This window comes from Corynebacterium sp. CCUG 65737 (assembly GCF_024454115.1).
GTDB classification, from domain to species: Bacteria; Actinomycetota; Actinomycetes; order Mycobacteriales; family Mycobacteriaceae; genus Corynebacterium; species Corynebacterium genitalium.
This window is the reverse complement of record NZ_JAGPZB010000007.1, coordinates 1-56,806: the sequence shown is the minus strand read 5'-3', so window position 1 is coordinate 56,806 and position 56,806 is coordinate 1. Positions and strand designations below refer to the sequence as shown.

Here is a 56,806-nt window from a genome sequence, read left to right as displayed (position 1 = left end):
GCCGACGCAGAGAGTCAAGGTGCAAGTCTCCGGCCACAACTGGTGGTACGACCCGTCGGCAGCTAACGACATGTGGGCGGTGCTCTCGCGCGTGCACAAGTAGGCGCGCGCTACAGTTGGGGGCATGACTGATGCCCCTGTGAGAGTTCGTTTTTGCCCGTCGCCGACCGGAACGCCCCACGTGGGAATGGTCCGGACGGCGCTTTTCAATTGGGCGCACGCCCGCCACACCGGCGGCAAGCTCGTTTTCCGCATCGAGGACACTGACGCAGCCCGTGACTCGGAGGAGTCCTACCAGGCCATCATCGATTCTCTGACCTGGCTGGGTTTGGATTGGGACGAAGGCGTGGTCACTGGTGGCCCGCACGAGCCGTACCGTCAGTCGCAGCGCATGGACATCTACAAAGAAGTTCTGGACAAGCTGATTGATGCCGGTGAAGTGTACCCGGCGTACTCCACAGCAGAGGAAGTCAAGGAGCGTCACATCGCGGCCGGCCGCGACCCGCAGTTGGGATACGACAACTTCGACCGCGAGCTCACCGAAGAGCAGGTCGCGGCCTACAAGGCAGAGGGACGCGAGCCGGTGTGGCGCCTGCGCATGCCGGAGAAGGACTGGGCGTGGAACGACCTCGTCCGCGGAGAGATGGAGTTCAAGGCCGCGACGCAGCCAGACTACGTTGTCGCCCGCTCTACCGGTGCGCCGCTGTACACCCTGGTCAACCCTGTCGATGACGCGCTCATGGGCATCACGCACGTGTTGCGCGGTGAGGACCTGCTCTCGTCGACCCCGCGCCAAATCGCTCTCTACGAGGCACTGCAGCGCATTGGTGTCGCTGAAATCACTCCGGAGTTCGGTCACCTGCCGTTCGTCATGGGGCAGGGCAACAAGAAGCTGTCCAAGCGCGACCCCGAGTCGAACCTGTTTAACCACCGCGACAACGGCATCATCCCCGAGGGAATGATCAACTACCTCGCGCTGCTGGGGTGGTCCTTGTCCGCAGACCAGGATGTGTTCTCCGTCGATGAGTTCATCAAAGCCTTCGATATCAATGACGTGCTATCAAACCCTGCGCGTTTTGACGAGAAGAAGCTCGAAGCCATCAACGCTGACCACATTCGCATGCTGGAGCCTGAGGATTTCAAGAACCGCCTGCGTGACTACCTCACCGAGTACACGGACTTCCCGGCCGACTACCCCGAAGATAAGTTCGCTATCGCTGCGGATCTTGTGCAGACGCGCATCAAGGTGCTTGGTGACGCATACGGTCTGCTCAAGTTCTTGGTCACACCGGATGGAGAATTGGAGCTCGACGAGAAAGCTGCGAAGAAGAACCTCAAGGAAGATGCCGCGGAGCCGCTCGACGCCGGCCTTGCGGCACTTGAAGCAGTTGGGGAGTGGACCACCGTGAACATTGAAGCGGCCTTGAGCAAGGCGCTTATCGACGATCTCGGCCTCAAACCCCGCAAAGCCTACGGGGCCTTGCGAGTGGGCATCTCGGGTGAAGCTATCTCCCCGCCGCTGTTTGAGTCTATGGAGCTCCTCGGACGTGAATCGACCATGGCGCGTTTGCGTGCAGCGCGCGAGCAGACCCCGTTTGCTGCCGGGCAATAGCAAATGACAGCGCCGTAATTTGCTGGCATCACCAGCGGATTTGGTGCTCATTGCGCACCGTGGTTATAGTTATCGACGTTGTTCAGTGCGGCTGACAAGCAGCCGCACAGTATGACGATGGCCTATGGTGTAATTGGCAACACTACGGTTTCTGGTACCGTCATTCTAGGTTCGAGTCCTGGTAGGCCAGCTGCAGTCCGCTTCAAGTAGTGAACTGCAGGACAGAAAAGTCCTAATGCCCCGTTCGTCTAGCGGCCTAGGACGTCGCCCTCTCACGGCGGTAACACGGGTTCAAATCCCGTACGGGGTACAGCGAGAAGACCCTTTCATTCCACAGTGGAGTGAAAGGGTTTTTCTATATGTCTGAATATCTTGGCATTGAGAACAACTTTGTGACTCTTATTGTCGCGGTTGCAATCGGGGCGGCGGTGTTCACGGCGGTCTACAACGTGGGTCGAAAGCCTAAGGGAGAAGTGGAGACCTAGGTTCGTGTAACGGAGGGGGTTTGCGGAGCAATTAACAAACGAAACCGATTACTCACATGGAGGGGAATTATGGGTAAGAGAATCGCCGGCTTTTCTGTCGCGGTCGTTATCGCTATGGCGTGGGCAATTGTCTCCGCGCAATACGGCATTGAAAACCAAATTGTTTCGGCCATTGTCACCGTTGCTATGGGACTGGTTGTTTTTCTGGCGATCTTTTCCGTGGGCACCAACGGAAAGCCCCTGTTCAAAGAAAGTTAGAAGCGAACGCTTAGCCGCTTGTTGACCTAGGGATTTGGCGTTCGGCGCCATCACCATTTAGAGTGAGCAAGTCGCAACAAGCGAGCGCGCCCCGTTCGTCTAGCGGCCTAGGACGTCGCCCTCTCACGGCGGTAACACGGGTTCAAATCCCGTACGGGGTACAAAGCTAAAACCCTTTCATTCCATACCGGAGTGGAAGGGTTTTTCTTTTGTTCAAGAAGCCCTGTGCACATTGGCGTAACGAATCCCGGTTGAATCCTGATTAGGTCAGTGAAACGAGATGCCAATGGAGGGGTTGTCATGGTTAGAAATATTGTTGGTCTGTTGCTCGCGCTGTTCGCCGCTACGGTTTGGACAGTTGTCGCCGTTCGGATCGGGGTGGAAGATTCTCTCATGCGGACCATGATTTCGTGTGCGCTAGCGGCGACCATATTCTGCGCATTCTTCTTTTCGGGCAACAAGCCCGATGAGCCAGAAGCTCCTGCGGCTACCTAACCGTGACCGATCCACGCCCCGGCGGTTCTTTGCAAACCGCCGGGGTTTTGTCGTGTTTCGCTGACGTAGCGTCCGCTCAGGAGTAGTGTTTGCTACACAAACATAAAGGAGCGTGGGCATGGGACACACCAAGAAACTCCGGTTTGCTGTTATCACCGGTGTGGGGCTGATCATTCTCGCCGGTGAAGGTGTGGCGATGGCGCAGAACGGGCTCACCGCTGGTCTCGCATTGTCGAATGTGATCTTCACCCAGCAGGTCGGCGGCATTGAGGCCGACAACTTCAGCCTCTTCGTCGACCGAGAGACCTTGAAGGACAGTGAAGTAGCCGTGTCTCGCCTCAAGCTGGAGGACGCGACGATCACCGACCTATGCATGTCCGCGCCGATTAAGCTCCCCGGTTTGGGGGATCGTCGCTTCCAAATGAAGGCCCCGGGGGCAAGCACGAAAGCTACCAACCTGGTCATCGGCGCCAAGGAACTCAACGGCACCATGACAATGACCAACCCGCAGATCGGTGTGGACGCCCAGCAGTTGTCCGATAAGGCTGAGCCGGGCTCCTTCGGTATTTCCATGACGCACCTGTCTGCAAAGAACCAGCTGATCTACGCCACGTCCCTGTCCGCTGACAAGCTCACAGCCGCCGGCGGGCAGATTAAGGTGGTGAAAGAGGGCGAAGGTGAGTGCTAATTCACGTGGGCCGGAGCACGGGGGCATCAACGAACTCTTCGACGGTCCCACCAACGTCCCCGGCACGGCGGAGGGTCCCGCCGACACAGATGACAACGTCGAGAAGATCAATCGCGGTTTCGCGGGATGGCGCGGCGGACGGCCGTTCGGCGCGGGGCTGTGCATGATCATCGCCGGTGTGATCATCCTCATGCCGGCCTACCTCTCCTTCGAGGTGTCTAACATCATGATCCAGATCAGCACGATCTCGGGCGTGTCCACCTTGCTCGTGGGTGTTCTGCTCATCGTTTGTGGCTTGATGACGTGGGGGCAGCCGCAGGCCCGCATTCTCACTGGGGTGACCGCCATGCTGCTCGGATTCATTGCTTTGCCCACGTCGAATTTCGGCGGTTTCATCATCGGCACCCTCTTCGCTCTCATCGGCGGGGCGTGGGCCTTGTCCTGGGCGCCAGGGGAGAAAACCGCATGAAAGTCAGGGGACAAGTAGCAGCTGCACTCACGGCCGCAACCATGGTCGTGGCCGCGCCGCAGGTCGCTGTCGCGCAGTTTCCTCCCGTGCCTCCGTTGCCTTCGTTGGAACTGCCACCGCCGCCGCCCCTTCCAGCACCGTCATCACTGCCCCCATTACCTCCACCGCCGCCGGTGCTTCCAACCCCCGAGCTTGAAGGCCTTGACCTTCCACCGCAGCTGTCGGGTCGCGGTGTAGTGCCCCGGCAGATCGGCGGTTTCGACTTCGACCCGCCGGCGCCGATCGAGAATATGATGACTCCCTCGGGGGAGACATACACGGTCCAATCGGACTCCACGAAGCTGCTGGGCGACGTCAAGATGTCCTACGTCCAGGTGAACACGATGCAGGGGTCCAAACCCGCGATCCGCATCGATTGCAACCGTGTGGAGTTGGACAACCTGCGTGTTCGGTTCCCCGGTGCTTCCGCCGGTGTGGAGGATATCTGGCAGCGGTCCGGCCCAGGGGTGATCACCACTCTCAACGGGAACTTTCACATCCTCGTGGCCAGGATGACCATCACGTCTCAGATCGCAGGCGTGACTCTTCCCATTCCCATCACGATTGACGCGTCGTGGGCACCGGAACAGATCCGTGCCGAGCTCAGCAAAGCCGGTGCAGGGCTGCCCGATGACATGTCCAACCTCATGGTCGTGGTCGACGGAACGATGGAAACGTACTACATCTCTGCAGATGACCTGCGTGCTGAGCAGGGATTGAGCATTAAGTCTTAGGCCTTCGGGCCGAGCTCGTTCTCGAGCACTTCTTGGGCCACCTTCATCGCAGAAAGCGCTGCGGGGGCGCCACAGTAACCGGAGGAGTGGATGATCGCCTCGGTGATCTCCTCGCGCGTGAGGCCGTTGACAAGTGCGCCGCGGACATGGCCACGCAGCTCCTCAGTGGCGCGCAGTGCGACCAGCATGCCGATGTTGAGCAAGCTGCGGTCGCGGCGGGAAAGTCCGTCGCGCGTCCATACCGAGCCCCACACGGTGGCTGTGACGTGGTTTTGCAGTTCTTCGCCGTCTTTGCCGGTGTTGCGCTCGAGCGCCGCGTCGACAAAGTCATCTCCCATGACGTCGCGGCGCACGGCCATGCCAGCGTCGTAACGGTTGTCCTGAGTAGTGTTGTCGCTCATGCGCCCAAGCCTAACCCCACCCGCTTCACATAAGCTGGCGGGCATGATTGAAAACCGTCGGTTGCTCGACACCATAGGTTCCACGCCCCTCATACGTCTCGACACCGGCGACGGGGCCTCCAGTGGCCGGCGGGTATGGGGAAAACTGGAATCGTTCAACCCTGGAGGCAGCGCGAAAGACCGTACAGCGCGGGCTCTAGTGAAAGCCGCAGAAGAACAGGGGCTCGTTGCTCCCGGTGTGACGGTGGTCGAGTCGAGTTCCGGCAATCTCGGTGTCGCTCTAGCGCGTGAGGCCGCCGTCGGCGGGTGGGATTTCCACTGCGTTGTGGACCAACGCACGAACTCGTCAACGGTGGCGCACATGGAGGCGCTCGGTGCGACGATCCATGCGGTCACGAAACCGGATCCACGCACGGGGGACTGGTTGGCGGCGCGGAGGATCAAGGTCGCGGAGCTCGTCGATAAGCTCGGTGCGGTCAACTTGGACCAGTACTCCAACCGCGCGGCGTTCACTGCGCACAGCGAGGGCACGATGCGCGAGATTGTGGACCAACTTGGGCACGCGCCGGACTACTTGGTCGTGGCAGTGAGCACGACGGGCACTGTCGGAGGATGTCTGCGCTACATCGAGGAGCACGGCATGGATACCACTGTGATTGCTGTCGACGCAGAAGGGTCGGTTCTTTTCGGCGGAGAACGCGGCGAGCGGCTGCTGCCTGGCTTTGGCGCTGGCGTGGTTCCGGATCTCGCCGGCGACGTCACACCGCACGAGGTCGTGAGGGTCAGCGCAGCTGATTGCGTGGCGGCCGGTCGCCGCTTGGCCGCCGCGACGGGATTCTTGCCGGGGGCGTCTGGGGGAGCGGTGGCTGCGTGCGTCGAAAAGCATGCGGAACTAGAAGGCGATGTCGTGGCGATCTTCCACGACTCTGGAGTCGCGTACCTAGACACGATGTACAACGACGAGTGGGTGGCAGAGAAGCTGGGAGTGGATTTCGATGGGTAGAACAGTTGCGATCATCGGTGCCGGACCGCGCGGACTGTGGGCTGCTGAAGAGCTCTTCGACTTCGCCCGCCAGCGCGGCGTGGCTATCGATCTCACGGTGTTCTCCTCCGGCACGGTGGGTGCGAGGAACGCGTACGAACTGGATCAGCCTGAGCAGTGGGTGCTCAACGTGCCGCACAGCGCGATCCGGTCGCACAGCTCCAGTTTCGAGAACTTCAGTCGTGAAGATGAACCGGCCTCGCGCAGCACCGCCGGTGACTTCCTCGGAAAAGCTTGGGGCGATCTGCAGACATTCGCGCCGCGTACGTGCACGATCGACTGGCGGCGCACGTGGGTCAAGGACATTCGTCCCCGCGGTGAGCAATGGGAGGTTGAGGGCACGCTTTTCGACGACGTCCTCATCACCACCGGCCACGCCGACGACTGGCCCGGATCGTTGGCCCACGCGGATCTGGGCCTGGGAGAGAACGTGCGGGTCATTGCGCCCGCCACCCCTCAGGCTCTCGCGACCGTGACTCCCGACGACGTGGTGGTCGTGCGCGGCGCCGCACTGACGTTCATCGACATCACCCGCGTCATCTCTGCGAAAGCGATCTACCCCGTGACGCGCTCGGGCAGGTTCATGGAGGCCAAGCATGAGCCCACGACGCTTATCGACGACCTCGTCGACCGCGCCCAGGACGCAATCCGTGCCGCAACAAACACGCAGGACATCGTGGACGCACTGGCCGAATGCGCGGCAGGGATTCTCGAGCGCGAGACCGGTGACGCAGACCGGAATGCCATCGAGCAGGTTCTCGCCGGGACCGACAAAGGCGATCCGGTGGAGGATTTTCGGCGTTCCGTCACCGAGCCGGTCACGCCCGCGCACGCGGTGGGCATCGCCTTCCGCAAGGCCTATCCGGCCGTGATTGAGCGTGCATCCTTCGGCGGGCGGGAGAGCCTCGACAGCTTTGGCGACCTCACCCGCCGCCTCGAGCGCGTCGCGTTCGGGCCGTTTGCCGGCCCTGCTGCTGACCTGCTGGATCTGATCGAAAAGGGTGTCGTGCGGACCGACATTCTCGACCGTGGGGGCGATAACGCTGATCTGGCAGCCGCCGCGCGTGAGGTCAAAGCGACAGTCGTGATCGACGGGGTCATCGCGCCGCCCGGAGTCGTTCCGGGCACTCTGGTGGCCGACCTGGTGGACCGCGGCATCGGCACAATCGACCCTGAAACGAATGGTCTGGTCATTGACCGAGACGCCACGATCACCGGTCAGCGCCACATTGCGGCGGCGGGACGGATGACTGAAGGGTGGGTTCTCGGCCTGGACACCCTGAACCGGACGCAACATGACGAGATCCCGCGGTGGGCACGCCGCGTTGTCACTGAGGCGATGGAGAATCCCGAGCGCGTGCACGGTGTCCCGCCGATGACGGCCCGGATCGAGCCCTGGGCTGAGGAACTCACAAGCAGCTACAACGACTGCCGGAACCTGCTCGAGGAATTCTCAAGCCCGGTCAATGTGCTCAATCCGGAACCGATGCTGGCGAACGTCGACGAGCTCGTCAGCGCGGGCGCCTCCACGGGAGTCGAGGTGAAGATCTTCTTCGCCCGCAAAGCCAACAAGGGACTCGTGTTTGTGGACACGATGCGCGACGCCGGGCATGGTGTTGATGTGGCCAGTGAGAACGAGCTGCGCCAAGTCCTGGATCGGGGCGTGCCGGGGGAGCGGATCATTCTCTCCGCGGCGATCAAGTCGGACGCGTTGCTCGAGCTCGCCATCGCTAACGGGGTGGTCATCTCCGCCGACAACGTGACCGAGTTGGAGCGCATCATCGCCATTGCCGGTGACCGCACCGCCTTGGTGGCTCCGCGTCTCGCGCCGGATCCGCAGACGATGCCGCCGACCCGCTTCGGCGAACGTTCTCAGGTCTGGGCGCAGCGGTTGAGCGAGCCAGTGGGCTCCGTGACGGTTGCAGGGGTGCACGTTCACCTCCACGGTTACGCTGCTGCGGACCGGTCGGCAGCACTGCGGGAGTGCGTCGGGCTCGTCGATAAGCTGCGGGCGAGCGGGCACGACCCGCAGTTCATTGATGTCGGTGGCGGTGTGCCCATGAGCTACCTCGATGATGAGGAGCAGTGGAATCACACCCAGGACTCGCTGCGCGCCATGCGGGAGGGCTACGCGGAGCCGTTCACGTGGAAGGGCGACCCGCTGCACAACACCTACCCTTACTGGCAGCGGCCCGTGCGCGGTGCATGGCTGCGCGACGTGCTCGCCGACGGTGTTGCGCAAGAGCTCACCTCACGCGGCTTACGGTTGCATTTGGAGCCAGGCCGCTCGCTTCTCGACGGCTGTGGCCTCATCCTCGCCACCGTCGAATTCACCAAGCACCGCAGCGATGGGCTGCCACTCGTCGGCCTGGCGATGAATCGGACGCAATGCCGGACCACATCGGATGACTACCTGGTCGATCCGGTTCTGGTGACGGACGCCCCCGGTTCCACCGACGAGGAGGTCGAGGCGTTCCTGGTGGGCGCCTACTGCATCGAAGACGAGGTGATCCTGCGGCGGCGGATCCGTTTCCCCCGTGGGGTACGGCCGGGCGATATCGTCGCGATCCCGAACTCTGCCGGCTACTTCATGCACATTCTGGAAAGCGCTTCCCACCAGATCCCGCTGGCGAAGAACGTGGTCTGGCCGGTCGGCGCGCTTGACTCTATCGACGCAGGTTAGATTGCGGCCATCAAGGCGTCGGCTGCGCTGAGCAGTTCGGCTCCCCACATCTGCGCAGGGGAGGGCTTGAGGCGTTCGACCGGGCCGGAGATGGACAGCACGGCAAGAAGCGCACCGTTGGCGCTGTGAATGGGAGTGGATACGCTGGCCAGCTCGACCTCACGCTCGCCGACGGATTCGGCCAGACGGGTGGTGAGGATCCGGCCGAGCTCCGCAGAGTTGAACGGGGTGTCGATGTGCTCATAGGCGGCAAACACCTTCGCAGCAGAGCCACGGTCGAGGGGCAGCTTCGAACCCACGGGAACAGTGTTGTTGAGACCGCTCGGCGGCTCGATCGCCGCCACACACGTGCGGGTTGCTCCAGTGAGCTCGTAGAGCTGGACGGACTCGTGCGTGGTGCGCACTAGCTCGCCCATGATGGGTTTAGCAGCGTCAATCACCTGTGACGGTCCAGCTGCGGCATAGCGTGCGAGCGCGGGGCCGATCGCCCATGCGCCGGCTTCCGTGCGGACGAGGATGTGGTGAATCTCCAACGCCGTGGCAAGGCGGTGGGTCGTCGCACGGGGGAGTTCCGTCGCGGCGCTCAGCTGGGCGAGGGTCTTCTCGCCGGCGGCGATGGCGTCGATGATGGCGATGGAACGGTCAAGGACCTTGATGCCGGAAAGTTCTGCAGTGTTTCCCACGGTGCGGATGATAGCAATCCACTATGTGGACAGTGGTATCGACCGTGGTAGGGGTGTGTTCGTTCAGGGCGCAGGGTGAACGAGGGTGGCAAAACGGTTTTGCCTAGGATTGCGTGAAACGGTCTGGCCTCCGCTAGACTGTCCCATTGAATGGACTCGATTGTCCCGCCTATTGGGAACATGCTTTAAGGAGAGTGTTTGAGGTGGCCGTTAATGCGGACAAGCCATTGACTTTGGCGGAAAAGGTTTGGCGCGATCACGTGATCACCAAAGGTGAGAACGGAGGCCCGGATCTGATTTACATCGACTTCCAACTTCTCCACGAGGTCACCTCACCGCAGGCGTTCGACGGCCTGCGCATGAACGGACGCACGATCCGCAACCCCCAGCAACACCTAGCTACTGAGGACCACAACGTGCCCACCGTGGGCATTAAGTCCGGCAATTTGCTGGAGATCGAGGAGCTGACCTCCCGCACCCAGGTGTCCACCCTGCGCAAGAACTGCGAAGAGTTCGGTGTCCGTCTGCACTCCATGGGCGACGTCAAGCAGGGCATTGTCCACACCGTTGGACCGCAGCTGGGCATCACTCAGCCGGGCATGACGATCGTGTGCGGCGACTCCCACACCTCGACCCACGGTGCGTTCGGATCGATCGGCATGGGCATTGGCACTTCCGAGGTTGAGCATGTCATGGCGACCCAGACGCTGCCGCTCAAGCCGTTCAAGACCATGGCTATCGAGGTCTCCGGGGAATTGCAGCCCGGAGTCACTGCTAAGGACTTGATTTTGGCGATCATCGCGAAGATCGGCACCAACGGCGGATCCGGCCACATCATTGAGTACCGCGGAGAGGCCATCGAGAAGCTGTCGATGGAAGCGCGCATGACCATCTGCAACATGTCCATCGAGGGCGGTGCCCGTGCCGGCATGGTGGCCCCTGACGAGAAGACCTTCGAGTACGTCAAAGGCCGCGAATACGCACCACAAGGCAAGGACTGGGACGACGCCGTCGCCTACTGGAAGACCTTGCCGACTGATGAAGGCGCCGAATTCGACACTGTCGTCGAAATCGATGGTTCGGCGCTGACCCCGTTTGTCACCTGGGGCACCAACCCTGGTCAGGGTCTGCCGCTGGCTGAGACTGTGCCGGACCCGGAGTCCTTTGGCGACGACACCCTCAAGGCAGCCGCCGAGAAGGCGTTGAAGTACATGGATCTTGAGCCGGGCACCCCGCTGCGGGACATCAAGATCGACACTGTCTTCCTTGGTTCGTGCACCAATGCGCGCATTGAAGACCTGCGTGCAGCTGCGGAGGTCATCAAGGGCAAGAAGATTCACGAGAACACCCGCATGATGGTCGTTCCCTCTTCCGCAATGGTGAAGCAGCAGGCGGAGGCAGAAGGCCTGGACCAGATCTTCCGCGACTTCGGAGCGGACTGGCGTACCGCCGGCTGCTCGATGTGCTTGGGCATGAACCCGGATCAGTTGCAGCCGGGGGAGCGGTCAGCGTCGACAAGCAACCGCAACTTCGAGGGCCGTCAGGGCCCCGGCGGCCGCACCCACCTGGTGTCGCCGCTTGTCGCAGCGGCAACCGCAATCACTGGCCACCTTGCCTCCCCGGCGGACCTTTAAGGAGCAATCATGGAAAAGTTCACCACCCACACCGGCGTTGGCGTTCCGCTGACCCGCTCCAACGTGGACACCGACCAGATCATCCCCGCTGTGTACTTGAAGCGTGTCTCGCGCACTGGGTTCGAGGACGGTCTGTTCTCCAACTGGCGTAACAACGAAGCAGACTTTGTGCTGAACCAGGATGCGTTCAAGAACGGCTCCGTGCTCTTCGCCGGCCCCGACTTCGGCACCGGCTCCTCTCGCGAGCACGCCGTGTGGGCGCTCATGGACTATGGCTTCAAGGCCGTGTTCAGCCCGCGCTTCGCCGACATCTTCCGTGGTAACACCTCCAAAGCAGGCCTGCTCGCCGGCCAAATGACTGAATCCGACATCGAGCTGATCTGGAAGCAGCTCGAGCAAAACCCCGGTATGGTGGTCACGGTGTCGCTCGAGGACCGGACCGTGACGGTGGGGGAGAACACCTTCACCTTCGAGATCGACGACTACATCCGCTGGCGCCTCATGGAAGGCCTCGACGACATCGGCCTGACCCTGCGTGATGAGGGCGCAATCGAGGACTTCGAAGCGAAGCGGCCCGCGTACAAGCCAGCTATCGACGTCTAGAAAGGCCGGAGAATGAACGAAACGCGAAACGCGAGAATGCTCTCGCTTGATGTGATCCGCGGAATCGCACTGTGCGGGATCGCCTTCGTGAACTTTCAACAGCAATGGCTCCTCTATCCAGGGCCTGAAGGGGAAAAGGAGGCGTACCGGGCGCTAGATCTCCTTGCTCACCAACGCTTCTTCACAGCGTTCACATTTCTCTTCGGGATTGGATTCGCCCTGATCGTCGATGGGGCTCGCCGACGCGGGATGATGGCGCAGTCCGTCATGTGGCGGCGGCTGCTGCCTCTTTTTCTGCTCGGAATCGTGCACCAAATCCTCCACCCCGGGGAGGCGCTGCTGTACTACTCAGCCTTCGGCTTCGTATTCCTGTACCCGCTCACTTTCGTCACCGACCTGAAACTTCGACGGACATTAGCCACCGTCGGAGGCGTCGTGCTGACTTTGCTCGGAGCGCCGTTCGGAGGAATCGTTCTCATTCCCGGCTTGCTCTTGCTCGGATTCGCATTCGCTATGTGGGGGCTACCGCAGGCCCTGGACGAGAACCCTAAACCGGCGGCGATGGCACTGCTGGTTCTGGTTCCGCTGACGCTGGGAATGAGCTACCTCCAGTACCGGAGTCTTGGAACGGTCGCATATAGCCACGTTGCTGCAGTGACTGGCCTGATCTACACAGCCATGTGGATGGCACTGGTGTATGTCCTGCTGCGCACGCCCCTGCGGTCCGCGCTCGGAGCGATGTTCGCGTCGCTGGGCCGAACGGCTCTGACGAACTACATTCTGGCGACGTTGGTGATCATCGGAAGCGGCCTGCTGTTGGGATATCCACGCGAAGATGCGGGAGCGACGAACGAAGACTTCTACACAGCTTTCGCGGTCGCCGCAGTGATGCTCGTCATCCAAGCTGTGCTCAGCTGGCTGTGGCTGCGCCGCTTCGGCCAGGGGCCGTTGGAGAAAGGCTGGCGCTACCTCACCTGGGAAGCGTTTGGCGGGCCGAAGAAACTGCAGCAAGCCGAGGCAGCGCACCCAGACGCTTAATTTCTACCGCACCGGCAGGGCTGTCGGCATGTAGTCCGCGCCGGTGAGGTCGCCGTTGTTGAAGGAGAGCACCCACACGCAGCCCTTCTTGCAGTTGATCTCACCGTCGATCGGCAGGCGGCCGTTCTCTGAGAGCCACTGGATCATGTTGGGCATCACGTCGCCCTGGGCTACGACGACGCTCGTGCCACCTTGATCGATGACAGCTTGGAAAGCCTGCTTGGCACCGGACGGGTCTGACTGCCACGCGTTGTCACCGAAACGCAGGTCGACGTCGACAGGCATGTTCAACTCGTCGGCAAGCGGCGCGATGGTTTGCTGGCAGCGGTCCGGAAGAGCGCTATAGATGCGCTCCGGCTGGAAGGCCGCGAGCATCGGGACGAGCATCTCCGACTGGCGGCGGCCTTTCTTGTCTAATGGCCGCTTGTTGTCGTCGCCGGACCACTTCTCGCGGTCGTGCGCCTTCGCGTGGCGCACATAAAGGATGCGGCTCGTCGCCGGGAGGCGGAAGCGCTTCTCCGCTTTCGTCAGAACCTGGCGGTCGAGGTCGTAGGACATGATCTCTTTGGCATCGTCGAAGGTGAGCCAGCGGATCTCGTCGACCTCGTCGTTCGGCTCGAACTCGCCGCCGAGCACCTGAGCGATCCAGTAATAGACCACCTTCGTGCTGTCCATGACGGGGTACACCGTCTTACCCAGCAGCTTGCCCAGGCGGATGTCGTAGCCGGTTTCCTCCTTGATCTCGCGGACCGCAGTGACCACGAGAGACTCGCCCGGGTCTACCTTGCCTTTGGCCAAGGACCAGTCGTCATAGCGTGGGCGATGAATGCACGCGACTTCAATCGAGTCGATGTCGTTGACGTCGCCGCGCCACAGCACGGCGCCCGCAGCCAGAGTAGTCTTCTTGAATTCCTCATCTGGTCGGCGTGGAATCTCCTGGTGGCGGCCGGTGAGGAACATCTCGCCCTGGATGTCCTTGTCGTCTTCGTGCATCTTCGACTTCTTGCCCATGGCATTCATCATATGCGCCCAACCGAGCCTGGCTCCTCTACACTGGCACGGAACGTAAGAGAGAAGGAGCGCACATGGTCAAGGTGGCTGTTCTCGGCGCCGGGTCGTGGGGGACCGCACTGGCGAAGGTCTTTGCGGACGCCGGAAACTCTGTGAGTCTGTGGGCGCGCCGCACCCAGTTGGCGCAGACAATGGCGTCCACACGCGAGAATCCCGATTACCTCGAGGGCATTGAACTGCCAGAGGCGATTGAAGCGACCGATGACGCCGAAGCCGCAATCGAGTCTGCACAGATCGTGGTGCCCGCTGTGCCGAGCCAGACGATGCGGGACAACCTGGCCACGTGGGCGCCGCACATCAGCTCGGACGCCACAGTGCTGTCTATCTCCAAGGGCATTGAGACGGGCACGTACAAGCGCATGTCCGAGGTGGTGGCAGAGGTCACCGGCATTAACGACGACCGCGTGGCCGTTTTGTCGGGCCCGAACCTGGCGCGCGAGGTCGCTGAGGAGCAGCCAGCGGCTACAGTTATCGCCTGCTCAGACCTCAACCGCGCGAAGCTGGTCCAGGCCGCCTGCGCAACCACTTATATGCGCCCGTACACCAACACTGATGTCGTCGGCTGTGAGATTGGCGGGGCCTGCAAGAACGTCATCGCGCTCGCGTGCGGCATGGCTGCGGGCAAAGATCTGGGGGAGAACACCCGCGCCACCTTGATCACCCGTGGCCTGGCGGAAATCACCCGTCTGGGCATGGCGCTCGGCGCGGACCAGCGCACTTTCGCGGGCCTTGCTGGGCTGGGCGACCTCGTGGCCACCTGCGGCTCGCCGCTGTCCCGCAACCGAACGTTCGGTGAACGTCTCGGCCGCGGAATGTCGCTCGAGGACGCCCGCGAGGCGACGCACGGCCAGGTCGCAGAAGGCGTGATCAGCTCCAAGAGCATCTACGAGCTGGCGCTGGCCAACGGAGTGGACATGCCGCTCACGGAGGCAGTGCATTCCGTGTGCCACGGCGACCTCAAGGTCGATGAGATGGTTGTCGCACTGATGGGTCGCTCGAAAAAGTCGGAGTAGGTGCCTTGTAGTGTGGTCTGCATGATCACACTTGCCGTCATTTACGGTGGAATGTCCTCCGAGCACTCCATTTCTTGCATTTCTGCTGGCGCCATCATGGCGGAGTTGCCCAAGGGCAAGTACAAAATTTTCCCGGTAGGCATCACTCAAGATGGCGTGTGGGTGGAAGGCACGACGGACCCGGTCGGGGATTCTCAGCTGCCGTCGGTCGCGGGCGAGCGCGAGGTCGCGCTGTCGGTCAATCCTTCCCGCCGCGGTGAGTTTTACGATGCTCGCACGGGCGAGGTGCTGGCCACCATCGACGCTGTCTTCCCGGTTCTGCACGGCACCTACGGCGAAGATGGCACGATTCAGGGTCTGCTCGACCTTGCTGGCGTGCCGTATGTCGGTCCGGGTGTGCTGTCGTCTGCCTGCTCGATGGACAAGCAGTTCACGAAGATTGTCGCGCGTTCGGCAGATGTGCCTGTCACCCGCGAGGTCGTGCTTGTCGACGACGAGCACCTCGACGACAACGACCGCGACTACCTCGGCCTTCCCGTGTTTGTGAAGCCGGCCCGCGGTGGATCCTCCATCGGCATCAACAAGGTCGACAGCTGGGATCAGCTCGATGACGCCGTGCGTTTTGCCCGCCTGTATGACTCCAAGGTCATCATTGAGGCGGAGCTGGTTGGCGACGAGGTGGAAGTCGGCGTGATCGAGCGCCCCAACGGCGATCTGATCGCCTCGCCTCCCGCAAAGCTCAACGGGACCTCCGAATCGGAGGAGGGCTTCTACGGGTTTGAGACCAAGTACCTCGACGACGTTGTCACCGCGACGATCCCGGCGGGCTACGACGACGTGATGAACGCCAAGCTCGAAGAGCTGGCCATCCGCACCTTCCGCGCTCTGGACTGCCGTGGTTTGGCGCGCGTGGACTTCTTTGTCACATCGGAGGGCCCGATGCTCAACGAAGTCAACACCATGCCCGGCTTCACGTCGATTTCTATGTTCCCGCAGGTCTTCCAAGCTGCGGGCATGAGCTACGGGGAGCTGCTCGAAACACTCATTGCTACTGCGCTGGAACGTTCTCCGCAATAAGGTTGGTCAGCTTCGTCAGCGCTTCTTCGCCGACACCCATGGGCAGCGACACTGCGATATCGGTGCGCCGGCCCAGCGCGTAGAGCAGCGTTGCAGTTCCGTCAGGGTTCTCCTCCTGGAACCACGGGGTGTCGTTGATCTGGGTCAGCTGGGCTCCAGGTTCATAGCTCGCCGGTGCCGCGACACCGCAGCGGATGACAATGGGTTCCACGCTATTCCCACCCCATGCGGCTGCAGATGCGTCGTCAAGCGAAGCGACGTTGCTCAGATCCAACCGTGGGTAGCCCGGGACGAGCTCGTCGGGGAGTCCTCCCATGAGCGTCTCGCACTCGGCTACAGCGCCCTCTGCGGGTTCAAGCGCGGCCAGCGGCGCGGGTGCAGGTTCGCTCGCCTCTTCCGGTAGAGCAGACAGGTCGAGCTTATCGACGGGACTCTCACCCTCCCGCACAGCCTGATGGTCCGCCGTCACCGCCACGACCGGCGAGCGGTCCACTGTGAACCATGTGGACAAGTCCGCCCCCGCCGTAGGGTCGCTGATTTCTATCCACCGTGCTCCGGCCGCTTCAAACGTGGGGGTGAGCTCGGTGTACTGGAGAGGGGCTTCGACACCGCAGCGCAGCGTGACGCGTTCGTCGGACGCAGACTGCCACACGGCAGCACCGGCAGGAGCCGGGTCGAGCAGCTCGGCGCGGCGGTGACCGGCAAGCTCGTCGGGCAGAGACTCGACCAACTGGGCGCATTCGGCGGAGTCCGCCATAGGAGACGGCAACTCCGACAGCGAGACCGGCTGGTTGTTAAGCTTCTGCATAACCAATTTGGACCCGACGAGCACGCCGACGACAAGCGCTAGCGCCAAGCCCAGACTGACGTAGATCAGTGTCTTGTTCATCGGCGGCGCGGCGGTAGTCTGTTCGGCTGAGCTCGTCATAACGGCCCAGTCTATAAGGCCCAGAACCGAGAAAGGCCCCACGCACCTATGATTCACACCGGTTTTCCCACCAGTGGCCCCACGCTCGGTGAGGTCGGGGAACACGCGGTAATCCAGTCGATCATCGATGCCAGCCCATCACCGGTTAACGGGGATGACGCAGCTGTTCTGTCGCCGGCGTCGCCGAACTCGCGCGTGGTGGCTACGACGGACATGCTCGTGGAAGGGCGTCATTTCCGGGCGGATGTGACCACCCCGTGGTATCTGGGCCGAAAGGCAGTCGTGCAGAACTTCGCCGATATTGAAGCAATGGGTGCGCGCCCGATCGCTGTGTTGCTGTCCTTGTCTGCTCCGCCCGCAATGGCGGCGTCCGTGGTCGGGGAGATCGCCCGTGGGATCGCCCACGAGATTGACAAGTACGCCGCCGAGCTCGTCGGCGGCGACGTCACAGCGGGGGAGAGCCTTGTTCTCTCGGTCACCGCTATCGGATCCCTCGGCGGCAACCGGCCGCCGCTGACCCTATCCGGTGCGCGCCCGGGCCAGAACCTTGTTGCCCACGGTGCGATCGGTTACTCCGCCGCTGGCTTGGACCTGCTGGAATCGGGCATGAAGATCCCCGAGAAGTTGGAACCGCTCGTGCTGGCCTACCAGGCTCCTGTTCTCTCGCCGAGCGCTGGCGTGGTCGCGCGTTCCGCCGGAGCGAGTGCGATGACCGACAACTCCGACGGTCTACTGCACGATCTCACTGCGATCGCTGAGAACTCCGGTGTGCGGTTCGATCTGGATCCCCACACGATCGCCCCCGACGACTTGCTGCTTCATGCCGCTGAGCTTCTTGGCGCTGACCCGTGGAAGTGGGTGTATGAGGGCGGGGAAGACCACACTTTGCTTGGCACGTTGCATGGGAATGCGCCTGTCGGGTTTCGCAGCATCGGCAAGGTGTGTCGCACCAACGACGCAGCGAGCGTCACCGTCGATGGTGCTGCACCCAATTACTCCGGAGGATGGGAGAGTTTCGCATGAGTTTGCCTGTGCATGAGAGTTGGAAGCAACCACTGAAGCCCGTCGAAAAGCGCATTCATGAGATGGGTGACTTCCTGCGCGCGAACCAGCCGTACCTGCCGGCCGGCAACGACGTCCTGCGCGCGTTTCAGGACCCGTTCGACGATGTGCGCGTGCTCATCGTCGGCCAAGATCCGTACCCGACACCAGGGCACCCCATGGGCCTGAGCTTTTCGACGCAACCAGGTGTGCGCCCACCCCGCTCCCTGGTGAATATCTACACTGAGCTGGAAAGCGACCTGGGCATCCCGCCCCGGAAGGACGGCGACCTGTCCAACTGGGCGAGCCAGGGAATCTTGCTGCTCAACAGGGTGCTCACCGTGGCGCCCGGAAAATCTGGCTCGCACCGCGGCAAGGGCTGGGAAGAGGTCACAGAGCAAGCGATGCGCGCCCTCGCCGAGCGTGACACACCGCTCGTGGCCATCCTGTGGGGACGCGACGCCCGCACCGCCAAAGAGTTCCTAGGTGACACTCCATGCATCGAGTCGACGCACCCCTCACCGTTTTCCGCGCGCAACGGATTCTTCGGCTCCCGCCCGTTCTCGCGGGCCAATGAGGCGCTGCAGGCCCAAGGGGCCGACGGTGTTGACTGGGCACTGTAGAGTAAGTGCCCATGACCACCCTCTCCGGCGTTTCTGTGCTTGACGGTGCCCGCCTTCTGGTGTGGGCACGTAGCGGCGCTGAAGCGTTGGAGGAGCACCGCGAGGACATCAACAGCCTGAATGTCTTCCCCGTGCCGGATTCAGACACTGGCTCCAACATGGCGTACACAATGGCCGCAGCCGTGCGCGAAGCCGAGAATGTGGATCCGTCCGCCGGCGCGGACGCGGTCGCTGAGGCGCTGGCGTTCGGCAGCATTAAGGGTGCCCGCGGTAATTCGGGGATCGTCCTGTCCCAGGTATTGCGGGGTGTCGCGCAGGCGGCACTCGATGGGGAGTTGGACGGCAGAAGCGTCGCAGACGCGCTGACCAACGCTGTCACGTTCGTGAAGCGGGCTATCAATTCGCCCGTCGAGGGCACGATCATCACCGTCTTGCGCGAAGCAGCTAATGCGGCACGAGCGGCCGCGGAGACCGGTGAGCTTGCTGACGTCACTGCAGCAGCCCTTGGTGCCGCCGAAGAAGCGCTCGAACGCACTCCGTCACAGCTCGCTGAACTCCGCGAAGCGGGGGTTGTGGATGCAGGCGGTACTGGGCTGGTGCTGTTGCTTCAGGTGCTGCACGACAGCGTCAGCGGCGAAAGCGGCGGTGACCGTCCCGTAGGTTCTGCAGCTGGTTCGGACCATGAACACGGGGACGGCCACAGCGCCCCCGGTTGGCTCGAAGTTCTGTTCATGTTCTCTGGTCCCCTCGATGATCTTGAGTCGGTGCTCTCCGGGATGGGGCGCAGCCTTGTCGTGGCCCGTGTGACGGACACGCAGGGCAAGGTGCACATTCATACCCCGGAAGCGGGGCCGGTCATCGAGAAGGCCTTTGCCATGGGGGAGGTGACCGATTTGCGGCTCGAGGTGCTGCCGGATGCGTCCCCGTTGCATGAAGCGCGCCGTGTCGGCCGCCTCATCGTTGCGGTGACTCCTGCCGGTTCGTTGATGGATCTGTACACCCAAGCCGGTGCCGTCGCTGTCGTGCCCGGCCCAGGTGTGGTTGAGGATCTCCGCCGCGAGATTGTCGCCTCGGGCGCGCACGAGGTTCTTGTGCTGCCCAATGGCCAGCTCGACTCCGAAACGCTCGGCGCAGTCGAATCAGTTGCCGAGACGGATGACACGGAGATCGTTTTGCTCCCGACAGTCCGCCTGGTCAACGGTATCGCTGCTCTTGCCGTTCATGATCCGCGCCTGCCGCTCGACCAGGCGGCTGCTTTGATGCAGGAAGCCGCGCAGGAGATGGATGTCGCTGATATCCAGACCACCGATGACGGGATTGATGTCCTCGGTGCGAACGGAGCTATTGCCCGGGCAGACGACCTCGCTTCGGCCATTGAGCAGGCGTGCACCGCTTTGCTTGCCGACGGCGGCGAGCTCATTACCCTCCTTCTCGCCCCGGACGACGCCACCGCGGTTGACAGCGACGCCCTCGAAGAGAAACTCGGGGCCGAGGTACTGGTCTACCCGGCAGATGGCCTCGGAACGCTCGGCCACATCGGAGTGGAGTAGCACCGTGCTCGGCCTGACGTACTCCACGCCGCTCAACCTGGTCATTCCCACCCGCCCCGCGCGAGCCATCGCGACCAACTTCGGGATCGAGACAGCAGAAGGGCTGCTGGAGTACTACCCGCGCAAGTACCTCCACTACGGTTACGGCGACGCGCTCGAAGGGGCGCTGCCAGGTGACACGATCTCTTTCATCGGCGTGATCCAGTCCACGCGCATGATTCACGGCAAGCGCACAATCTTCAAAGCGCAGGTCTCCGACGGGCGCAACACGATTGACATGTCGTTCTTCAACGCCCGCTACGCCCCACGGGTGCTTGAGGAAGGCACCCGTGGCATGTTCACTGGGAAGCTGTCCTACTTCAACGGCATGCCGCAGTTGCAGCACCCGGACTTCATTCTGCTCAACCAGCCCAGTTTCTCAGGCGAGAAGTCGAGCGGTGCTACGCACAGTTCCGGGTCGATGAAGCAGCTCGCCGCCTTCGGGGACCCCGATGAGATGTTGGCCGGCCGTGAGTGGTTGCCGGTGTACGCGGCAAAGAAGAACGTCTCCACATGGACCATTATGGGTGCGGTCGCTACCGTCCTCGAACACATCGGGGAGGTGGAAGAGCCGCTCGGCTTCACTCCCGAGGGCTTCATTTCTCTTCAGGACGCTCTGTGGCAGATTCACTTGCCCGGCCCCCGCGGCCCTGACGCCGCCCGGAACCGCCTGAAATACAACGAGGCGCTGCGGGTGGCTCTCATCATGGCGGTGCGCCGCGAGGATACGGCGCATCGGACGGCGCCGGCGCTTCCGCGCGTCGATAAGCGCAACCAAGCGCAACTCTTGAGCGCTTTGCCGTTCTCGCTGACCGACGGGCAGCTCGGTGTGCTCGACGAGATCACCTCAGACCTACAGCGCACGATCCCGATGACCCGCCTGCTGCAGGGCGAGGTCGGTTCCGGAAAAACGATCGTGGCGTTGGCTGCGATGCTCCAAGCGGTGGACAACGGCATGCAGTGTGCGCTGCTCGCCCCAACGGAAGTACTCACTCTGCAGCATGAAAAGTCCCTGCGTAAAACCTTGATGCGCACCGGTGTCCATGCCCGCGTGGTGGCACTGACGGGGTCGATGCCGACCGTGCAGAAACAGGAGGCGCTGCTGGCGATCATGACGGGGGAGGCCGACATCGTCGTGGGCACGCACGCGATCATTCAAGAGAGCGTGGAGTTCTTCAACCTCGGTTTCGTCGTCGTGGATGAGCAGCACCGCTTCGGTGTGGAGCAGCGTGACATGCTGCGCGACAAAGCAGGGGATATCACCCCGCACTTGCTGGTGATGACGGCGACACCGATTCCGCGCACCATCGCCATCACCGTCTTCGGCGACTTGGAAGTGTCCACTCTGCGGGAGCTGCCCGGCGGCCGCAAACCCATCCAGTCGGCGATCGTGCCGGAGTTCAAGGAGACGTGGGTGGCGCGTGCCTGGGTGAAGATTCGCGAGGAGGTCGCCGCCGGCCACCAGGCCTATATTGTGTGCCCGCGCATTGAGGGGCCCGGCGGGGTGCTCGAGATGGCGGAACGCCTGCAAGCTGTGGAGTTGCAGGGCCTGCGAATCGAGATTCTGCACGGCCGCATGAAAGGCGAGGACAAGGACCGGATCATGTCCGAGTTCAGCGCCGGAGAGATCGATGTGCTCATCTCCACGACGGTCATCGAGGTCGGTGTCGACGTACCGAATGCAACGGTGATGATGGTGCGCGAATCCGAGCACTTCGGGGTCTCCCAGCTCCACCAGCTGCGCGGCCGTGTGGGTCGTGGTGGGCACCAGTCGCTGTGCTTGTTCCATACCTTCGCTGAGCCCGATACACCCCAGCTCGAGCGCGTTTCGCGCATTGCCGAGGTTTCCGACGGGTTCGAACTCGCCGAGCTCGACCTGGAGATCCGCCAAGAGGGCGACGTGCTGGGCACATCCCAGTCCGGCAAGGAGCGACAGCTCAAGCTGCTCAACCTTGTCGAAGACTATGAGATCATCCAGCGCGCCTACGACGACGCCGCCGAGATTGTCGCCCGCGACATTGAGCTGGCCCGCTCCGTCACCGAAGAGATGATCCTCGAAGAATTCGAGTATCTGGATAAAAGTTAAAGTGGTCGCATGAGCCGAATCATTTCGGGCGAAGCCCGCGGACGCAAGATCAAGGTGCCGCCGGAAGGCACCCGCCCCACCTCCGACAGAGCGAAAGAGGGGTTGTTCTCGTCGCTGCAGGTGCGGTTTGGCTTCGTCGGCAAGCGTGTGCTCGACCTGTTTTCCGGCTCGGGCGCACTGGGGCTTGAGGCCGCGTCGCGTGGCGCCGAGGAGGTCGTGCTCGTCGAGTCTGACCCGAAAGCCGTCGAGATAATCAAGCACAACGCGAAGGCCGTCGGCCATCCGAACGTGCATATTGAGCCCGTCAAGGCCTCCGCCTATGTGCCGCGTGCCCCGCGCGCGTACTTCGACATGGTGCTCGCCGACCCGCCCTACGACCTGCCCGACGAGGACGTCGCCGCCATGCTCGAAGCGCTCAAGCCCGCGCTTATCGACGGCGCAGCTGTCGTCATCGAACGCCACCGCGACAGCGCAGAAACCGCATGGCCGGAGGGCTACACACCTACCGGTCAAAAGTTGAAGAAGCGCCTGTATGGTATCGCTCGTATGGACATGGCTGTCTACGACAGTGCCGACAAGAACGAGGAAGAACAATGACGAAGGCAGTATGCCCAGGATCCTTCGACCCTGTGACCAACGGTCACCTGGACATCTTCACCCGCGCCGCGCGTAGCTTCGATGAAGTCACCGTCCTGGTGACCGGCAACCCGAACAAGCAGTCCGGCCTGTTCAGCATTGACGAGCGCATGGGCCTCATCCGCGAAGTCACCAGCCACATTCCCAACATCACAGTGGACACGTGGGGCGGTCTGCTGGTGGACTACACCACCGCGCACAACATCGGCGCGCTGGTGAAGGGTCTGCGCTCCTCCCTCGACTACGACTACGAGCTACCCATGGCGCAGATGAACCGGCGGCTCTCCGGCGTGGACACATTCTTCCTCATGACCGACGAGAAGTACGGTTACATCTCGTCCTCCCTGTGCAAGGAAGTGGCCAAGTACGGCGGCGACCTGAAGGGGCTTGTGCCGGACCCGGTTTTCGAGGCGATGAACCAGAAGTTCAGCGGCACTACTTAGGTCCAAGGGCCGCTTGCGGAAAAGTTGACAAACCTGAAACCAGTCTAGCGCCCCAGATCGCTTCTACCTGCGGAAACGGTTCTAGGCGCAAATCGAGTTTGTCAACTTTTCCGCACTAGGTTTCCGCACTGGGGCGCGGCCCCCGAAGATCCCTAGAAGATCGAGGACAGGAACTCCTGAGTGCGGGCTTCCTGGGGGTTGTCGAGAACTTGCTCGGGAGTGCCGTACTCAACAATGGCGCCGTCAGACATGAAGGCGACTGTATCGGCGACCTCGCGGGCGAACGCCATCTCGTGGGTGACTACCAGCATGGTCATTCCGGATGCGGCCAGCTCGCGCATCACGCGGAGGACTTCGCCGACGAGTTCGGGGTCGAGGGCGGAGGTGGGTTCGTCGAAAAGCATGAGCTTGGGGTCCATAGCTACCGCGCGCGCGATGGCGACGCGTTGCTGTTGACCTCCGGAAAGCTGGACGGGGTAGGCCTCCGCTTTGTGGGCGAGGCCGACTTGCTCGAGCAGCTCCATGGCCTTCTTTTTGGCAGTTTCCGGCTTCTCGCCCTTGACGTGGATGGGCGCTTCGATGATGTTCTCCAGGGCGGTGCGGTGGCCGAAGAGATTGAAGGACTGGAAGACCATGCCGATGTCGCGGCGCTGGCGGGAGGCATCCTTCTCCGAGAGTTGGTATAAAACACCGTCTTTCTCGCGGTACCCGATGAGATCCCCGTCGACGTAGAGACGGCCGGCGGTGACCTGCTCGAGGTGGTTCACGCAGCGCAGGAACGTCGACTTACCAGACCCCGACGGGCCGATGAGGCAGGTGACCTCGCCTTTTTGCACTTCGAGGTTGATGCCCTTGAGCACGTCGAGCGAGCCGAAAGACTTCCAGACGTCGACGGCCTGAACCATGGGTGTGCTAGTCATGAGCGCTTCCTACCTTTCCTCGATGACGGTGACGTTGTGGGGTGTTTTGCCTTCAGCGTCGGTCAGCGCCGCGAGCTGGCGGGCCGTGAGTTCGCGAGTGACACCACGGTCGAAGTAGCGCTCCAGGTAGTACTGGCCGATCATGAGGATCGAGGTGATCACCAGGTACCAGGTGGCGGCGACAAGCAGCATCGGCACTGGCTCGAAGAGCGCGGCGGCAATGTCCTGGCTGCGGCCGTAAAGCTCGAGCGAGTAGGGGATAGCCACCACCAGCGAGGAGGTCTTCAGCAGGGAAATGAACTCATTGCCTGTCGGCGGGATGATGATCCGCATTGCCTGCGGCAGGACCGTGCGGCGCATGGTCATGCCCCAGCCCATGCCCAAAGCTTTCGACGCTTCGATCTGCCCTTCCGGAACCGAGTTGATGCCGGAGCGGACGATTTCGGCCATGTAACCAGCTTCGTTGAGGCCCAGGCCAAGCACCGCGAGGGCGAAAGCGGAGGACGTGAGTGCCTCCATGGAGATCTCAGTGAAGCCGAGGTTGACAGACTGGTAGATCGCTCCGAGAAGTCCCCAGAACACCAGTTGGACATATACCGGGGTACCTCGGAAGACCCACAGGTACAGCCACGCAATGGATTTGAACACTGGGTTCGGCGACATGCGCATGACTGCCAGGATCACGCCGAGCACCACACCGATGATCATGGCCAGCACCGTCAGCGCCAGGGTGTGGCCGGCGGCGCTGAGGATGCGGGTGTCAAAAAGGTACGCGAAGTAAGTGCCCCAGCCGTAGGCCTCGCGGCGCGCGGCGTCGAAGATGAAGAGCGCGAAAAGCACCAACAGGATCACCGCGGCGACCCATCGTCCCGGGTGGCGCAGCGGTTTAGCCTCGATGCGTTGTGGGCGTTCGTTGCGTTGAGCCATTAGTGTCCTCCCACTGGCTGCTCGTTGATCAGGGCCTCATCCAACAGGCCGGTTTCCACATTCCACTGTTCCAAGATGCGCTGGTATTCGCCCGTATCAATAAGGTGTTGCATGGCTGCGGCGAGCGCGTCCGCCAGCGGCGAATCCTTCGGCACCGCGATGCCGTAGGGTGCGGCGTCGAACATCTCGCCAGTGAGCTCGAGCTGGCCGTCCGAGCGTTCCACGGCCCAGGCCGACACAGGTGAGTCCGCGCTAAGCGCGTCAGCGCGCCCGACGAGCGCAGCCAATGCAGCATTGTCCGACGTGTCGTAGGACAGGATCGTGATCGGGTTGCCTTCCTCTTCGCACTTCTCGGCTTTCGGGCGGATGTCGTCCGTCTCTGACACCGTGGTGCGCTGCACGGCAACGGTGAGCCCGCAGGGGTTCTCCGGGTCGACCCCGCTGCCGGGCTGAGTCGCCCACTGGATGCCGGCGTACAGGAAGTTGACGAACTCGAAGTTCTCGCGCCGTTCCTCCGTGTCAGTGAAGCCAGACATTCCCGCGTCGAGCGTTCCGGCCTGAACGGCGGGCAAGATCATGGAGAAATCCTGCTCCTGAGCTTGGAACTCTAGACCCATAACGCTGGCGAGGGCGTGGCCGAGATCCATCTCCAGACCAATCATCCGGCCTTGCGAGTCCTTGAACTCAAAAGGAGCGAACGGGGGGTTGGTACCGATTGTCAGGGTGCCGGATGCCTGTATATCTTCAGGCACCATCGCGGCGATCCCGGGAACCTCATCCGGCGTGATCTGCTTCCAACCGTCAGGGTGTCCGCCCTCGACGTTGGTGACGCAACCAGCGAGCATGCTTATCGACGCAATGCTGGCTGCGCAGGCTGCCACCTTGAAAGGTTTGAACATAGAAGAAGCATACAATGCCTTCGAGTGAAGAAATTGTATGCCTCGGTCTTGGCTCAGTCCCTCTCGGAACGAGCATTGGTGCGGTCTAGCGCGGCATGTTTGCCATGACCAGCTGGATGATCTGGCCGATGATGGTGATCCCCGCTGCGATGATGACGTAGTTGAGGATGGCGCGGGTCAAGCCCTCGGAGCTCGTCGCAGTGTCCATAGAGGACATATCCCCAAAGGGCTCGAGGCCATTTTTGAAGAAGTCCTTGGTGCTGGAGTTTTCCTGCAGAACCGACTTCTCGGGATCTAGGCCGCGTTCGATGCCAGTGGTGATTTCCGCGGAGATTTTTCCGATCTTGTCCTGTGCGTCTGCCACGGCGGGGAAAGCTCCCAGGGTCAGGGCAGCCGCGGTGGCGACGGAGACGGCTTTAGTAACGATGGATTTGCGCATGCGGGCAGTGTACCCCGCGGTTGCCCCCGACGAAACTGTGCTGAGAGCAAACTGGCCGTTTCCTGTTGGGGTTTCCTTGTATGTGCTTTATTCTTAGTTGGTCTTTACGCGGAAACCGATGCCTCACGGGGCGCGAGGAATAAGAGAATGTTGCTGAAGAAGATTGCGGCGGTCGCTGTCGCGCTTGGGTTTGTAGCGGGCGGTGCTGCGCAGGCGAGTGCTCAGGATATGAGCTCGGTGCTGGAGTCGCCGAATGTGAACACGTGCTCGCGCGAGTTCCTCATTACTATTCCCGGTGGTGCCAACACTGCTTCGTTCCTCCCGGAGAAGGCTCCTGTCGGCCCGAAGGTGACTCCGGTGGCGCAGCGCGTGCACCAGCGCACCGGTGGGACGACGCAGCCGGTGTGGATCACCTACCCGGCCGTGCCGTTCACGCTGATGACGTACACGGATTCCGCGCGTGCAGGATATAACGATGCTTCTGCGACGATGCGTCGATTGTCCCGAATGTGCCCGGATGCGACCTTTAGCATTACCGGCTTCTCTGAAGGAGCTGGCATCGGTGCGCAGCTGATTAACGACATCGCCCACGACCGCGGGCCGATCCAGAAGGAGAAGTTCCGCTCAGCTGCGCTGATCTCCAACCCCCACCTGGCTGACAACGGTGGCCACTTCCGCGCTGGTGCCACGGCCGCCGATCAGGGCGCGTTGGAGACACTGGAGGGTGGTTACGGTGAGCTAGGTCCGCGCGTGCTGGATATCTGCCGCCCCGACGACCCGATCTGCTCGCTTCCCGACGAATGGCGCCGCCACGTCGACCCCATGCTGCGTGTGGCCACTTTGAGGGGGCAGGTGCCGATCACCGAGCTGGCGGCGATCGTCGCAGTGCGCTCACCCACGACGCTGCCGCTGTTGTTGAGCGTTTACAACCACGGCCAGTACGGCGAGGTCTCCTACGGTGAGGCCGTGAACTGGATTACGGCCGCCCGCTAGTTATTTCTTGGTGTCGTCGTAGGCGATTAACGCCGTCTTACGCGACTCTTTGACGTCGACCATCGGCTCCGGGTACATCGGGGTGTGTCGCTCCGGCACCCACTGGTTGATGTAAATCCCCTGGGGGTCGAACTTCTCCTCCTGAAGAAGGGGGTTGAAGATGCGGAAATAGGGAGCGGCATCGATCTCCTCGAAAATGAACAGCCCGACCACATGGCCGTGCTGCGCTGCCCACGTGAGGGCGGCGTTATCCGTGAGCCGGAGGTCGTCGCGGAACCAGGCAAGTGCGAGGGGCTGCGGGGTGGGGGAGACCATGTCTTTCAGACTAAACGCGGAGCGCTTTTGGGCACGGGCCCTTTCACTTTTCCCGCCTACGAAAAATGCTCCGCGCCAGCATTTGAGCTAGCGGGGAGCAGCGTGGTTTCAGAGGGCGTCCTCGCGGGCGCTAGAGCACCTGCTTCACACGGGTAGCCACGTAGCGCGAACCAGCGTGGGAGGGGTGGTAGGCCAAGTTGTAGTTCTCGGTGGTGGTGTCAATGAACCCGGCGACCCAGCGGTTCTTGTCCGGCGCGCAGGAGTGGTTGTTGCGGGATTCGTTCTTGATGTCAATGAAGGTGGCGCTGATCTCACGCGCTGCTCGCATCTGGGCATCGCGAGCACCCAGTTCCATCGCCTGAAGATGGTCAAGCGGAATGCCCCCGGGCATGTTCGGAATCACGTTGACCAGGCAGATGCGCTGCAGGCCGGTGGGTTCGGAAATGGAGAGCAAGCCGGGCATGATGATGCGGGCGTTGGGGGCGACATGGCGGATCTTGCCGGCAGCGGTGTGCAGGTTGCGGACGTAAACGTTCTGGATGTCACGGAAGTCGCCGGAATCACCGTTTAGCACGTTCAAAGGTGCGTAGTCGTTGAACCCGGTGGATATTAAAACGGTGGTGGTGCCTCGGTTGAGGTCGCCCTTCGCGATCGCGCGGTCGATGCGGTGGAGCAGCGAGGTCGAGTTTCCACCGGATAACGTCACATCTGTTACTGATGTGACAGATGTGACGTATGTTCTTTCTGGATGGGTAGTGTAGCTTAGTTGTCCTGTCATTTGAGTATCGGACCCCGCGTGTGCACTCGGTTGGGGGTAACTGCGAAAAATATGGGCAGGAGCGCATAGTGGGCGCTTCCCATGGTCTATAGTTTGACCAATATTTAGAACTCGCCGACGTGGGAGGACCCCCATGGAAGATCTCATCAGCACGCTTGAAGGCCTGATCTGGTCGAATGCGCTCGTATTCCTCTGTCTAGGTGCTGGCGTGTACTTCACAGCCGTGACGTTGTTCTTGCAGGTGCGTTGCTTGCCAGACATGATCAAACAAATTCGTTCGGGGGAGGACTCTGAATCGGGAATTTCCTCGTTCCAGTCGCTAATGGTCTCGCTGGCTGGCCGCGTCGGCGTAGGAAACATCTCTGGTGTGGCCACGGCCATCGCCTTCGGTGGTCCGGGTGCGGTGTTCTGGATGTGGCTGGTGGCCTTCCTGGGTTCGGCCACCTCCTTCGTCGAATGCTGCCTGGCCCAGGTGTATAAGGAGAAGGATCGTGACACGGGTGAATACCGCGGCGGCCCTGCCTATTACATCGAGAAGGCGTACTCCCACACCAAGGCCCGTCCGTTCGCGCTCGTCTACGCTGTCCTCTTCGCGGTCATGATGATCCTGGCTACCTCGTACTTCTTGCCGGGTGTTCAGGCCAACGGTGTGGCCGCAGCCGTCGATAATGCATGGAGCGTTCCCACGTGGGCGACTGCGCTGGTGATGGTCGCGCTGCTCGCTGTCATCATCCTCGGTGGTGTCAAGCGCATCGCCTGGTTCGCGTCCATGGTCGTGCCCTTCATGGCGGTGTTGTACATCCTGGTCGCCGTGATCATTCTGTTTGTGAACGCGTCGGAGATTCCCGATGTCTTCGGCCTGATCTTCCGTTCCGCGTTCGATCGCGAGGCACTGTTCTCCGGTATGCTCGGCGCCGCCATCCTGTGGGGTGTCAAGCGCGGTATCTACTCCAACGAGGCTGGCCAGGGCACCGGCCCGCAGTCGGCCGCTGCTGCTGAGGTGTCCCACCCGGCGAAGCAGGGGTTCGTGCAGTCGTTCGCCGTGTACGTCGATACGCTGCTCGTCTGCTCTGCGACCGCATTCATCATCATCTCCACCGATATGTACCGCGTCTTCGAAGGCGACGAAGAAGGCCCGGTCCGCTACTCCGGTGCGATCTCCGAGACGATCGCTGTCGGCCCCGGCTATGTCCAGTCGGGTCTTGACACATTGATCCCGGGCTTCGGCGCGAGCTTCGTGGCGTTGGCCATTCTCTTCTTCGCCTTCACCACGATCGTCGCTTACTACTACATGGCAGAGGTCAACTTCAGCTACCTCAACCGGTGGATCGAGAACGACACCGCCCGCAGCGTGGTCATTTGGTTCCTGCGCGGTCTGATTCTCGTGTCTGTGTGGGTCGGTGCAACCACGACTCCGGGCACAGCGTGGGCGCTCGGCGACATTGGCGTCGGCGTGACGGCGTGGCTGAACATCGTTGCCATCCTCGTGCTGCAAGTTCCCGCACTGAAGTGCCTTTGGGATTACCGCCGCCAGAAGAAGGCTGGCCTCGACCCGCAGTTCGACCCGGAGGCAGTGGGCATCCGCAACGCGACGTTCTGGCAGGCGCGCAAAGAGCAAATGCTTATCGACGGCTCCTGGACCACCCCCTCCACCCACGAATCCAACAGCATTCTGGAACGGTATCCCCGGGCCTAAAACCGCACGTGCGTGGCGGTCCACGGGCCTAGGCTGGGAGGTAGAACCCTTTCATCTAAGGAGGTATCCCAATGGCCACCGAGAACTTTCAGAAACTGATTGACACTCTGGAAAACACGCGGGCTGAGCGCGAGGAACTGTACAAGTGGTTCCACCAACACCCCGAGCTCTCGATGGAGGAGCACGAGACCGCCGCGCGCATTGAGGAAGAACTCAAGCGCTTAGGCCTCGAGGTGCAGACATTCGCTGGCACCGGCAAAGTCGCTGTCATCCAAAACGGTGAAGGCCCGGTAGTCCTGTTCCGTTCTGACCACGACGCATTGCCGATCACCGAAGAATCCGACGTCGACTACGCCGCACCGTACGAGCTAGGCAAGATGCACGCCTGCGGCCACGACATGCACACCACCGCCCAGCTCGGTGCGGTCGGTGCACTAGTGCGCAACAAAGACCTGTGGTCCGGCACGTTCATCGCGCTGTTCCAGCCCGGTGAGGAAGCCGGCGGAGGGGCGCGCCGCATGGTCGAGGATGGTCTCGTCGATAGGCTTCCGAGGCCTGACTACGTCTTCGGTCAGCACATCTTCGCCGAGGATCCGCCGTACGGCTTCATCTTCACCCCGGGGCGCATGACCACCGCCGCATCGAACTGGAAGGTGCGCATCCACGGCAAGTCCGGCCACGCGTCACTTCCGCACCGTTCCATTGACCCGATCCCCACCGCCGCGTCGATCGTGACCCGCCTGCAAGCCGCCGTCGCGCGCGAGGTCGACCCATTGGAGATCGCCATCATCTCCGTCGGTTCCATCAACGGCGGAACCACCTCGAACTCAATTACGGACATGGTGGAACTGGGCATCAACACCCGTGCCTCCACTGACGCGATCTCCGACCAGATTCAGAACATCATGAAGCGCGTGGTCACCGCCGAGTGCGAAGCGGGCAACTGCCCGCAGCCGCCGGAGTTCGAATACCTCGACTCCGTCCCGGTGGTCTACAACGACCCGGAGCTCACTGAACGGGTCAAAGACACCTTCACCGAGTTCTTCGGTGAGGATCTGGTGCAGTACGGCCCCGGGTTCCCCGGCTCCGAAGACTTCCCCATCATCCCGAACGCCTGGGACGTACCGTACTTCTTCATCGGCTGGTCCGGTTTTGAAGAGGGGCAGGCTGGCCCGCCGAACCACTCCAAGGGATTTGTGCCACAGATCCAGCCGTCTTTGGACCGTGGCTCGATCTCCGTCCTGCTCGCCGCTGCCACAGTGATGGGAAACGGCGACTAGGCGGGTGAACTCGTCACAGGGCCCTTCGGGGCCTCACGTGCCATGAACCTCGCAGGGAGCGAATCTCCCTGTCCGCCCGCACGTGCCATGAACCTCTGTCTATCTCTTCGGTGCCGATGTCCACAGCTGACGGGAATCCTTGATCGGGAAGGTGAAACCGAGCATGAAGATGATCGTGACGAACGGAACGAGCACGAAGCGCATGTAGAATGGTTCAGTTACCGTCCGCCTACGCAGAATGAGGTACACATCATGACCACACGCAAGACCATGGCAATCGCAACCGTTGCAGTGGCGGGTTTGTTCGCTGCTACTGCATGCTCCTCCGAGAATACTGAGGTGCCTCAGACCCCTGAGACCACAGTCCAGGAGGAGACGAGCGCGGAACAGAACCACGAGCACGGAGACGACGCCAGCGACCACAACCACGGCGGCCACGAGGGCCACGAGCACGCTGAAGACGGTGGGCCCGCCCCCGAAGGCATGACAGAGGCTTCCGCTCCGACCTATCCCGTCGGTACGGAAGTCATTCTCACCGCGGACCACATGCCCGGCATGGACGGTGCGGAGGCCACCATCGTCGGCGCTTTCGATGGCACGTACACCTACGCCATCTCCTACGACCCGACCGACGGTGGCGAGCGTGTGACCAACCACAAGTGGGTTGTTCAGCAGGAGCTCGAGGATGCTGGCGAGGAGCGCTTGGCCGACGGCACCGAGAAAGTTGTCACCGCCGAGCACATGAAGGGCATGAAGGGTGCGACAGCCACGATCGACAGCTCTACCGATGAGACTGTCTACATGGTCGACGTTGAGGCCGACGGCATGACCATGAAGAACCACAAGTGGGTCGTCGAGAGCGAGATCAAACCCGCGAACTAGCAGAGTCATGAAACTCACTGTCATTCGCGGAGACATCACGCGAGAGCTTGTCGACGCTATCGTCAACGCCGCCAACTCTTCCCTCCTCGGGGGAGGTGGGGTCGACGGGGCGATCCACCGTGCTGGCGGCCCGGCTGTCCTCGCTGCCTGCAAGAAAGTCCGTGCGGAGCAGTGCCCCGACGGGCTACCCACCGGTGACGCTGTAGCGACTACCGCGGGCGACCTTTCTGCCACATGGGTCATTCACACTGTCGGTCCAGTGCACGGTCGCGGCACGCGTCAAGAACTCGTATCGTGTTACCGCCGCTCCATGGAGGTAGCAGGCGAAATCGGTGCCCGCACTATTGCTTTCCCGCTGGTGAGCGCCGGTGTTTACGGTTGGCCGCTTGACGACGCCGCTGCCAGCGCCATCGAAGGCGTCACCGAGTCCGGCGTCGAAATGGACGAGGTCCGCTTTGTCGCCTTCTCACCGGAGACTGAGGAAGCGTTGCAGAAAGCACTCGACGAGCGGTAACTATGCCTGCTAGTACACAAGAGGGCAGCGCCGTATCGCCGCTGCGCCCAGTGATCCTCATCCTCATCGGATCGTTGGGGAACCAATCATCGTCCGTCATTTCCTCGACGTTGTTTGCTCAGCTTGGCACGGTGGCTGTGTCGACGCTTCGTCTTGCCCTCTCTGCGGCGTTCCTGTTCGTCATCTTCCGGCCAAGGCTCACCAAGCTCAGCCGCGAACGATGGATCAATGCCGTCATCTACGGTGCGGCCATGGCGGCAATGAACCAATTCTTCTTTGCTGCGGTCGCCCGTATCCCGTTGGGCGTCGCGGTCACATTGGACTTCCTCGGCCCGTGCTTAGTGTCGTTTTTTGGGATCAAGTTCTGGCAGGGCAGGGTATGGGCTCTCGTGGCGTTTGCAGGGATCGTGCTCATCACGGGCCCTTCCTCAGGTCTGGACCCGCTCGGGATCACATTCGGTCTCATTGGGGGAGGCTTCTTTGCTGCCTACACTGTGTTCGCTGAACGCGTTGGAAAGGCCGAAGGCGGGCTTGGGGACTTAGCAATCTCCGTAGCAGTCGCCGCGATTCTCACCTTCCCACTGGTTGCGCCGGTGCTTGGAAACGTCGATAAGCGCGCATGGCTGATCCTCACCATTGCCGCAGTTGTGGGAGTGGTCATTCCGTACATTGCGGACACATTGGCGGCGAAGTTCTCCTCGGCACAGGTCGTCGGCACGCTTTTTGCTCTTGATCCTGTGCTTGGTTCTCTGCTCGGATGGCTCTTCGCCGGCGACCAGCTCACCGTGCGCATGGTCGTCGGCATTGCCTTGGTGACCGTTGCGGGCGCGGCCATTACCTGGCAGTCGACCCCGAAGAACGAGACAAAGCCCGAGCCTTTCTAATCGGTCTACAGCCTCATCAGGCCGGCGGAGTACTTTTCCCGAAAGCCATCGGGGGCGGAAACGCGCTGGCCTGGAAAACCGCCAGACCGGAACACGCGGTTGAGATAGTCGACGAAGGGCTCGTGGATGGGTTGTGCGTGCGCGTCCTCGTTCACGAATGTGCCTTCAACGGTGGGAGCGGGAAGTTCGAAACCGTACGGTGCCCCTCCGGAAATATTCGCTTTGTGCAGGCTATCTGGTGCCACGGACAGGTCATGCGGCAAGACTAAGGCCCCGCGCAGTAGAAAGAGAACCATGATCGACGCAGTATTCCGGCCGCTGTCAGACGGCGACCGCGTATTACTGGAGCAGGCCACGCTCGGGAACGTGAATTGGGACGGTGACCGGTTCACCCTTGATCAGGTCAGGGAGACCGAAGCGTTAGCTCATTACCTCGAGTTTGATCCTGAGCGCGGGGACTTCGGGATTGTAGCGGAGAGGGATGGTCGAGCTGTTGGCGTCGCGTGGGCGCTTTTCCTGCCGGCGGAAGACCCGGGGCTCGGGTACGTCGATGCGGATGTCCCCGAGTTGAGCCTGTGGGTTCATCCCAATGCGCGCGGTCAAGGGCTTGGCCGTCAGCTTCTGCGGGAGCTTGTTGACGCTTCCCGGCAGCGAGGGGTCGATGCGGTCAGTTTATCCGTTGAAGAGGGGAATATTTCCCGGCAGCTCTACATGTCGGAGGGGTTTGAAGAAATCCCCGGGTCCGGAGTTAACGGCGCCATGTCACGCCAACTCCGCCGCTAGGGTCTTGGTTCTAGACTCGGGGGTTGTTGTTCTTGCCGATGGCGATGCCCAAAACGATTCCGACGATTAGGGCGATAACAGCAACGATAATGGTGATTAAAGAGAAACCAAACACAGCTTTTCCTTTCCTAGACGGTTGACTTAGGTCACACTACCGCCGTTACGCCAAACCGGCAGGAAATCGGAGAAAGTAGTGGTGCCCCAGGTGAGACTCGAACTCACACTGGACGGGTTTTGAATCCGTTGCCTCTGCCAATTGGGCTACTGGGGCGTGTTGAATAAGAATAGCGCAGCGTGTTTCACGGACGAAATGAGGTCTAGACCAGCAAGAAAGCTGCGCCTTTAGTCGGGGTCTTCGTCGATGTTGTTGACTGCGGAGACGAACGCCTCAGCGCCTTCCCGCTCGAGGGCATCAAGAGCTTCCTGGAGAAGGGTTTGACGGTGAGACCCGCGCAGCCTGTTGGCTTTGTTGATCACTTCCGGGGTGATGCGGTCAAGCCCGGGGTCTAAGAAGGAAAGGGGAATACTGCCGACCTCGTATGGCGCGTCAGGAGGAATCCTCTTGTGCAGGACGTACATCACTACGAAAATCAGCGCTGGAGCGATGAGAAAAACCCAAAGCATGAGAAGTGCGGGGTCTCGGGGCTCACTGAAGAGGTAACCGATCAGTCCCAGCAGCGCGAATGGGATGAGCATGCTCGCGAGACACCCGGCGCACCCTAACCAGATGTAGATCGTCCTGATCCGTTCGATCGTTGGGGTTGTTGGAGACGCTGTCGTTGTCACCACCATGGCCGAAGAATCGGGCGCTAGTTCGATCGAGATGCTTTTGTTCTTCGATGGCGACAAGTCCGGGTATGGCCATACGTTTCGCGTCTCCAAGCGTTGCTCCTTTCTCCGTCATGGGTGAAACGCGCGCATCGGGCCGGAAGTTCGAGCAAGTGGCAAAACTAGAAGACTGCTGGAGGAGATAAACCAAAGACGATGCTTTTGACCTGCAGGTTTACGTGAGCGGTATTCCGGAAACCGGCCAGTAGTATTCCGGGCGCGGGGAGGTGTCCGGGCCACTCGGTAAAGTGGTGCCTTGTGACTGCGAACAAGAAACGCCTTTTGCTTATCGACGGCCACTCCATGGCCTTCCGCGCCTTCTACGCCTTGCCGGCCGAGAACTTCTCCACCTCCGGCGGGCAGAACACGAACGCGGTGTATGGCTTTCTGTCCATGTTCGCGAACATCCTCTCCGAGGAGCAGCCGACGCATGCTGCCGTCGCTTTCGATGTGGGGCGCAAGACCTTCCGCACGGAAAAATTCCCGGAGTACAAAGCTCAGCGCGAAGCCGCCCCGGAGGAATTCAAGGGGCAAGTGCCGATCATCCAGGATGTGCTGGGAAGCTTGGGCATCGTCACGTTGACAAAAGACAACTACGAGGCCGACGACATCTTGGCTACGCTGACGACGCAAGCGCAGGATGAATACGAGGTGGTCATTGTCACCGGCGACCGCGACTACATCCAGCTGGTCAACGACGACGTCACCGTTTTGTATCCGACCCGCGGTGTATCCACCCTGACCCGTTTCACCCCGGAGGAAGTGGAGAACAAATACGGTCTCACACCGGCCCAGTACCCGGATTTCGCGGCGTTGCGTGGCGACCCCTCGGACAACCTGCCTAACATCCCGGGCGTGGGGGAGAAGACCGCCACCAAGTGGATCGTGGAAAACGGGGACTTGGAGGCCCTTATCGCCAACGCCGACTCCATTAAGGGCAAAGCTGGCGATGCTTTTCGTGAGCGTATCGAGCAGGTCAAGCTCAACCGCGAACTGACCCAGATGGTCACCGATCTCGTACTGCCTGTCGGCCCGGATGATCTGGAGCTCAAACCGGCAGATGTCGGTGCAGTGGCGAAGGATTTCGATGATCTCGAGTTCGGCGTCAACCTCCGCGAGCGCGTTTTGGCAGCTGTGCCGACGGACGGCAGTGCGCCGGAGCCGGAGACCGTTCAGCTCAGCGAGGTCACGGTGGACGACGGCCCGCTTGACGAGTGGTTGTCCGCACATAAGGGCCAGGGTCTCGCCGTGTTCGTCACGGGTCATGGGGCGCCGGCGGCGGGGGATGCTGTGGCGGTGGGAATCGTCGACAAGCAGCGGCACGCTGTGAGCAAGCAGCTAGCGGAATTAAGCCCGGGGGAGGAGTCCGCGTTGCAGACGTGGCTCGAGTCGGCCGCACCGAAGTACCTGCACAGCGCGAAGGAGACGTTCCACATGCTGCGCGGCCGCGGGATCACTTTGCGCGGCATTGCGCACGACACAGCGATTGCGGCGTACCTGCTGCGCCCTGGCCAGCGTACGTATGATCTCGGCGACGTGTACCAGCGTCACCTGCAACGCCAGCTCACTACGGGCAGCGACCAGCTGAGCCTGCTTGATGAGGACACAACGCTTGTGGACTCGGCCGCGGCGATCCTGGAGCTCGCGGAAAAGCTCACCGAGGACTTGCGCGCGATCAATTCTTACGAGCTCTACGCCGATCTCGAGCTGCCGCTGGTGACCATCCTCGCCGAGATGGAGGACACCGGAATCGCCGTCGACATGGACGTGCTCGAAGAGCAGCTGAAAGAGATCGCGCAGAAAGTCACCGACGCAGAAGACAAAGCACGTTCGCTTGTCGACGAACCCGACCTGAACCTCTCGTCCCCCAAGCAGCTCTCCGTCGTCCTCTTCGACAAACTCGAGCTGCCCAAGACGAAGAAGACCAAGACCGGCTATTCCACCGCCGCCAAGGAGATCGAGACGCTCGCCGCAAAGAACCCGCACCCGTTCTTGGATCAGCTACTCGCGCACCGCGAATGGCAGAAGCTCAAGTCCACCATTGAAGGCCTGATCAAGACCGTCCACGACGACGGCCGCATCCACACCACCTTCAACCAGACTGTCGCATCCACTGGGCGCCTCAGCTCCACCGAGCCGAATCTGCAGAACATCCCCGTGCGCACCGAGGCCGGCCGCCGCATCCGCTCCGCCTTCACCGTGGGTGACGGCTACGAATGCCTCCTCACTGCGGACTACTCCCAGATCGAGATGCGCGTCATGGCGCACCTGTCCGAAGATCCCGGCCTCATCGAGGCGTACAAGGAAGGGGAGGACCTGCACAACTTCGTCGGCTCCCGCGTCTTCGACGTGCCCATCGACGACGTCACCCCCGAGCTGCGCCGCCGCGTCAAAGCCATGAGCTACGGCCTCGTCTACGGCTTGAGCGCATATGGCCTGTCCAACCAGCTGGGTATCCCCGCCGGCGAAGCGAAGAAAATCATGGAGTCCTACTTCCAGCGCTTCGGCGGCGTGAAACGCTACCTCGACGAGGTTGTTGAACAAGCCCGCCGCGACGGCTACACATCCACCGTCTTCGGCCGCCGCCGCTACCTGCCGGAGCTCACCTCCGACAACCGTGTCGCGCGCGAAAACGCAGAACGCGCCGCCCTCAATGCTCCCATTCAGGGCACTGCGGCCGACATCATCAAGGTCGCCATGATCCGCGTCGACGCCGCGCTTAACGACGCCTCCCGCGACCAACCTTTCCAATCCCGCGTCCTCCTCCAAGTCCACGACGAACTCGTCGTCGAAATCGCCCCCGGCGAGCTCGAGCAGGTTCAAGCGATCGTCGAGGAGGAAATGGACCGCGCCATCACACTGCGCGTCCCGCTGGAAGTCTCCGCCGGAACCGGCACCAACTGGGACGAAGCAGCACATTAGCCCGGGGCCGGCGCTTGTTCCGCGCGGCACCCGGGCTAATAGGGAAGGCAGGGGGGGAGGCCCCTCTAGATTTTCCTAGATCTTCGTGGAGCCGGAACCCGTGCTGGAATCGGCGGCCGCGTCAGAGCCCTCGCTGTCTGTACCGTCTGCACTGTCTGCGTGTTTGGTGTCTTCATCGTTTTCGTCCTCGACCTCGGACTGGAGGGCTTTCTGGAATTCTTCGTCATCAAGCATAGATTCCTCAGCCAGCTCGTCGAGCGACATGTCCGCGAACTCGCTGTCCGGGTCGAGATTCTCCTCGTCGGTCACCAGATGGACAGCGGCAGTGCGCAGCTCGCCCTCGCGGTCCAGGCGGTCGCGGTAACGGAAGTACTGGTAGACCAACACCGCGATCACGAACAGGCCCAAGTAACCCAGGATCGGGTACAGGTTGGCCACCAGTGGCTTGAAGCCGATGAACGACAGCACGAAGCCGACCAGGCAGGCGCCGACGTAAACCTTGTAGAAGTTGTCCGGGTTGTTGCGCGTCAGGCGCTTCGCCAGCGCGTAGATCATGCCCAGGCACGTGTTGAACACCATGAGGAAGATGACCCACGTCATGACCTGGCCGAGTGCTGGGTTGATGTTGAACAGCACGGTCAACAGCGGCAGATCGTCGCCGTTGATCTCCTTGGCCTCCATGAACAGCGTGACAACGAGCAGAGCCAGCATCGCCGCGTACAGGAAGCCCGCGACTATCCCGCCAATGCGGACCGACTTGTTGTCGAAGTTGTCGCCGCCGATCACAATCGCCATGGACACCGTGCACAGCGCGTTCAAGCCTGTGTGGTTCAGCGCGCCCAGCCACCACGTGGGAGCGCCCGTCGCGCCCTCCACATTCTGCTGCGCCCATTCGCTTTGCGACGCAAAGTCCACGCTCGTATGCGTGAACGTCCAAATCGACGCGATTAGGACGAAAATGATGAGCAGCGGAGTGACGAGCCCCAGAACCATTGAGATCTTGTTCACATCCAGCCGGCCCACCAGCAGCATGATGACCAGCATGGCCACACCGCCGACATAGATCGGCCAACCGTATGCTTGCTCAAGGTTCGAACCGGCACCGGCGAACATCACGAAGCCCACACTGAACATGCAGGCGATCGCCGACCAGTCCATGATCTTCGATGAAAGCCCGTCCGAGACTTCGCCGAACACACGCGTGTGCTCGTTCGCCTGGAAATAGGAACCGAAAGCGAGGAAGGCCACCGCGGCAAAAGCCATGACCACACCGGCCAGGACAATGCCCCACATGCCCATCTCGCCGTACGAGACGAAGTACTGGAACGCCTCCATGCCGGAAGCGAAACCGGCGCCCACAACGACGCCGATGAAAGCGAAGCCGATACCGATACCGCGCTTCAACATAAAAACACCACCTATATGCCCTGCGGGCACTATCAAATTTGGTTGACTGTCTAAGGATAAAGAGATTGGTGTGAAAATGGTGAATTCGCGCCACAGATTTCTTCACCGCTCGCCCGGAAAGTGACCTGCGACGCGCGAGATCAAAGTTTGCTCGAGCTGGGCAAATGAACTAATCTCGGCAAGGCGTATCTACGCTGCCCGCGTGGCCCCGGTCGTAATAGGAGGGCCGCCCACGGCGGGAGCGAGATCGAAATCCCAGCGTGACCGGCCTCTTTTGGGGCGTCGATAAGCTGCTTTTTCGAGAGATGCGCTCATGTCCAACCGCTATCTCCTATCCATATTCGGAGCAACATAACCTATGCCCACTTCTACTACCCCGCAGGTTGCCATTAACGACATTGGCAGCTCGGAGGAATTTCTTGCCGCAGTTGACGCCACCATCAAGTACTTCAACGATGGTGACATTGTCACCGGCACCGTGGTCAAGGTCGACCACGACGAGGTTCTCCTTGACATCGGTTACAAGACCGAAGGTGTCATTCTGACCCGTGAGCTCTCCATCAAGCACGACGTCGACCCGGATGAGGTCGTTCAGATCGGCGATGAGATCGACGCTCTGGTCCTGACCAAGGAGGACAAGGAAGGCCGTCTTCTTCTGTCCAAGAAGCGTGCACAGTACGAGCGCGCCTGGGGCACCATCGAGGAGCTGCAGAAGAACGACCAGCCTGTCACCGGTACCGTCATCGAGGTGGTCAAGGGTGGCCTGATCCTCGACATCGGTCTGCGCGGCTTCCTGCCCGCATCCCTCGTTGAAATGCGCCGCGTCCGCGACCTGGACCCCTACATCGGCCAGGAGCTCGAAGCGAAGATCATCGAGCTGGACAAGCACCGCAACAACGTCGTTCTGTCCCGCCGCGCTTACCTGGAGGAGACCCAGTCCGCGGTCCGCTCCGACTTCCTCCACCAGCTGGAGAAGGGCCAGGTCCGCAAGGGTGTCGTGTCCTCCATCGTCAACTTCGGCGCCTTCGTCGATCTCGGCGGCGTTGACGGCCTGGTCCACGTGTCCGAGCTGTCCTGGAAGCACATCGACCACCCGTCCGAGGTTGTCACCGTCGGCGACGAGGTCACTGTCGAGGTGCTCGACGTCGATCTCGACCGCGAGCGCGTCTCCCTGTCGCTGAAGGCGACCCAGGAAGATCCGTGGCGCGTCTTTGCTCGCACCCACGCTGTGGGCCAGATCGTCCCGGGCAAGGTCACCAAGCTCGTCCCGTTCGGCGCATTCGTCCGCGTCGAAGAGGGCATCGAGGGCCTGGTTCACATCTCCGAGCTGGCACAGCGCCACGTCGAGGTGCCGGATCAGGTCGTCGAGGTGGGCCAGGAGGTCATGGTCAAGGTCATCGACATCGACCTGGAACGCCGCCGCATCTCCCTGTCTCTCAAACAGGCAGACGAGGACTACATCGAGGAGTTCGACCCGTCCCGCTACGGCATGGCCGACTCCTACGACGAGCAGGGCAACTACATCTTCCCGGAGGGCTTCGACCCGGAGACCAACGAGTGGATGGAAGGCTACGACGAGCAGCGTCAGGAGTGGGAGGCCCGCTACGCCGAGGCTGCCCGCCTGCACGAGGCTCACACTGCTCAGATCGAGCGCAACCGCGCCGCTGCAGCCGAGGCTGAGGAATCCGGCGAGGCAGCAGCTCCGTCCAACTACAGCTCCACCGGCGATGCTGCAGCTCCGGCAGCTCCGTCCGCTGGTGAGGCTGAGCAGGGTGGCTCGCTTGCTTCCGACGAGCAGCTCGCGGCTCTGCGCGAGAAGCTCGCAGGCAACTAACGCCTAGCATTTGTGGCCCGCACTCCGGTGCGGGCCTTTTTGCATGCTTATCGACGCCTTCCCCGCAACCCCTCCCTTGCGTCCCTGTGGATAAGTCTGGTTGTGGGGTGGGTTATCCACAGATTTTTGGTGGTTTTCTTATCGAGGGTGCCTTTTTGCTTAGCGTGTGTGTCATGAGCGATTTTGACGCGTTTCTTGGTTCTCTTGGCAGTCCGATGGATGTCCTGGCTGGTTTCGACCGTCAGGCTGCTTGTGCTGCCGGTGTCAAGCCTGCCACCTATATCGAGTGGGAGAAGGCTCACGAGGTCTATTTCGGGAAAACTCGCTCTACTCGCAAGCAGGCGCAGGCGGTGCGTGTTGCGCGTCAGGCGGGCAAGTCGTTGGATCAGATTCTGTTCATCGAGCAACACGTCAAAGCCGCCGGCTCCGAACGCGAAAAATGGAAGCTGCGCCTGGCGTTGTTGTCCGTGCGGGGTAACTATGAGACGTTGAAGCGCCGCGCCAAAGACATCGTCCCTGACCCGGATGCCGACAAGCCCGCTCCGCAGTCCAGCGTCCGGTTCGGCCGGTCACGCAAAGGCAAACGCACCTTTAGCGCCACCGGTGATGACCGCGATATCGCCGCCCTTGAGCACGCTCTGCGGAAAAACCTCGACGCGGATCGTCCTGAAGGTCCGCAGATGCACGAAGCCTTCCACGACCTGCTGCACAAAGAGGGAGCTGTCGCCGCGTCGGTGCCGCGCCCGTTGGTGCAGATCCCGCTTCCGGACTATGTGAAGATCCTCGCCGGTACAGGTGACGAGACCATCCTGGGTCTATCTGATGGCACCACCATGACCGGTGCGGAGTACTTGACCCACCACCACTCGAAAGACTTGGAGGTGGCGTTGTTTCATCCGCAGGCGGGTGCGGTGAACCTGTACAGCACCAAACGCTTCGCCAACACCAAGCAGCGGGATTTGGCGCGGGCGACGTTGACGACGTGTCCTATGCCGGATTGCCGGCATGCTGCGGATAATTGGGAGGTTCACCACATCACCCCGTGGGCGAGCGGCGGGCCCACCAATATGGACAACTTGGCGGTGTTGTGTAGGTATCACAACCGGACCAACGACGACGGCCCCCACCGGAACCATCGGGGTCGAATACGGATGCGCGGCGGAACACCGGTACCGAACACCACACACCAGTTTGGTGCGATGCACCTCCTGTTCGGGAAAATAGCGAAACAGCCGAAGAGCACACACCGGGGCGAAGCATGCCCTGCGGCCGAAGAGGCGCGCGCCTAGGCGTCCCGATTTTTGTATCGTTCCGCGAGGCGTTCGATGAGTTCATCGGTGAGCTTGGCGTCGGACAAAATGATGTCCAGCATGTCCGCATGCATTGCTTCGGTCTCGGCGGGGTCGGGTTCCGTCGTTTCCCCGTCGTAGGAGTCGCCGGCGAGGTCGACACCGATGCCCTCGAAGAGGTTCTCCTCTTCAGTGGGGGTCTCGACTCCAGCGGCGGCAAGTGTTTCCGCATCGATGGCGGGGAACTGGTTGGTGAATTCGGTGAGAAACTCGTCGGCGTCGCTGCGGGCCTCGGCTGGGTGCTTACCCTTGCGGATCTCCGCCTCGATGCGCCGCTGCAAGGCTTTCTCCATCTGGCGGTGGCGCCAGGCACGCACGCTTTTGGGCTCCAGTCCGCGGGCTACGGCGCGGGAGCGGTCTTCGGCCTTCCGGGCAAGCGACGCCACTTGCGTTGCTGTGGCAGTCACGGTGGCGTTTACCGGCGCGAAGTCCGGATCTTGGCTGACCCGCCAGTTGCCGTAGTAACCGAAGAGGAACAGCGTGAAACTCGCGACTGGTCCCAGCACCATCGATATGGCCAGGTAGCCGGTGGTGTTACCGATCAACACAATCACCGCGCAGGCCACCGCCGGAATCACGGCTGGCTGGTTCCCGCCGAACACGGCTGGCTCGCGACCGGTGACGACGTCGCGGATCATGCTGCCGCCAGTGGCGGTGAACACACCCATCATGATGGTGGGCAGAAGCGGTAGCCCGTACTGGATGGCCTTGGACGCACCGGTGGCGGCCCACAACGCAGAAACGAGGGCGTCGCCGTGCGACTGGAGGAACTCCCACGCACGGCCCTTGAAGTATGTGAACCGGGAGATCAGCGCTCCGGTGAACGCCAGGATCAGGTATTCAGGCTGGCTCATGGCGGCGACGGTGCCTTGGTTGATGAGGACGTCGCGAAGCATGCCGCCGCCCAGCGCCGAAAGCATGGCGATGAACAGAAACCCCACGATGTCATAACCGAGCTGACGCGCGAGGGTGCCGCCGATGATTCCCATCAGGAGAACGCCGGAGACGTCCATCCATTGGTAGATAGAGCTGATGAGCGGGTCGACCTGGTCCACGGGCATACCTGGTGATTGTAGAGCTAGCCCCACTAAAAAGGCATGTCAGGTGCGCTGACGGCTCCGGGGCATAGAACCCAACCTGGCAGTTACGCGACGTATTTCTTGGTCTCGGCGAGCCAGGTATCCAGTTCGCCGGCATTTTCCCACAGGTCGTAGAGCTCGGAGCTACCCGGCCGCAGGGCCTGGCTCGCGCGACGGCGAATCCAGCGGCGGTCGTCGAGGGTGAACGGGAAGCGAAGCGCGGGTGCGAGAGCTTCGGAGGGCACGTGCCCGTTCAGCACGGCGGCTAAAGCGATGACGGATTCAGCTTCGTCGGTGCCGAGCGGTCCGCGGCCGCAGTCGAAACGGAACTGGTCCATGCAGAAGGAGCCGTCAGCAAGCGCTGCGACGGCGTCCACTGCCGGGTCGTTGTCGAACGGCCCGATGTCCCACGTTCCCATGGCCGGTCACCTTAGGCAACGTAGGTGAATGGGACGTAGCGTGGCCTTGAACGTTGTTCGACTAATGGGCGAAACTTCAGGCCCTCAAGCGCGCGATCAGCTGGTCGACCTGCGGTTTAAGAGCGTCCAGGTCGCCGTTGTTGTCGATGAGGACGTCGGCGGCGGCGTTGCGGGTGGCGTCGTCAAGCTGCTGCGCGATGCGGGCGCGGGCGTCGGCTTCGTCGAGGCCGCGCGCCGTGACGAGCCGCCGCACGCGTTCCTCGGCGTCGACGTCGACGACGACAGTGAGGTCCATGTCGCGGTGCATGCCGAGGTCGACGAGCAACGGCATGTCGTACACGACGGCCGGTTCGCCGGCAGCTTCCGCCTCCGCGAACCGGCGCTCGGACTCCGTACGGATCGCCGGGTGGGTGATCGAGTTCAACTTTTCAGTTGCCCGCTTATCGACGAACGCCCTTCCTGCCAATGTCCCCCTATCCAGCGTCCCGTCCTCACGGATGATGTCCGCGCCGAATTCCGCCGCGACGCGGTCGAGGACGGGTGAGCCCGGTTCCATGATCTCCCGGGCGATCTGGTCGGCGTCGACCACCGCGAAGCCTTCCTCTTCGAGCATCTTCGCCACAGTGGATTTACCGCTGCCGATTCCGCCGGTGAGTCCGATCTTTTTCATGTGCTTCCGCCTTCCCGTTCGCTGGCTTGTCAGATCCAGGTTTAGTCGATGTCGCTTAGTGGATCTCGCCGCAGAAGTCCCAGAGCATTGCCGCGGCTGCGACGAGATTCGCGCGGAATTTCTCCGGCTGCTCCGCGGTCTCGGTGTTCCAGGAGACGCAGAATTCGGCGTCGTTAGGAAGCGGGGTATACGAGATGCCGAAGCCTTCCGGCAGGGTCGGCGCGAAGCAGTAGCGCACGATCTGGTTAGCGCCGCCGATGGAGGTCGTGGACAGGAAATCGCGACGTGCGGCCGTGGCGGCGAGGTCGGTGAAGAAAACGTCGGAGTCGTCGATGCTGGCCATCATCTGGATGTGGCGGTCGAATCCATTGCCGGACTTGCAGCGCTTCACCCAGCCGCGGTGGGCGTCGAGGGCGGAGGTGAGGTCGTGGGGGGTGGCGGTGCCGTCGATAAGCTTTTCTGCGAACAAGACCGCTTCGGGCGTGGCGGCGCGCAGGCACTCGGTGCGGCCGGCGCGGAATTCGCGCATATCGACGGCCTCATACACCGCGCGCACGTGCCCGTACGTGAGCTGCTGGGCGATGTGCATGGTGATCTGCGCCGACGCGTCGCGGCTGATCTTGAACGGCAGCTCCGCCGGGATGCTGTGCGGGACCGTGATGATGTCCGTCGCCAGCTTCCCGGCAGCCTTCCGGACATCGTCCAGTTGCGCGGAAATCGTCTGCTGTGTCGCGTCGTCGAGGTCCCACGCGAGCTCTTCCGGTTCGGCGCTTGCGTCGGCCGTGTCGGCTGTGCCGGCGGGGTCGGTCAGCTCCGCATCCTGCATGCGGCTGATCGCGGTAACGAGGGTCGCGCCGTCCTGGCATGAGTGCTCGACATGCACGGCAGCCCAGTCGCTGTTGACGCTGATTTGGTAGCTCAATGGCTTGTATACCCAGGCGCCGCGCGGGGCGAAGGTGGCCTCACGGATGCGCTCGGTGTCGCTTGTCGCGGGGGCATCGGCCGCGGCGTCCTGGATGTCAATAGTGAACAGCATGTCGCTGAGGCGCTCGTAGGTGGCGCGGTTGCTGCCCTTGTCGAGGATCATCGGCAGAAGGTCGGCGAGAATGCCGGAGCCGAGCAGCGACGGGGCGTTGAAGTCCTGGGCGGCCTCGCCAGGTTGCGCCGCGAGTTCCAGCACCGTGGCGAGACCGTCGCGCAGGGCACCGGCGGACAGGGGAGCGCCTTCGGCGTTACTGACAGGTAGCGCGAAAAGTCGGCCGTCGACGAACACGCCGATCTCGCGGTTCGCGGCGCCGAGCTGTGTCGCGATGATCCCGTCTTCCCCCTCCTCCGGATGCCTGATACCGCCTGCGTAGACGAACCACTGGTTCATGGTGATGCGGTTGCCACGGGCATCGACATCCTCGGGCAGGGTGTCAGCTGCAGCGGCGAGGTGGACGGCAGCGGCACGGCGGATGAACTCGACGGCGCGGTCCAGTTCGGCAGACATGGTGGCCGCAGAACCGGCTGCGGTAACGCCACCGGACGCAGGGAAGGCGATCTGGAACCCCACATTTGACGCCAAGGTCAAAGGGGAGCGGGTGGAGAGGTAGGAGGAATACCATTCGTCGTTAAGCCAATTGGTGCCCGCTGCTTCGCGCTGGGCCGCGCGTTCCCGCAGCTGCGCGTCGAGGCGTGGACCGGCTCCCGTGCGGAAGCTTTCGACGACCTCCCGCGCATGCTCCAGTTCGCTGCCGTCGAGGACCGCTTCGAGGGCGTGGCTGTACGCGTCGAGCGTGCCGTCGAGCGGCGGGACGGGCAACGGCTTGAGGTCTGTCGTTGCGGGGTGGGAAGTGGGGTGTGCCACGGCGTTGTCCTCCTGTTGTCGCCTGCGGATATACACACCTCACACTACCCACGGGGCGCAGTGGCTAGAGCGACGGGATATTCGTTAGCAAGCTGCGCGTGTAGTCGTGGAGCGGGTTGTCGAGAACGTCGTCGACAGGACCGTCGTCGACGATGACGCCCTTGTTGAGCACAGCGACGCGTGTGGCGATGTGCCGGGCGAGCGCGATGTTGTGCGTGACAAACAGCAGCGATAGGCCACGCTCGTAGCGGAGTTCGGCGAGCAGCTGCAGGATCGACGCCTGGACTGACACGTCGAGGGCCGAGGTGATCTCGTCGCACACGAGGACCGACGGCGCGTTGACGAGCGCGCGGCCGATCGCGGCGCGTTGGCGCTCGCCGCCGGACAGGTCGCCGGGACGGCGGTCGTAGAAGCTGCGGTCGAGCTGCACGGCTTCGAGGGTCTCCTCGACGATGGCGCGTTGCTCGTCGCGGGACAGTTCGCCCGCCATGATAAGCGGCACGCTCATCGATTCACCGATGGTGCGCCGCGGGTTCAGCGATGAAAACGGCGATTGGAAGATGTACTGCACGTCCTTGCGGTGCTCGAGAGTGCGGTCGCGGCTGGAGTGCGCGAGTTCTTTGCCGCGCAGCAGCACGTCGCCGGTGTAGCCGGGGTTGAGGCCGGCGATCGAGCGGGCGAGGGTGGTCTTGCCGGAGCCGGATTCGCCGAGGAGTAGCGTGGATTCGCCGGCTTCGATGGCGAGGTTGATGCCGTGCAGGACCTTGTTGTCGCCGTACGCCATTCCGAGATCGCGGACTTGGAGAAGCGGCGTTTCAGCGGACGCCGCGGGGTCGCCGTGGACCTCGGCCCAGGAGTTGGTCCAGCGGTCGTTGCCCGCGATGTCCTTTTCACCTTCCAGGTCGGGGATGGCGCCGAGGAGCTTGCGGGTGTAGGCGTGCTTCGGGTTATACAGGACGGCGTTGTAGGGGCCTTCCTCGACGATGTCGCCGCGGAGCATGACGATGACGCGGTCGACGAGCTCGCCGACGACAGCCAGGTCGTGGGTGATGTAGAGCGAGGCGACATCGTTCTTCATCGTCATGGTGCGGATCGTTTTCAGGACGTGGTTCTGGGTGGTCACGTCGAGGCCGGTGGTCGGCTCGTCGAGGATGAGCACGTCGGGGTACATGGCGAACGCCATGGCGATGCCGACGCGCTGCTGCTGCCCTCCGGAGAGCTGGTGCGGCCAGCGTGCCAGGTATTCGTCGGTGTCGGGCAGATCGACGTCGCGCATGACTTCGCGGACGCGGTCGGCGCGCTCGGACGAGCTGGAGCCGTACCCGTGGATGTCGAGGACCTCGCGGATCTGGTCGCCGATGCGCATCGCCGGGTTGAGGCTGAGCGCGGGGTCCTGCGGGATATAGGCAACGCGGGAGCCGCGCATGTCGCGCACGTCGTCTTCGCTAAGCGTAAGGACATCGGTGGTTTTGTCGTCGCGGGAGTAGAGCGTGACGGATCCGTCTGTGATGGTCAGGCCGGTGCGCACGTGGCCGAGCGCTGCAAGTCCGGCGGTGGTCTTACCGGAACCGGATTCGCCGACGAGGCCGACAATTTCGCCGCGGTAGAGGTCGATGTCGACGCCGTGGAGGATCTCGGTGCCGCTGTAGGTCGCCATCCGCAGGTCGCGGATGCGCAGCACGAGCGTGTCGTCGTTGCGTACAGGGGGTACGTAGTCGCCTTCGCCGCCAGTCGAGGACCACAGCGAGTCTCTTCCGCTTATCGACGACTTCTTCGGCCCCTTGCCGTCCGCATTAATCGAGGTGGTCATGCGTTCTCCTTCGGGGCAGCCTGGGTGGTGCGGCTGCGGGTGTCTTCGTTGATGATGGGGGCGACCTTGTCCTGGCGGTCGCTCGGGATAGTGGTGCCGGTGCGCTTGATGGGGGTGGCGGTGGAGGCGGTGGCGCGGGCGGTGGCGTCGGCAAGCATGTTGGTGCCGATGGTGAGCACCGCAATGGCGATGACCGGCAGAACCACGCCCCACGGCTGGATGGACAGCGCGATGCGGTTCTCATTGATCATCAGGCCCCAGTCAGCGGCCGGCGGCTGGATGCCCAGCCCCAGGAAGGACAGGGACGCAATGGAACCGATGGAGTAGGTCAGGCGCAGCCCGGCCTCGACGGACAGCGGGCCGGTGATATTCGGCAGGATCTCTTGGGTGAGGATCTTCCAGTGCGGCACCGAGTACATCTGGGCGGCGCGGATGTAGTCCTCGTTGGTGACCGACTGGGTGGCCGAGCGCGCCACGCGGGCGATGCGCGGTGCGTGGGTCAGGCCGATGACGAGCACTAGGACGGTCGCGGAGGGGCCGAAAATCACGATGGCGAGCATCGCGAAGATCAGCTGCGGGAAGGCCAGGAGGACATCGTTGATGCGCATGATCACAGCGTCGGTTGCACCGCCGGTGTAGCCGGCGATCATGCCGAGCACCGTGCCTACGACCATGCCCAGCACCGTCGCCAAAAATGCCGTGATGAGCAGGATCAGTCCGCCGCCGATGAAGCGGGAGGCGACGGAGCGGCCGAGGTTGTCGGTGCCGAAGATGCCGTCGGAGGTGAACGGGAGGCCGAGGAACTCGGTGGTGGAGTAGCCGGTGAGCTGCTCGGTGAAGAAATAACCGATCAACGCGATCAGGAGCACTAGACCGGTGAGGATCATGCCGACCTTGCCCTCCGGCTGCGCCCAGATGCGCTTGAGCAGCGGGTCGGGTTTGGACAGGGAGGCTTTCAGCTCGTCGCCGGTCCTGACATCGGAGGGGGCGCCAGTATTGTGCGGCTGGGTCATTAGTTGCTCCTTAGCTTGGGGTTGGCCATGATGCCGATGACATCGGCAAGCAGGTTGACAACGACGTAGACGGCGGCGATCAGGAGGGTGACCGCCTGCACGACCTGGACGTCTCGGTAGTTGACGGCGTCGATCATGGCGACGCCGAGGCCCGGGTAGCGGAACAGGTACTCGACCACGACAATGCCGCCGGCGAGCCATGCCAGCTGGATCGCGACGACCTGGGCGATGGGGCCGATAGCGTGGGGGAGCGCGTGGCGGAAGATGACGCGGCGCTCAGGCACGCCTTTGAGACGGGCCATTTCGACATACCCCGAGTCGAGGGTCTCGATCATCGTGGCGCGGGTCATGCGAGCGATGTACGGGCTGACGACCAGCGCGAGGGTCAACGTCGGCAGCACGAGCTGCGACGGGTACGACCAGACAGAGGCGCCCGGCTGCGACATCGTCACCGCGGGCAGCACCTGGAAGACCGAGGTTGCGAAAACCGTGACCAGCAAAATACCGATGACGAATTCCGGCATCGCGGCGAGGATCAGGGTGACCCAAGTGATGGCCTGGTCGCGGCGGAAGCCACGCCACCACGCCGCATAGATGCCGACGAGAATGCCCAGCGGAATCGCGATTAACGCCGCCAAAACCATCAAGACCAAAGAGTTGACCAGCGGTTCACCGAGCAGCTCGGACACCGGGCCGCCGGTGGTGGTGGAGGTGCCGAAGTCGCCCGTCAACACGCCGCCGAGCCACAGGAAGTAGCGTTCGACGGGGTTTTTGTCCAGGTTCATTTCGGCCTGGAGCGCGGCGATGCGCTCCGGGGTAGCCTGCTGGCCCAGGATGGCGCGGGCGGGGTCGCCCGGCAGGAGCAGTGTGGCGCAGAAAATGATGACGGACACTGCCAAAAGAATGAAGATGCTCAAGCCGAGTCGGCGAGCGATGAGTTTGCCCATTGTCTATGCCTCCGCAATCCACATGTCGTAGAACAACGCCTGGGACAGTGCAACGCCACTTGGGTGGGGGCGCGCTCCGACCACGTAGTTGTGGTACGCGTCCACCTGGTTGGGGAAGCCCCAGATGATGTATCCGCCGCGGTCGTAGAATTCGCGCTGGAGCTCCTTGATCTCCTTGCTGCGCTCGCGGTCGTCGACAATGCCGCGGGCGGCTTCGACGCGGGCGGTGAATTCGTCGTCGACCCAGTGCGTCTCGTTGAACGGTGCCTCCTCGGTGGCGCAACGGTTGACTTGCTCGAGGAAGTTTCGCGTGTAGTAGAAGGTCTGGGAGAACGGGTAGGACAGGTAGTTTCCGTCGGCCCAGAAGGTGGTGGAGTCGACTTGGTCGATCTTCACGCGGATTCCGGCGTCGCGGACCTGCTCCGTGAACACCTGCGCGGCGCGGACAGCGCCTGAGGCGATTTCGGAGGTGGCAAGGGTGACGTCGATGCCGTCGGGGTAGCCGGCGTCGGCAAGCAATTTCTTTGCTTCTTCGATGTTTTGCTCGCGCTGGGGGAATTCGTGCGGGTACGCCGGGTCGTAGAGGGCGAACATGTCGTTGCCGACCTGGCCCTCGCCGGAGAAGACTTGGTCGACCATGCCGGGGCGCGCGCAGGCCAGGCGCATAGCTTGGCGGACGCGCTCGTCGTCGAAAGGTTCGTGGTCGACGCGCATGGTGAAGGGGAGCCACATGCCGGTTTCAGAACTGACGACGTGCATGCGCGGGTCAGACTCGATGACGCGGACCAGTGCGTGGTTGAGCGCTCCGATGCCGTCGACCTGGGAGGACAAAAGCGCGTTGAGCATCGCGTCCTCCTGGTAGAAATCGACGACCTCGACGCGGTCCAGGTTGGCGGGGCCGAGGAAGTAATGCTCGTTGCGCTCCATGACAGTCTCCCGGCCGGCGGAGAAGCTGACCAGTTTGAAGGGGCCAGCACCGATCGGATTCTCCGGGTCGTAGTCTTCGGGGACGATGCCCATTTGGTACTCGGCGAGCGCATCGGTCAAGGTCGCGTCGGGCCGCGACAAGGAGATCGTCAGCGTGCGGTCGTCGACGACGTTCATGGCTTCGATGTGCGCGATGGACCCTGCGCCGTTCTTCGGGTCGTCCGGATCGGCGACGCGCTCGTAGGTGGCAATCACGTCCTCCGGGCGCACCGGGCGGCCGTCGGAGAATTTCACGCCTTCACGCAGACGGATGGTCCACTCGGTCGCGTCTTCATTCGGCTCGAGGCTCTCGGCGAGACGGTTTTCCAGCTCGTATTCGTAGCCGCGGCGTGCGAGAGGCTCGTACAGATTGACCACGCGGGCGGCGTCGCTGGCACTGGCGGGAATGTGCGCGTCCACGGTGTCGGCGGTGGAGCCGCCCACGAGTCCGACGCGCAGGGTGCCACCCTTGCGCGGCGGGCCCGACGTATCGATATTTTCAGCCGGCATCGTCGGCGAGCATGCCGCGAGGGCAGTCGCCGAACCAGCGACTGCCGCGGTGCCCAGCAACTGCCGGCGCGAAAGTTCAACCATGTTTATGTGTTCTCCTTCACGAAGACAGCGTCCGCTGTCATCCACGTACTCAGATATGCCGTCACAGCGTCCGCCGCGTCCGTTGCCGACAGTGCGCCGATGAGCATTTGCACACCGAGACCGTCGATCGTCGCCGTGACAGCGCTCATCATGTCCTCGGGTGCGGAGGCGGTGAATTGGCCGGAGGCCATCCCTTCGAGCACGATGGCGCGCAGCTGCTGGTCCCAGCGGCTGTACGCCACGGCAGTCGCCTCCTTCGCGTCCGCGAACATCGGCGACGACGCCCAGAATTGAGCCCACGTCGTCCACTCCCGGGTGGCTTCCGCGGAACCGTCGAGCTGCACGTGCGCAAAGCGCACCAAACGTCGTGCAGGATCGCTTATCGACGTCACCGCCTCCCGTCTTCCCGCCGCCTGCTCCGAACACAAGTCGAGAGTGGCGAGGAAGATGTCGTTTTTCGAGTGGAAGTAGTAGTGGACAGCTGAGCTGGACATTCCTGCTTCCCGGGCGATGTCGGCCACCTTGACCGCCTCGTAGCCGTTCGACGTGAACAGCGGCCATGCGGCCGCGGCGATTGCGCGGCGCCGGGCGGCCCAATCTGCTTCGCGCGGGCGGGCGGCCGGTGCGTGGCCGGTGGCCGTTGTGGACAGCGGCCTCAGACTGTCCACGGTGACGCCGGTGATCTCCGCCAAACGCTGCAGCTCGGTGGCGCTGAAGCGCCGTACGCCTGAGAGCGACTTGGACAGTTTGCTGGCGTCGATCCCCAAATGGGTGGCCACATCCGCGTGCCTCAAACCCGCCGCGGTGATCGCGGCGCGAGCTGCAGTGTTCGGATGTGTCTGGGCCACGGGCATAACCTTATGTGCAGCTGAGAGGCAATCGCAACAATTTGACTTAGGCGCGAAGGGAATCGCAACTGGCGCGGGGCGTCGATTAGCGAATCGCGGAACTGACCTAGACTGGTGTGCATGGCTTTTGCTGCTGAGCACCCCGTTTTATCGCACTCCGAATTCCGCCCCGTGGGAGAAGTGGAGCGCTCCGAGAAGCTCTTCGAGGTCGAATCTGAATTCGAGCCGTCCGGCGACCAACCGACCGCGATCGCAGAGCTGGACCGCAGGCTGCGCGACGGCGATCCGGATGTGGTGCTCATGGGTGCGACGGGCACCGGTAAGTCGGCGACCGCGGCGTGGCTGATCGAGCAGCAGCAGCGCCCGACGCTCGTGATGGCGCCGAATAAGACGCTCGCCGCGCAGCTGGCCACCGAACTGCGCGAACTGCTGCCGAATAACGCGGTCGAGTACTTCGTGTCGTACTACGACTACTACCAACCGGAGGCGTACATCGCGCAGACGGACACCTACATTGAGAAGGATTCGTCGATCAACGACGATGTCGAACGCCTCCGCCACTCTGCGACATCGGCCCTGTTGTCCCGCCGCGATGTGGTGGTGGTGTCTTCGGTGTCCTGCATCTATGGCCTGGGTACGCCGCAGTCCTACTTGGACCGTTCTTTGCTTCTTCGGGTCGGGGAAGAAGTGGAGCGCGACCGGTTCTTGCGTTTGCTTGTGGACGTCCAGTACGAGCGCAATGACGTTGACTTCAAGCGCGGGACATTCCGCGTGAAAGGCGACACGGTGGACATCATCCCTGCCTACGAGGAAGTTGCCGTGCGCGTGGAGTTCTTCGGTGACGAAGTCGATTCGCTCTACTACATTCACCCGCTCACCGGTGACGTTCTGCAGCAGCGCGAGGAGCTGCGCATCTTCCCGGCAACGCACTACGTTGCCACCGAGGACCGGATGGAGAAAGCGATTGAGGCGATCAAGCTGGAACTCGCCGACCGCCTCGAAGAGCTAGAAAACCGCGGGAAACTGCTCGAAGCGCAGCGTCTGCGCATGCGTACCGAATACGATCTCGAGATGATTCAGCAGGTCGGGTTCTGCACTGGCATTGAGAACTACTCGCGGCATATTGATGGCCGTGGCCCTGGATCCGCTCCTGCCACCCTCATCGACTACTTCCCGGAAGACTTCCTCACCATCATCGACGAGTCTCACGTCACCGTGCCCCAGATCGGCGGCATGTACGAGGGCGACATGTCGCGTAAGCGCAACCTCGTCGAGTTCGGCTTCCGTCTGCCGTCCGCGGTGGACAACCGTCCGCTGACGTTCGACGAGTTCGAGGACCGTGTCGGCCAGACCGTGTACATGTCTGCGACCCCGGGCGACTACGAGCTGGAGGCGGCCGGCGGCGAGTTCGTTGAGCAGGTGATTCGCCCGACGGGCCTGGTCGACCCGAAGGTAACGGTCAAGCCCACCAAGGGCCAGATCGACGACCTGATCCACGAGATCCGCGAGCGCACTGAGAAGGATGAGCGCGTCCTGGTGACTACCTTGACCAAGCGCATGGCTGAGGATCTCACTGATTACTTCCTGGATAACGGCATCCAGGTCCGCTATCTGCACTCGGACATTGACACCCTGCAGCGTGTGGAGTTGCTGCGCCAGCTGCGCCTTGGTGAGTTCGACGTTCTCGTGGGTATCAACCTGCTCCGCGAGGGCCTCGACCTGCCGGAGGTCTCTCTCGTGGCAATTCTCGACGCCGACAAGGAAGGCTTCCTGCGTTCGACGAAGTCGCTCATTCAGACCATTGGCCGTGCAGCCCGCAACGTCTCCGGCGAGGTCATCATGTACGCCGATGACATCACTGAGTCAATGCAGGAAGCCATCGACGAGACGGAGCGACGCCGCACCAAGCAGATCGCGTACAACAAAGAGCACGGCATCGATCCGCAACCGCTGCGCAAGAAGATTGCCGACATCCTCGACGAAGTTTACGAGCGCGCCGAGGACGATACTTACGGCGACGGTGCGAAGCTCGGCAGCAGCGGGGAAGAGGCGATGATCGAAGGTCGCGACACATCGTCGATGGCTTCGGACGAGATTGAGAAGCTCATCGCGGACCTGACAACGCAGATGACCGCAGCTGCTCGGGAGCTGAAATTCGAGCTCGCTGGCCGCCTGCGCGATGAGATTGCGGACTTGCGCAAGGAGCTACGCGGGGTCAAAGAAGCCGGTATATAGTGGCCACCATGAGCAAGAACTACAACACCGTTGTTGTTGGCACAGACGGGTCGAAGTCCTCGATGCTGGCTGTTGAGCGTGCCGCGGAACTCGCGGCTGCGTTCGATGCCACGCTGGTCATCGGTTGCGCCTACTACGAGTCAGAAGCAGATGTTTCCACTGCGCTGCGCCAGGACTCGAACACGATTCTGGGCGATGAGACCGCACGCGAGAATCTTGCCAAGGCCGCTGAGCACGCGTCAGCTACCGGTGTGAAGGACGTGCAGACCACGGTTCGCCCGGGTACCCCGGTCGAGGCGTTGATGAGCATCGTCAACGATTACTCTGCAGAGCTGCTCGTCGTGGGTAACCGCGGCATCAACTCTCTGACCGGCCGCCTGCTCGGTTCCGTGCCGGCTGACGTCGCGCGCCAGTCTGACTGCGACGTCATGATCGTCCACACTGTTTCTTAAGCGCCGGAGATCAGGAAACGGGGAGTTCCCCAATTACGGTCAGAGTTTGCGTCGCTCGCGTGACTGCGACGTAGAGGTCTTGCCAGCCTTGCGGTGAGGCATCCACGATCGCCGCTGGCTTATCGACGATGACGTGGTCGAACTCCAACCCCTTCACCTCGTCTACATTGTCTGCGGTGAGTACCGCGACCATCCCGCCGAGGCGTGAGAGCTCAGCTCGCACGGCCTCGGCGTTCGTGTTGTCGGGAAGCCACCGGACCGATTCGTGCTCCTCCGCCTCGCCTGATTCGCGCACCGTCGCGGCCGGGGTGGCCTCCGGATCAATGACCTGCAGGATCTTGTCGGCGACACGCATGATGTCGCCAGGGGTGCGGTAGTTCACCGTGAGTTCATGGGAGCGGTAGCGCTGGCCGACGAACGGCTCGAGCGCGCTGTCCCACGTGTCCACGCCCGCCGGTGAGGAGGTCTGCGCAGTGTCACCCACCAAGGTCATCCACCGCGAGGGGCAGCGGCGGAACACCATCCGCCACTCCATTGCGGACAGCTCCTGGGCTTCGTCGACGATGACGTGCCCGTACGCCCAGGTCATATCCGCTTGTGCTCGCTGGGCGGTGGACCGGATGTCCGTCTCACGTTGGCGGCCGGCGAGCGTTTCAGCATCGATAATGTCGTGCGCGGACAAGACTTCGGCTTCAAACTCGTCGTCGGTATCGGTGTTTGCTGAGGATGCGAGGATGTCGAGTGCGTCTTCAGCGTCTGCGACGAGCTCCCGCCACTGCCGTTCGGCCTTTTCAGCTTCATCGCTGGGTGTGGGGATGCCGACGAGGGACCTGACCCCTTTTTGGTGGACACCTGATATCCAGCCCGGTTGGGCTGGGAAGAAAGGTAATCTACCACCATGTC

At 62.2% G+C, this 56,806-nt stretch carries 53 protein-coding genes and 4 tRNA genes; 33 read left to right on the top strand and 24 right to left on the bottom strand.

Translation table 11 applies throughout. The features are described 5' to 3' along the window. The first annotated feature begins 124 nt into the window (after positions 1-124). From gltX to KBX17_RS06990, 8 genes are all read left to right on the top strand, one after another. On the top strand, positions 125-1,612 hold the full coding sequence (gltX, locus tag KBX17_RS07025) for a glutamate--tRNA ligase (RefSeq protein ID WP_255997397.1): 1,488 nt from the start codon (positions 125-127) through the stop codon (positions 1,610-1,612). Between the two features lie 118 nt (positions 1,613-1,730). Then, positions 1,731-1,802: transfer RNA gene (locus KBX17_RS07020), tRNA-Gln, on the top strand. A 47-nt stretch (positions 1,803-1,849) separates the two neighbouring features. Continuing rightward, positions 1,850-1,922: transfer RNA gene (locus tag KBX17_RS07015), tRNA-Glu, on the top strand. Positions 1,923-2,166: 244 nt separating this feature from the next. Continuing rightward, the gene (locus KBX17_RS07010; protein WP_255997398.1) at positions 2,167-2,355 is read left to right on the top strand and encodes a hypothetical protein; all 189 of its coding nucleotides are present in this window, start codon (positions 2,167-2,169) and stop codon (positions 2,353-2,355) included. Between the two features lie 88 nt (positions 2,356-2,443). Continuing rightward, positions 2,444-2,516, top strand: a tRNA-Glu gene (locus KBX17_RS07005). Positions 2,517-2,968: 452 nt separating this feature from the next. After that, a complete protein-coding gene (locus KBX17_RS07000; protein WP_255997399.1) occupies positions 2,969-3,538 on the top strand; it encodes a DUF6230 family protein in 570 nt (189 codons plus the stop codon). Continuing rightward, the gene (locus KBX17_RS06995) at positions 3,528-4,007 is read left to right on the top strand and encodes a DUF6114 domain-containing protein (RefSeq protein ID WP_005290396.1); all 480 of its coding nucleotides are present in this window, start codon (positions 3,528-3,530) and stop codon (positions 4,005-4,007) included. Before KBX17_RS07000 ends, KBX17_RS06995 begins: the two co-directional genes overlap by 11 nt. Positions 4,008-4,180: 173 nt before the next feature. After that, positions 4,181-4,780: a hypothetical protein gene (locus tag KBX17_RS06990; protein ID WP_255997400.1), complete on the top strand. Its 600-nt coding sequence runs from the start codon at positions 4,181-4,183 to the stop codon at positions 4,778-4,780. Here KBX17_RS06990 and KBX17_RS06985 read toward each other — a convergent pair. Next, complete coding sequence (locus tag KBX17_RS06985) at positions 4,777-5,181, bottom strand: carboxymuconolactone decarboxylase family protein (protein ID WP_256002796.1); 405 nt, start codon at positions 5,179-5,181, stop codon at positions 4,777-4,779. The two genes, KBX17_RS06990 and KBX17_RS06985, sit on opposite strands and share 4 nt — an antisense overlap. A gap of 43 nt (positions 5,182-5,224) precedes the next feature. Here KBX17_RS06985 and KBX17_RS06980 point away from each other — a divergent pair, with 43 nt between their 5' ends. Further along, on the top strand, positions 5,225-6,184 hold the full coding sequence (locus KBX17_RS06980; protein ID WP_256019093.1) for a pyridoxal-phosphate dependent enzyme: 960 nt from the start codon (positions 5,225-5,227) through the stop codon (positions 6,182-6,184). Beyond that, entirely contained in the window at positions 6,177-8,906 is a 2,730-nt protein-coding gene (locus KBX17_RS06975) for an FAD/NAD(P)-binding protein (protein ID WP_256019092.1), read from the top strand. Before KBX17_RS06980 ends, KBX17_RS06975 begins: the two co-directional genes overlap by 8 nt. Here KBX17_RS06975 and KBX17_RS06970 read toward each other — a convergent pair. Continuing rightward, on the bottom strand, positions 8,903-9,589 hold the full coding sequence (locus KBX17_RS06970; protein WP_256019091.1) for a helix-turn-helix domain-containing protein: 687 nt from the start codon (positions 9,587-9,589) through the stop codon (positions 8,903-8,905). The genes KBX17_RS06975 and KBX17_RS06970 overlap by 4 nt on opposite strands. A 194-nt stretch (positions 9,590-9,783) precedes the next feature. Between KBX17_RS06970 and leuC the strand changes: the two genes are divergently transcribed. The 3 genes from leuC to KBX17_RS06955 are packed head-to-tail and all read left to right on the top strand — an operon-like array spanning position 9,784 to position 12,864. Next, positions 9,784-11,223 (top strand): 3-isopropylmalate dehydratase large subunit, encoded by a 1,440-nt coding sequence (leuC, locus tag KBX17_RS06965; protein WP_256019089.1) that lies wholly within the window; start codon positions 9,784-9,786, stop codon positions 11,221-11,223. 9 nt (positions 11,224-11,232) lie between these two features. Further along, the gene (gene leuD / locus KBX17_RS06960; protein WP_005290383.1) at positions 11,233-11,826 is read left to right on the top strand and encodes a 3-isopropylmalate dehydratase small subunit; all 594 of its coding nucleotides are present in this window, start codon (positions 11,233-11,235) and stop codon (positions 11,824-11,826) included. A gap of 36 nt (positions 11,827-11,862) precedes the next feature. Then, on the top strand, positions 11,863-12,864 hold the full coding sequence (locus tag KBX17_RS06955; RefSeq protein WP_256019087.1) for a DUF418 domain-containing protein: 1,002 nt from the start codon (positions 11,863-11,865) through the stop codon (positions 12,862-12,864). A 3-nt stretch (positions 12,865-12,867) separates the two neighbouring features. Here the strand turns inward: KBX17_RS06955 and KBX17_RS06950 are convergent, their stop codons facing one another. Continuing rightward, on the bottom strand, positions 12,868-13,875 hold the full coding sequence (locus tag KBX17_RS06950; protein WP_256019086.1) for a bifunctional NUDIX hydrolase/histidine phosphatase family protein: 1,008 nt from the start codon (positions 13,873-13,875) through the stop codon (positions 12,868-12,870). A 74-nt stretch (positions 13,876-13,949) separates the two neighbouring features. On the opposite strand from KBX17_RS06950, the gene KBX17_RS06945 reads away from it, so the two are divergent. Both KBX17_RS06945 and KBX17_RS06940 read left to right on the top strand, forming a co-directional pair. Then, positions 13,950-14,948, top strand: coding sequence for an NAD(P)H-dependent glycerol-3-phosphate dehydrogenase (locus tag KBX17_RS06945; protein WP_256019084.1), 999 nt, complete (start codon positions 13,950-13,952; stop codon positions 14,946-14,948). Between the two features lie 21 nt (positions 14,949-14,969). Then, entirely contained in the window at positions 14,970-16,025 is a 1,056-nt protein-coding gene (locus KBX17_RS06940; RefSeq protein WP_256019082.1) for a D-alanine--D-alanine ligase family protein, read from the top strand. Here the strand turns inward: KBX17_RS06940 and KBX17_RS06935 are convergent. Next, entirely contained in the window at positions 15,997-16,953 is a 957-nt protein-coding gene (locus KBX17_RS06935; protein ID WP_256019080.1) for a DUF3515 domain-containing protein, read from the bottom strand. The two genes, KBX17_RS06940 and KBX17_RS06935, sit on opposite strands and share 29 nt — an antisense overlap. Positions 16,954-17,001: 48 nt before the next feature. On the opposite strand from KBX17_RS06935, the gene KBX17_RS06930 reads away from it, so the two are divergent. From KBX17_RS06930 to coaD, 6 genes are read left to right on the top strand one after another with little or no spacing between them, the layout of a single operon-like run. After that, the gene (locus KBX17_RS06930) at positions 17,002-17,976 is read left to right on the top strand and encodes a thiamine-phosphate kinase (RefSeq protein WP_256019079.1); all 975 of its coding nucleotides are present in this window, start codon (positions 17,002-17,004) and stop codon (positions 17,974-17,976) included. Next, positions 17,973-18,617, top strand: coding sequence for a uracil-DNA glycosylase (locus tag KBX17_RS06925; RefSeq protein ID WP_256019077.1), 645 nt, complete (start codon positions 17,973-17,975; stop codon positions 18,615-18,617). Before KBX17_RS06930 ends, KBX17_RS06925 begins: the two co-directional genes overlap by 4 nt. Before the next feature lie 11 nt (positions 18,618-18,628). Beyond that, positions 18,629-20,167, top strand: coding sequence for a DAK2 domain-containing protein (locus KBX17_RS06920; RefSeq protein ID WP_256019076.1), 1,539 nt, complete (start codon positions 18,629-18,631; stop codon positions 20,165-20,167). A 4-nt stretch (positions 20,168-20,171) separates the two neighbouring features. After that, positions 20,172-22,292, top strand: coding sequence for an ATP-dependent DNA helicase RecG (locus KBX17_RS06915; RefSeq protein ID WP_370687591.1), 2,121 nt, complete (start codon positions 20,172-20,174; stop codon positions 22,290-22,292). A gap of 9 nt (positions 22,293-22,301) precedes the next feature. Then, positions 22,302-22,889 carry an RsmD family RNA methyltransferase gene (locus KBX17_RS06910; RefSeq protein WP_256019073.1) on the top strand — a complete coding sequence of 196 codons (588 nt, stop codon included), beginning with the start codon at positions 22,302-22,304 and terminating at the stop codon, positions 22,887-22,889. Next, entirely contained in the window at positions 22,886-23,371 is a 486-nt protein-coding gene (gene coaD, locus KBX17_RS06905) for a pantetheine-phosphate adenylyltransferase (RefSeq protein ID WP_256019071.1), read from the top strand. The genes KBX17_RS06910 and coaD overlap by 4 nt, the downstream gene beginning before the upstream one ends. A gap of 152 nt (positions 23,372-23,523) precedes the next feature. Here coaD and KBX17_RS06900 read toward each other — a convergent pair whose 3' ends face one another. From KBX17_RS06900 to KBX17_RS06885, 4 genes are all read right to left on the bottom strand, one after another. Next, complete coding sequence (locus KBX17_RS06900; RefSeq protein WP_305083298.1) at positions 23,524-24,291, bottom strand: amino acid ABC transporter ATP-binding protein; 768 nt, start codon at positions 24,289-24,291, stop codon at positions 23,524-23,526. A 9-nt stretch (positions 24,292-24,300) separates the two neighbouring features. Continuing rightward, complete coding sequence (locus KBX17_RS06895) at positions 24,301-25,218, bottom strand: amino acid ABC transporter permease (protein ID WP_256019069.1); 918 nt, start codon at positions 25,216-25,218, stop codon at positions 24,301-24,303. Next, positions 25,218-26,117: an ABC transporter substrate-binding protein gene (locus KBX17_RS06890; protein ID WP_256019068.1), complete on the bottom strand. Its 900-nt coding sequence runs from the start codon at positions 26,115-26,117 to the stop codon at positions 25,218-25,220. Before KBX17_RS06890 ends, KBX17_RS06895 begins: the two co-directional genes overlap by 1 nt. An 85-nt stretch (positions 26,118-26,202) precedes the next feature. Next, entirely contained in the window at positions 26,203-26,556 is a 354-nt protein-coding gene (locus KBX17_RS06885) for a hypothetical protein (protein ID WP_256019066.1), read from the bottom strand. Positions 26,557-26,703: 147 nt separating this feature from the next. Here KBX17_RS06885 and KBX17_RS06880 point away from each other — a divergent pair, with 147 nt between their 5' ends. After that, positions 26,704-27,549 carry a cutinase family protein gene (locus tag KBX17_RS06880; RefSeq protein ID WP_256019065.1) on the top strand — a complete coding sequence of 282 codons (846 nt, stop codon included), beginning with the start codon at positions 26,704-26,706 and terminating at the stop codon, positions 27,547-27,549. Here KBX17_RS06880 and KBX17_RS11550 read toward each other — a convergent pair whose 3' ends face one another. Continuing rightward, positions 27,550-27,864 carry an FAD-binding domain-containing protein gene (locus KBX17_RS11550; RefSeq protein ID WP_370687589.1) on the bottom strand — a complete coding sequence of 105 codons (315 nt, stop codon included), beginning with the start codon at positions 27,862-27,864 and terminating at the stop codon, positions 27,550-27,552. A 130-nt stretch (positions 27,865-27,994) separates the two neighbouring features. After that, complete coding sequence (locus KBX17_RS06865; RefSeq protein ID WP_256019063.1) at positions 27,995-28,570, bottom strand: GDSL-type esterase/lipase family protein; 576 nt, start codon at positions 28,568-28,570, stop codon at positions 27,995-27,997. A gap of 205 nt (positions 28,571-28,775) precedes the next feature. Between KBX17_RS06865 and KBX17_RS06860 the strand changes: the two genes are divergently transcribed. The 5 genes from KBX17_RS06860 to KBX17_RS06840 all read left to right on the top strand — a co-directional run bounded on the left by KBX17_RS06860 (position 28,776) and on the right by KBX17_RS06840 (position 33,898). Beyond that, entirely contained in the window at positions 28,776-30,338 is a 1,563-nt protein-coding gene (locus KBX17_RS06860) for a sodium:alanine symporter family protein (protein WP_255997427.1), read from the top strand. Positions 30,339-30,409: 71 nt separating this feature from the next. Beyond that, positions 30,410-31,618: an amidohydrolase gene (locus KBX17_RS06855; protein ID WP_256002772.1), complete on the top strand. Its 1,209-nt coding sequence runs from the start codon at positions 30,410-30,412 to the stop codon at positions 31,616-31,618. 252 nt (positions 31,619-31,870) lie between these two features. Continuing rightward, positions 31,871-32,500 (top strand): YdhK family protein, encoded by a 630-nt coding sequence (locus tag KBX17_RS06850; RefSeq protein ID WP_255995208.1) that lies wholly within the window; start codon positions 31,871-31,873, stop codon positions 32,498-32,500. A gap of 7 nt (positions 32,501-32,507) precedes the next feature. Beyond that, positions 32,508-33,014 carry an O-acetyl-ADP-ribose deacetylase gene (locus KBX17_RS06845; protein ID WP_255997431.1) on the top strand — a complete coding sequence of 169 codons (507 nt, stop codon included), beginning with the start codon at positions 32,508-32,510 and terminating at the stop codon, positions 33,012-33,014. Positions 33,015-33,016: 2 nt separating this feature from the next. Continuing rightward, positions 33,017-33,898: a DMT family transporter gene (locus KBX17_RS06840; RefSeq protein WP_256019061.1), complete on the top strand. Its 882-nt coding sequence runs from the start codon at positions 33,017-33,019 to the stop codon at positions 33,896-33,898. A gap of 5 nt (positions 33,899-33,903) precedes the next feature. Here the strand turns inward: KBX17_RS06840 and KBX17_RS06835 are convergent, their stop codons facing one another. Further along, on the bottom strand, positions 33,904-34,194 hold the full coding sequence (locus tag KBX17_RS06835) for a hypothetical protein (protein WP_255997434.1): 291 nt from the start codon (positions 34,192-34,194) through the stop codon (positions 33,904-33,906). Between KBX17_RS06835 and KBX17_RS06830 the strand changes: the two genes are divergently transcribed. Next, positions 34,193-34,681, top strand: a complete 489-nt coding sequence (locus KBX17_RS06830; protein WP_256019060.1) for a GNAT family N-acetyltransferase — start codon at positions 34,193-34,195, stop codon at positions 34,679-34,681. The two genes, KBX17_RS06835 and KBX17_RS06830, sit on opposite strands and share 2 nt — an antisense overlap. A 194-nt stretch (positions 34,682-34,875) precedes the next feature. Here KBX17_RS06830 and KBX17_RS06825 read toward each other — a convergent pair. Then, positions 34,876-34,952 (bottom strand) — tRNA-Leu (locus tag KBX17_RS06825). Between the two features lie 71 nt (positions 34,953-35,023). Next, positions 35,024-35,563, bottom strand: a complete 540-nt coding sequence (locus KBX17_RS06820; protein ID WP_255997463.1) for a hypothetical protein — start codon at positions 35,561-35,563, stop codon at positions 35,024-35,026. A 204-nt stretch (positions 35,564-35,767) separates the two neighbouring features. On the opposite strand from KBX17_RS06820, the gene polA reads away from it, so the two are divergent. After that, on the top strand, positions 35,768-38,431 hold the full coding sequence (polA, locus tag KBX17_RS06815) for a DNA polymerase I (RefSeq protein WP_256002760.1): 2,664 nt from the start codon (positions 35,768-35,770) through the stop codon (positions 38,429-38,431). 75 nt (positions 38,432-38,506) lie between these two features. Here the strand turns inward: polA and KBX17_RS06810 are convergent, their stop codons facing one another. Beyond that, the gene (locus tag KBX17_RS06810; RefSeq protein ID WP_256019058.1) at positions 38,507-39,838 is read right to left on the bottom strand and encodes a hypothetical protein; all 1,332 of its coding nucleotides are present in this window, start codon (positions 39,836-39,838) and stop codon (positions 38,507-38,509) included. A 358-nt stretch (positions 39,839-40,196) separates the two neighbouring features. Between KBX17_RS06810 and rpsA the strand changes: the two genes are divergently transcribed. Then, positions 40,197-41,672 (top strand): 30S ribosomal protein S1, encoded by a 1,476-nt coding sequence (gene rpsA, locus KBX17_RS06805; protein ID WP_255995216.1) that lies wholly within the window; start codon positions 40,197-40,199, stop codon positions 41,670-41,672. Positions 41,673-41,845: 173 nt separating this feature from the next. Then, positions 41,846-42,961, top strand: a complete 1,116-nt coding sequence (locus tag KBX17_RS06800; protein WP_256019057.1) for an HNH endonuclease signature motif containing protein — start codon at positions 41,846-41,848, stop codon at positions 42,959-42,961. Here KBX17_RS06800 and KBX17_RS06795 read toward each other — a convergent pair. The 9 genes from KBX17_RS06795 to KBX17_RS06755 form a co-directional block, all read right to left on the bottom strand. Continuing rightward, positions 42,958-44,082 carry a trimeric intracellular cation channel family protein gene (locus KBX17_RS06795; protein WP_255997471.1) on the bottom strand — a complete coding sequence of 375 codons (1,125 nt, stop codon included), beginning with the start codon at positions 44,080-44,082 and terminating at the stop codon, positions 42,958-42,960. The two genes, KBX17_RS06800 and KBX17_RS06795, sit on opposite strands and share 4 nt — an antisense overlap. Positions 44,083-44,165: 83 nt before the next feature. Next, positions 44,166-44,519, bottom strand: coding sequence for a DUF4259 domain-containing protein (locus KBX17_RS06790; RefSeq protein ID WP_255994855.1), 354 nt, complete (start codon positions 44,517-44,519; stop codon positions 44,166-44,168). Positions 44,520-44,595: 76 nt separating this feature from the next. Then, on the bottom strand, positions 44,596-45,189 hold the full coding sequence (gene coaE / locus KBX17_RS06785; protein WP_005290316.1) for a dephospho-CoA kinase: 594 nt from the start codon (positions 45,187-45,189) through the stop codon (positions 44,596-44,598). A 55-nt stretch (positions 45,190-45,244) separates the two neighbouring features. Next, on the bottom strand, positions 45,245-47,038 hold the full coding sequence (locus KBX17_RS06780) for a choline/carnitine O-acyltransferase (protein WP_256019055.1): 1,794 nt from the start codon (positions 47,036-47,038) through the stop codon (positions 45,245-45,247). Between the two features lie 64 nt (positions 47,039-47,102). Continuing rightward, complete coding sequence (locus KBX17_RS06775) at positions 47,103-48,848, bottom strand: ABC transporter ATP-binding protein (RefSeq protein ID WP_256019053.1); 1,746 nt, start codon at positions 48,846-48,848, stop codon at positions 47,103-47,105. Continuing rightward, the gene (locus KBX17_RS06770) at positions 48,845-49,861 is read right to left on the bottom strand and encodes an ABC transporter permease (RefSeq protein WP_256019052.1); all 1,017 of its coding nucleotides are present in this window, start codon (positions 49,859-49,861) and stop codon (positions 48,845-48,847) included. The genes KBX17_RS06775 and KBX17_RS06770 overlap by 4 nt, the downstream gene beginning before the upstream one ends. Continuing rightward, on the bottom strand, positions 49,861-50,808 hold the full coding sequence (locus KBX17_RS06765) for an ABC transporter permease (RefSeq protein WP_005290312.1): 948 nt from the start codon (positions 50,806-50,808) through the stop codon (positions 49,861-49,863). The genes KBX17_RS06770 and KBX17_RS06765 overlap by 1 nt, the downstream gene beginning before the upstream one ends. A gap of 3 nt (positions 50,809-50,811) precedes the next feature. After that, complete coding sequence (locus KBX17_RS06760; protein ID WP_256019050.1) at positions 50,812-52,368, bottom strand: ABC transporter substrate-binding protein; 1,557 nt, start codon at positions 52,366-52,368, stop codon at positions 50,812-50,814. 2 nt (positions 52,369-52,370) lie between these two features. Continuing rightward, positions 52,371-53,216: a TetR family transcriptional regulator C-terminal domain-containing protein gene (locus KBX17_RS06755; protein ID WP_256019049.1), complete on the bottom strand. Its 846-nt coding sequence runs from the start codon at positions 53,214-53,216 to the stop codon at positions 52,371-52,373. A 120-nt stretch (positions 53,217-53,336) separates the two neighbouring features. Between KBX17_RS06755 and uvrB the strand changes: the two genes are divergently transcribed. Beyond that, positions 53,337-55,451 carry an excinuclease ABC subunit UvrB gene (gene uvrB, locus KBX17_RS06750; protein WP_256019047.1) on the top strand — a complete coding sequence of 705 codons (2,115 nt, stop codon included), beginning with the start codon at positions 53,337-53,339 and terminating at the stop codon, positions 55,449-55,451. An 8-nt stretch (positions 55,452-55,459) separates the two neighbouring features. Then, entirely contained in the window at positions 55,460-55,903 is a 444-nt protein-coding gene (locus tag KBX17_RS06745) for a universal stress protein (RefSeq protein WP_040424470.1), read from the top strand. A 10-nt stretch (positions 55,904-55,913) separates the two neighbouring features. Here KBX17_RS06745 and KBX17_RS06740 read toward each other — a convergent pair. Continuing rightward, positions 55,914-56,806, bottom strand: an 893-nt coding sequence (locus tag KBX17_RS06740) for an ATP-binding domain-containing protein (RefSeq protein ID WP_256019045.1), incomplete at its 5' end; no start/stop codon positions are given.

Bases quoted from the DNA above. Each gene is read 5' to 3' on its own strand.
- gltX (WP_255997397.1), top strand. From the start codon at position 125: ATGACTGATGCCCCTGTGAGAGTTCGTTTTTGCCCGTCGCCGACCGGA.
- KBX17_RS07010 (WP_255997398.1), top strand. From the start codon at position 2,167: ATGGGTAAGAGAATCGCCGGCTTTTCTGTCGCGGTCGTTATCGCTATG.
- KBX17_RS07000 (WP_255997399.1), top strand. From the start codon at position 2,969: ATGGGACACACCAAGAAACTCCGGTTTGCTGTTATCACCGGTGTGGGG.
- KBX17_RS06985 (WP_256002796.1), bottom strand. From the start codon at position 5,181: ATGAGCGACAACACTACTCAGGACAACCGTTACGACGCTGGCATGGCC.
- KBX17_RS06980 (WP_256019093.1), top strand. From the start codon at position 5,225: ATGATTGAAAACCGTCGGTTGCTCGACACCATAGGTTCCACGCCCCTC.
- KBX17_RS06975 (WP_256019092.1), top strand. From the start codon at position 6,177: ATGGGTAGAACAGTTGCGATCATCGGTGCCGGACCGCGCGGACTGTGG.
- leuD (WP_005290383.1), top strand. From the start codon at position 11,233: ATGGAAAAGTTCACCACCCACACCGGCGTTGGCGTTCCGCTGACCCGC.
- KBX17_RS06955 (WP_256019087.1), top strand. From the start codon at position 11,863: ATGCTCTCGCTTGATGTGATCCGCGGAATCGCACTGTGCGGGATCGCC.
- KBX17_RS06950 (WP_256019086.1), bottom strand. From the start codon at position 13,875: ATGGGCAAGAAGTCGAAGATGCACGAAGACGACAAGGACATCCAGGGC.
- KBX17_RS06945 (WP_256019084.1), top strand. From the start codon at position 13,950: ATGGTCAAGGTGGCTGTTCTCGGCGCCGGGTCGTGGGGGACCGCACTG.
- KBX17_RS06940 (WP_256019082.1), top strand. From the start codon at position 14,970: ATGATCACACTTGCCGTCATTTACGGTGGAATGTCCTCCGAGCACTCC.
- KBX17_RS06935 (WP_256019080.1), bottom strand. From the start codon at position 16,953: ATGACGAGCTCAGCCGAACAGACTACCGCCGCGCCGCCGATGAACAAG.
- KBX17_RS06930 (WP_256019079.1), top strand. From the start codon at position 17,002: ATGATTCACACCGGTTTTCCCACCAGTGGCCCCACGCTCGGTGAGGTC.
- KBX17_RS06925 (WP_256019077.1), top strand. From the start codon at position 17,973: ATGAGTTTGCCTGTGCATGAGAGTTGGAAGCAACCACTGAAGCCCGTC.
- KBX17_RS06920 (WP_256019076.1), top strand. From the start codon at position 18,629: ATGACCACCCTCTCCGGCGTTTCTGTGCTTGACGGTGCCCGCCTTCTG.
- KBX17_RS06910 (WP_256019073.1), top strand. From the start codon at position 22,302: ATGAGCCGAATCATTTCGGGCGAAGCCCGCGGACGCAAGATCAAGGTG.
- coaD (WP_256019071.1), top strand. From the start codon at position 22,886: ATGACGAAGGCAGTATGCCCAGGATCCTTCGACCCTGTGACCAACGGT.
- KBX17_RS06900 (WP_305083298.1), bottom strand. From the start codon at position 24,291: ATGACTAGCACACCCATGGTTCAGGCCGTCGACGTCTGGAAGTCTTTC.
- KBX17_RS06895 (WP_256019069.1), bottom strand. From the start codon at position 25,218: ATGGCTCAACGCAACGAACGCCCACAACGCATCGAGGCTAAACCGCTG.
- KBX17_RS06890 (WP_256019068.1), bottom strand. From the start codon at position 26,117: ATGTTCAAACCTTTCAAGGTGGCAGCCTGCGCAGCCAGCATTGCGTCG.
- KBX17_RS06885 (WP_256019066.1), bottom strand. From the start codon at position 26,556: ATGCGCAAATCCATCGTTACTAAAGCCGTCTCCGTCGCCACCGCGGCT.
- KBX17_RS06880 (WP_256019065.1), top strand. From the start codon at position 26,704: ATGTTGCTGAAGAAGATTGCGGCGGTCGCTGTCGCGCTTGGGTTTGTA.
- KBX17_RS11550 (WP_370687589.1), bottom strand. From the start codon at position 27,864: ATGGTCTCCCCCACCCCGCAGCCCCTCGCACTTGCCTGGTTCCGCGAC.
- KBX17_RS06860 (WP_255997427.1), top strand. From the start codon at position 28,776: ATGGAAGATCTCATCAGCACGCTTGAAGGCCTGATCTGGTCGAATGCG.
- KBX17_RS06855 (WP_256002772.1), top strand. From the start codon at position 30,410: ATGGCCACCGAGAACTTTCAGAAACTGATTGACACTCTGGAAAACACG.
- KBX17_RS06850 (WP_255995208.1), top strand. From the start codon at position 31,871: ATGACCACACGCAAGACCATGGCAATCGCAACCGTTGCAGTGGCGGGT.
- KBX17_RS06845 (WP_255997431.1), top strand. From the start codon at position 32,508: ATGAAACTCACTGTCATTCGCGGAGACATCACGCGAGAGCTTGTCGAC.
- KBX17_RS06840 (WP_256019061.1), top strand. From the start codon at position 33,017: ATGCCTGCTAGTACACAAGAGGGCAGCGCCGTATCGCCGCTGCGCCCA.
- KBX17_RS06830 (WP_256019060.1), top strand. From the start codon at position 34,193: ATGATCGACGCAGTATTCCGGCCGCTGTCAGACGGCGACCGCGTATTA.
- KBX17_RS06835 (WP_255997434.1), bottom strand. From the start codon at position 34,194: ATGGTTCTCTTTCTACTGCGCGGGGCCTTAGTCTTGCCGCATGACCTG.
- KBX17_RS06810 (WP_256019058.1), bottom strand. From the start codon at position 39,838: ATGTTGAAGCGCGGTATCGGTATCGGCTTCGCTTTCATCGGCGTCGTT.
- rpsA (WP_255995216.1), top strand. From the start codon at position 40,197: ATGCCCACTTCTACTACCCCGCAGGTTGCCATTAACGACATTGGCAGC.
- KBX17_RS06800 (WP_256019057.1), top strand. From the start codon at position 41,846: ATGAGCGATTTTGACGCGTTTCTTGGTTCTCTTGGCAGTCCGATGGAT.
- KBX17_RS06795 (WP_255997471.1), bottom strand. From the start codon at position 44,082: ATGCCCGTGGACCAGGTCGACCCGCTCATCAGCTCTATCTACCAATGG.
- KBX17_RS06790 (WP_255994855.1), bottom strand. From the start codon at position 44,519: ATGGGAACGTGGGACATCGGGCCGTTCGACAACGACCCGGCAGTGGAC.
- coaE (WP_005290316.1), bottom strand. From the start codon at position 45,189: ATGAAAAAGATCGGACTCACCGGCGGAATCGGCAGCGGTAAATCCACT.
- KBX17_RS06775 (WP_256019053.1), bottom strand. From the start codon at position 48,848: ATGACCACCTCGATTAATGCGGACGGCAAGGGGCCGAAGAAGTCGTCG.
- KBX17_RS06770 (WP_256019052.1), bottom strand. From the start codon at position 49,861: ATGACCCAGCCGCACAATACTGGCGCCCCCTCCGATGTCAGGACCGGC.
- KBX17_RS06765 (WP_005290312.1), bottom strand. From the start codon at position 50,808: ATGGGCAAACTCATCGCTCGCCGACTCGGCTTGAGCATCTTCATTCTT.
- KBX17_RS06760 (WP_256019050.1), bottom strand. From the start codon at position 52,368: ATGGTTGAACTTTCGCGCCGGCAGTTGCTGGGCACCGCGGCAGTCGCT.
- uvrB (WP_256019047.1), top strand. From the start codon at position 53,337: ATGGCTTTTGCTGCTGAGCACCCCGTTTTATCGCACTCCGAATTCCGC.
- KBX17_RS06745 (WP_040424470.1), top strand. From the start codon at position 55,460: ATGAGCAAGAACTACAACACCGTTGTTGTTGGCACAGACGGGTCGAAG.